52 protein-coding genes and 2 tRNA genes (2 of these 54 running past the window's edge) are annotated in these 56749 nt (G+C 70.6%); 25 read left to right on the top strand and 29 right to left on the bottom strand.

Annotated elements, in window-relative coordinates; genetic code table 11:
- Positions 1-284, top strand: partial view of an alpha/beta hydrolase family protein gene (locus OEB96_RS22080; RefSeq protein ID WP_266218523.1) — the final stretch only. Its footprint begins 952 nt before the window's first position; 284 of the gene's 1236 nt are visible here — the last part of the coding sequence; its start codon lies off the left edge, out of view; its stop codon occupies positions 282-284.
- Positions 285-412: 128 nt separating this feature from the next.
- A complete protein-coding gene (locus tag OEB96_RS22075) occupies positions 413-3040 on the top strand; it encodes a penicillin acylase family protein (protein ID WP_266218521.1) in 2628 nt (875 codons plus the stop codon).
- A 208-nt stretch (positions 3041-3248) separates the two neighbouring features.
- On the opposite strand, the gene OEB96_RS22070 is transcribed toward OEB96_RS22075, so the two are convergent.
- Entirely contained in the window at positions 3249-3671 is a 423-nt protein-coding gene (locus OEB96_RS22070; RefSeq protein ID WP_266218520.1) for a hypothetical protein, read from the bottom strand.
- 419 nt (positions 3672-4090) lie between these two features.
- Positions 4091-4163: transfer RNA gene (locus OEB96_RS22065), tRNA-Gly, on the bottom strand.
- Positions 4164-4240: 77 nt separating this feature from the next.
- On the opposite strand from OEB96_RS22065, the gene OEB96_RS22060 reads away from it, so the two are divergent.
- Entirely contained in the window at positions 4241-4894 is a 654-nt protein-coding gene (locus OEB96_RS22060) for a 5-formyltetrahydrofolate cyclo-ligase (RefSeq protein WP_266218518.1), read from the top strand.
- Between the two features lie 58 nt (positions 4895-4952).
- Here OEB96_RS22060 and OEB96_RS22055 read toward each other — a convergent pair whose 3' ends face one another.
- The 4 genes from OEB96_RS22055 to OEB96_RS22040 form a co-directional block, all read right to left on the bottom strand.
- Positions 4953-5363, bottom strand: coding sequence for a hypothetical protein (locus OEB96_RS22055; RefSeq protein WP_266218516.1), 411 nt, complete (start codon positions 5361-5363; stop codon positions 4953-4955).
- A gap of 13 nt (positions 5364-5376) precedes the next feature.
- Positions 5377-5607 (bottom strand): hypothetical protein, encoded by a 231-nt coding sequence (locus OEB96_RS22050; RefSeq protein ID WP_266218515.1) that lies wholly within the window; start codon positions 5605-5607, stop codon positions 5377-5379.
- A 4-nt stretch (positions 5608-5611) separates the two neighbouring features.
- Complete coding sequence (locus OEB96_RS22045) at positions 5612-5974, bottom strand: Rho termination factor N-terminal domain-containing protein (RefSeq protein WP_266218513.1); 363 nt, start codon at positions 5972-5974, stop codon at positions 5612-5614.
- Positions 5975-6150: 176 nt separating this feature from the next.
- A complete protein-coding gene (locus tag OEB96_RS22040) occupies positions 6151-7281 on the bottom strand; it encodes a sigma-70 family RNA polymerase sigma factor (RefSeq protein ID WP_266218511.1) in 1131 nt (376 codons plus the stop codon).
- A 671-nt stretch (positions 7282-7952) separates the two neighbouring features.
- Between OEB96_RS22040 and OEB96_RS22035 the strand changes: the two genes are divergently transcribed.
- From OEB96_RS22035 to OEB96_RS22020, 4 genes are all read left to right on the top strand, one after another.
- Complete coding sequence (locus tag OEB96_RS22035) at positions 7953-9308, top strand: sigma-54-dependent transcriptional regulator (protein ID WP_266218510.1); 1356 nt, start codon at positions 7953-7955, stop codon at positions 9306-9308.
- 47 nt (positions 9309-9355) lie between these two features.
- Positions 9356-10642, top strand: a complete 1287-nt coding sequence (locus OEB96_RS22030) for a hypothetical protein (RefSeq protein WP_266218508.1) — start codon at positions 9356-9358, stop codon at positions 10640-10642.
- 145 nt (positions 10643-10787) lie between these two features.
- On the top strand, positions 10788-11156 hold the full coding sequence (locus OEB96_RS22025; RefSeq protein WP_266218506.1) for a phage holin family protein: 369 nt from the start codon (positions 10788-10790) through the stop codon (positions 11154-11156).
- A gap of 178 nt (positions 11157-11334) precedes the next feature.
- The gene (locus OEB96_RS22020; protein WP_266218504.1) at positions 11335-11877 is read left to right on the top strand and encodes a hypothetical protein; all 543 of its coding nucleotides are present in this window, start codon (positions 11335-11337) and stop codon (positions 11875-11877) included.
- 35 nt (positions 11878-11912) lie between these two features.
- Here OEB96_RS22020 and OEB96_RS22015 read toward each other — a convergent pair whose 3' ends face one another.
- Positions 11913-12404, bottom strand: coding sequence for a hypothetical protein (locus tag OEB96_RS22015; protein ID WP_266218502.1), 492 nt, complete (start codon positions 12402-12404; stop codon positions 11913-11915).
- A 175-nt stretch (positions 12405-12579) separates the two neighbouring features.
- Here OEB96_RS22015 and OEB96_RS22010 point away from each other — a divergent pair, with 175 nt between their 5' ends.
- Entirely contained in the window at positions 12580-13509 is a 930-nt protein-coding gene (locus OEB96_RS22010; RefSeq protein ID WP_266218501.1) for a PP2C family protein-serine/threonine phosphatase, read from the top strand.
- Positions 13510-13545: 36 nt separating this feature from the next.
- On the opposite strand, the gene OEB96_RS22005 is transcribed toward OEB96_RS22010, so the two are convergent.
- From OEB96_RS22005 to OEB96_RS21995, 3 genes are all read right to left on the bottom strand, one after another.
- A complete protein-coding gene (locus OEB96_RS22005) occupies positions 13546-14250 on the bottom strand; it encodes a sensor histidine kinase (protein ID WP_266218499.1) in 705 nt (234 codons plus the stop codon).
- A 117-nt stretch (positions 14251-14367) separates the two neighbouring features.
- Complete coding sequence (locus tag OEB96_RS22000) at positions 14368-15372, bottom strand: hypothetical protein (protein WP_266218497.1); 1005 nt, start codon at positions 15370-15372, stop codon at positions 14368-14370.
- Positions 15373-15728: 356 nt separating this feature from the next.
- On the bottom strand, positions 15729-17804 hold the full coding sequence (locus tag OEB96_RS21995; RefSeq protein ID WP_266218495.1) for an MMPL family transporter: 2076 nt from the start codon (positions 17802-17804) through the stop codon (positions 15729-15731).
- A gap of 227 nt (positions 17805-18031) precedes the next feature.
- Here OEB96_RS21995 and OEB96_RS21990 point away from each other — a divergent pair, with 227 nt between their 5' ends.
- Entirely contained in the window at positions 18032-18271 is a 240-nt protein-coding gene (locus OEB96_RS21990) for a hypothetical protein (RefSeq protein WP_266218494.1), read from the top strand.
- Positions 18272-18291: 20 nt separating this feature from the next.
- Here the strand turns inward: OEB96_RS21990 and OEB96_RS21985 are convergent, their stop codons facing one another.
- Positions 18292-18738 (bottom strand): deoxycytidylate deaminase, encoded by a 447-nt coding sequence (locus tag OEB96_RS21985; protein ID WP_266218492.1) that lies wholly within the window; start codon positions 18736-18738, stop codon positions 18292-18294.
- Between the two features lie 104 nt (positions 18739-18842).
- On the opposite strand from OEB96_RS21985, the gene OEB96_RS21980 reads away from it, so the two are divergent.
- Positions 18843-21968: a [protein-PII] uridylyltransferase family protein gene (locus OEB96_RS21980; protein ID WP_266218491.1), complete on the top strand. Its 3126-nt coding sequence runs from the start codon at positions 18843-18845 to the stop codon at positions 21966-21968.
- A 22-nt stretch (positions 21969-21990) separates the two neighbouring features.
- The gene (locus tag OEB96_RS21975) at positions 21991-24477 is read left to right on the top strand and encodes a DUF4388 domain-containing protein (protein ID WP_266218489.1); all 2487 of its coding nucleotides are present in this window, start codon (positions 21991-21993) and stop codon (positions 24475-24477) included.
- 26 nt (positions 24478-24503) lie between these two features.
- Here the strand turns inward: OEB96_RS21975 and OEB96_RS21970 are convergent, their stop codons facing one another.
- The gene (locus OEB96_RS21970) at positions 24504-26813 is read right to left on the bottom strand and encodes a S46 family peptidase (protein WP_266218487.1); all 2310 of its coding nucleotides are present in this window, start codon (positions 26811-26813) and stop codon (positions 24504-24506) included.
- Between the two features lie 137 nt (positions 26814-26950).
- On the opposite strand from OEB96_RS21970, the gene OEB96_RS21965 reads away from it, so the two are divergent.
- On the top strand, positions 26951-27994 hold the full coding sequence (locus OEB96_RS21965) for a diacylglycerol/lipid kinase family protein (RefSeq protein ID WP_266218485.1): 1044 nt from the start codon (positions 26951-26953) through the stop codon (positions 27992-27994).
- A 17-nt stretch (positions 27995-28011) separates the two neighbouring features.
- Here OEB96_RS21965 and OEB96_RS21960 read toward each other — a convergent pair whose 3' ends face one another.
- The gene (locus OEB96_RS21960; RefSeq protein ID WP_266218483.1) at positions 28012-28467 is read right to left on the bottom strand and encodes a hypothetical protein; all 456 of its coding nucleotides are present in this window, start codon (positions 28465-28467) and stop codon (positions 28012-28014) included.
- A 113-nt stretch (positions 28468-28580) separates the two neighbouring features.
- Between OEB96_RS21960 and OEB96_RS21955 the strand changes: the two genes are divergently transcribed.
- The 5 genes from OEB96_RS21955 (at position 28581) to OEB96_RS21935 (ending at position 33587) form a co-directional block, all read left to right on the top strand.
- Positions 28581-29636, top strand: a complete 1056-nt coding sequence (locus OEB96_RS21955; RefSeq protein WP_266218481.1) for a DUF3829 domain-containing protein — start codon at positions 28581-28583, stop codon at positions 29634-29636.
- Positions 29633-31255 carry a hypothetical protein gene (locus OEB96_RS21950; RefSeq protein ID WP_266218479.1) on the top strand — a complete coding sequence of 541 codons (1623 nt, stop codon included), beginning with the start codon at positions 29633-29635 and terminating at the stop codon, positions 31253-31255. Before OEB96_RS21955 ends, OEB96_RS21950 begins: the two co-directional genes overlap by 4 nt.
- A 94-nt stretch (positions 31256-31349) precedes the next feature.
- Positions 31350-32069 carry a hypothetical protein gene (locus OEB96_RS21945; RefSeq protein ID WP_266218477.1) on the top strand — a complete coding sequence of 240 codons (720 nt, stop codon included), beginning with the start codon at positions 31350-31352 and terminating at the stop codon, positions 32067-32069.
- Positions 32070-32111: 42 nt separating this feature from the next.
- Positions 32112-32627 (top strand): DUF2505 family protein, encoded by a 516-nt coding sequence (locus tag OEB96_RS21940; RefSeq protein WP_266218475.1) that lies wholly within the window; start codon positions 32112-32114, stop codon positions 32625-32627.
- Between the two features lie 171 nt (positions 32628-32798).
- Positions 32799-33587 carry a hypothetical protein gene (locus OEB96_RS21935; RefSeq protein ID WP_266218474.1) on the top strand — a complete coding sequence of 263 codons (789 nt, stop codon included), beginning with the start codon at positions 32799-32801 and terminating at the stop codon, positions 33585-33587.
- A gap of 120 nt (positions 33588-33707) precedes the next feature.
- Here OEB96_RS21935 and OEB96_RS21930 read toward each other — a convergent pair whose 3' ends face one another.
- The 6 genes from OEB96_RS21930 to OEB96_RS21905 form a co-directional block, all read right to left on the bottom strand.
- Entirely contained in the window at positions 33708-34205 is a 498-nt protein-coding gene (locus OEB96_RS21930; protein WP_266218472.1) for a hypothetical protein, read from the bottom strand.
- 244 nt (positions 34206-34449) lie between these two features.
- Positions 34450-35856: an OmpA family protein gene (locus OEB96_RS21925; protein ID WP_266218471.1), complete on the bottom strand. Its 1407-nt coding sequence runs from the start codon at positions 35854-35856 to the stop codon at positions 34450-34452.
- Positions 35857-36063: 207 nt separating this feature from the next.
- Positions 36064-37692: an aldo/keto reductase gene (locus tag OEB96_RS21920; protein ID WP_266218469.1), complete on the bottom strand. Its 1629-nt coding sequence runs from the start codon at positions 37690-37692 to the stop codon at positions 36064-36066.
- Positions 37689-38093, bottom strand: coding sequence for a preQ(1) synthase (gene queF / locus OEB96_RS21915; protein WP_266218468.1), 405 nt, complete (start codon positions 38091-38093; stop codon positions 37689-37691). Before queF ends, OEB96_RS21920 begins: the two co-directional genes overlap by 4 nt.
- A gap of 62 nt (positions 38094-38155) precedes the next feature.
- Positions 38156-38623 (bottom strand): NUDIX hydrolase, encoded by a 468-nt coding sequence (locus tag OEB96_RS21910; protein ID WP_266218467.1) that lies wholly within the window; start codon positions 38621-38623, stop codon positions 38156-38158.
- Positions 38624-38634: 11 nt separating this feature from the next.
- A complete protein-coding gene (locus OEB96_RS21905) occupies positions 38635-39549 on the bottom strand; it encodes a LysR family transcriptional regulator (RefSeq protein ID WP_266218465.1) in 915 nt (304 codons plus the stop codon).
- Positions 39550-39680: 131 nt separating this feature from the next.
- Here OEB96_RS21905 and OEB96_RS21900 point away from each other — a divergent pair, with 131 nt between their 5' ends.
- Entirely contained in the window at positions 39681-40304 is a 624-nt protein-coding gene (locus OEB96_RS21900; RefSeq protein ID WP_266218464.1) for a hypothetical protein, read from the top strand.
- Here the strand turns inward: OEB96_RS21900 and OEB96_RS21895 are convergent.
- Complete coding sequence (locus OEB96_RS21895; protein ID WP_266218462.1) at positions 40261-40812, bottom strand: RNA 2'-phosphotransferase; 552 nt, start codon at positions 40810-40812, stop codon at positions 40261-40263. The genes OEB96_RS21900 and OEB96_RS21895 overlap by 44 nt on opposite strands.
- Positions 40813-40950: 138 nt before the next feature.
- Here OEB96_RS21895 and OEB96_RS21890 point away from each other — a divergent pair, with 138 nt between their 5' ends.
- The gene (locus OEB96_RS21890) at positions 40951-41892 is read left to right on the top strand and encodes a serine/threonine-protein kinase (protein WP_266218461.1); all 942 of its coding nucleotides are present in this window, start codon (positions 40951-40953) and stop codon (positions 41890-41892) included.
- Between the two features lie 63 nt (positions 41893-41955).
- On the opposite strand, the gene OEB96_RS21885 is transcribed toward OEB96_RS21890, so the two are convergent.
- Positions 41956-42029: transfer RNA gene (locus OEB96_RS21885), tRNA-His, on the bottom strand.
- A gap of 208 nt (positions 42030-42237) precedes the next feature.
- Complete coding sequence (locus tag OEB96_RS21880; protein ID WP_266218459.1) at positions 42238-43182, bottom strand: bestrophin family protein; 945 nt, start codon at positions 43180-43182, stop codon at positions 42238-42240.
- 120 nt (positions 43183-43302) lie between these two features.
- Here OEB96_RS21880 and OEB96_RS21875 point away from each other — a divergent pair, with 120 nt between their 5' ends.
- Positions 43303-43803: an alpha/beta hydrolase gene (locus tag OEB96_RS21875; protein WP_266218458.1), complete on the top strand. Its 501-nt coding sequence runs from the start codon at positions 43303-43305 to the stop codon at positions 43801-43803.
- On the opposite strand, the gene OEB96_RS21870 is transcribed toward OEB96_RS21875, so the two are convergent.
- The 3 genes from OEB96_RS21870 to OEB96_RS21860 all read right to left on the bottom strand — a co-directional run bounded on the left by OEB96_RS21870 (position 43786) and on the right by OEB96_RS21860 (position 46539).
- Positions 43786-44601: a lysophospholipid acyltransferase family protein gene (locus OEB96_RS21870; RefSeq protein ID WP_266218456.1), complete on the bottom strand. Its 816-nt coding sequence runs from the start codon at positions 44599-44601 to the stop codon at positions 43786-43788. The two genes, OEB96_RS21875 and OEB96_RS21870, sit on opposite strands and share 18 nt — an antisense overlap.
- Before the next feature lie 94 nt (positions 44602-44695).
- A complete protein-coding gene (locus OEB96_RS21865) occupies positions 44696-45631 on the bottom strand; it encodes an alpha/beta fold hydrolase (RefSeq protein WP_266218454.1) in 936 nt (311 codons plus the stop codon).
- 143 nt (positions 45632-45774) lie between these two features.
- Complete coding sequence (locus OEB96_RS21860; RefSeq protein WP_266218452.1) at positions 45775-46539, bottom strand: N-acetylmuramoyl-L-alanine amidase family protein; 765 nt, start codon at positions 46537-46539, stop codon at positions 45775-45777.
- Between the two features lie 101 nt (positions 46540-46640).
- On the opposite strand from OEB96_RS21860, the gene OEB96_RS21855 reads away from it, so the two are divergent.
- On the top strand, positions 46641-48266 hold the full coding sequence (locus tag OEB96_RS21855) for a hypothetical protein (protein WP_266218451.1): 1626 nt from the start codon (positions 46641-46643) through the stop codon (positions 48264-48266).
- A gap of 42 nt (positions 48267-48308) precedes the next feature.
- On the opposite strand, the gene OEB96_RS21850 is transcribed toward OEB96_RS21855, so the two are convergent.
- From OEB96_RS21850 to OEB96_RS21840, 3 genes are all read right to left on the bottom strand, one after another.
- The gene (locus OEB96_RS21850) at positions 48309-48608 is read right to left on the bottom strand and encodes a TFIIB-type zinc ribbon-containing protein (protein WP_266218449.1); all 300 of its coding nucleotides are present in this window, start codon (positions 48606-48608) and stop codon (positions 48309-48311) included.
- 88 nt (positions 48609-48696) lie between these two features.
- Positions 48697-51021, bottom strand: coding sequence for a zinc-ribbon domain-containing protein (locus OEB96_RS21845; protein ID WP_266218447.1), 2325 nt, complete (start codon positions 51019-51021; stop codon positions 48697-48699).
- Between the two features lie 67 nt (positions 51022-51088).
- Positions 51089-51325: a hypothetical protein gene (locus tag OEB96_RS21840; RefSeq protein ID WP_266218446.1), complete on the bottom strand. Its 237-nt coding sequence runs from the start codon at positions 51323-51325 to the stop codon at positions 51089-51091.
- Positions 51326-51477: 152 nt separating this feature from the next.
- Here OEB96_RS21840 and OEB96_RS21835 point away from each other — a divergent pair, with 152 nt between their 5' ends.
- The 4 genes from OEB96_RS21835 (at position 51478) to OEB96_RS21820 (ending at position 55234) form a co-directional block, all read left to right on the top strand.
- Entirely contained in the window at positions 51478-52248 is a 771-nt protein-coding gene (locus OEB96_RS21835; RefSeq protein ID WP_323137419.1) for a response regulator transcription factor, read from the top strand.
- Entirely contained in the window at positions 52245-53732 is a 1488-nt protein-coding gene (locus OEB96_RS21830; RefSeq protein WP_266218444.1) for a HAMP domain-containing sensor histidine kinase, read from the top strand. The genes OEB96_RS21835 and OEB96_RS21830 overlap by 4 nt, the downstream gene beginning before the upstream one ends.
- A gap of 88 nt (positions 53733-53820) precedes the next feature.
- On the top strand, positions 53821-54495 hold the full coding sequence (pyrE, locus tag OEB96_RS21825; RefSeq protein ID WP_266218442.1) for an orotate phosphoribosyltransferase: 675 nt from the start codon (positions 53821-53823) through the stop codon (positions 54493-54495).
- A 37-nt stretch (positions 54496-54532) separates the two neighbouring features.
- A complete protein-coding gene (locus tag OEB96_RS21820) occupies positions 54533-55234 on the top strand; it encodes a hypothetical protein (protein ID WP_266218440.1) in 702 nt (233 codons plus the stop codon).
- A 4-nt stretch (positions 55235-55238) separates the two neighbouring features.
- Here OEB96_RS21820 and OEB96_RS21815 read toward each other — a convergent pair whose 3' ends face one another.
- On the bottom strand, positions 55239-56749 hold the 3' portion of the coding sequence (locus OEB96_RS21815; RefSeq protein ID WP_266218438.1) for a TolB family protein. The gene runs 469 nt beyond the window's last position; 1511 of the gene's 1980 nt are visible here — the last part of the coding sequence; the start codon falls outside the window, past its right edge; the stop codon is at positions 55239-55241.

Genomic DNA, 56749 nt, shown 5'->3' with positions numbered 1-56749 from the left:
TCTCGAGCTCCCAGCGCGCCCTGGTCGGTCTCGAGGGAGCCGAGCACATGATCGCGACGGCGAGCTGCGACGACATGCCATTCACCGACTCGATGCCCGAGGAGTACCGGTTCTACATGTGCGAGGACCCTGCGTGGGACAAGGCCGACGGGTTGGACGTGATCCTCCACATGACCACCGCCTGGCTCGAGCACACGCTCGCCGGGGACGAGGCCGCGCTGAGGGCCCTGGACCCCGCGCTGTACACCACGGACGAGATGCTGAGCGTGTATTTCGAACGCTAGAGCGGCGCGGGTCGAAGTGGGGAGACGGGTTCGTGGACGTGGGGGTCCTGCTCGATCCTCTGCGTGACCGCGATACCGCTGCTTGCCCGAGAGCTCCACCGTTCTCTCGACGAGGCCTATGCTTGGGCGTGTCCGTCCACCCGCCTCCGTCCTCCCGCCTGTTGATCGTGCTCCTCGGCCTCGCGCTGCCCGCCACGATCGCCTGTCGTGGGGATGGGGAGGCCGAGACTGATTCGGCGACCGCGAGCAGCGAAACGGCCGAGACCGAAGGCACGGGCGAGGACGCGCCCGAGCCGGGGATCGTCGAGGTTCACACCGACGCCCAGGGGATCGCCCACCTCGTCGCGGCCTCGGACCGCAGCGTGTTTTGGGCCTCGGGGTACGTCCAGGCCGAGACCCGGCTGGTCCAGATGCTGCTCTTGCGTCGCCGGGCCCTGGGTCGCCAGGCCGAGGTCCTCGGCGTCGACAAGCTCGACGAGGATCAGCTCTCGCGTCTGTTCGACTTCGCCGGGCTCGGGAGCCGCGACATGGCTCGGCTTCACGAGGAGCACCCCGAGGATCACTTGCTCATCGAGGCCTGGGTCGCCGGCGTCAACGCCTACATCGCGGCGGTCGACGCGGGCGAGGTCGAGGCACCGGCCGGCCTCGACGCGCTCGGGATCGAGCCGGAGCAGTGGACGGTGGACGACGTCGGAGCGATCGCCAAGCTCCTGATGTTCGGCAACTCGAACAGCCTCGAGTACGAGCTTCTGACGACGATCCTCGCCCGCCTCGATCCGACGCTGCTCGTCGATCTCACGCTGCCGTTGCCGGCCTACCCGGTGTTCACGCTCCCGCCCGAAGACGTGCCCGCGGGGGACCGAGCGGGGCCGAGCCCCCGGGCCAGGCGCGCTCCCGGGACAGATCTACCGCCCGCACCCGCGCTCGATGATGGGGACGCGGCGAGGATCGGGGCGGGTCTGCGCCGGCTGCACGCGACTCTCGACGAGTTCTCCGTGGATGGATCCAACGCCTGGGTCGTCGCCGGAGCGCACACGGCATCCGGTCGCCCGATGCTGGCCAACGATCCCCACCAGCCGCTGTCGAGCCCTGCGCTGGTCTACGGCCTGCACCTCGACAGCCGCCGCGGCGAGGGCAGCTTCAACGTCGCCGGCTTCGCGTTCGCGGGGACCCCGGGTGTCCAGCTCGGGCACAACGAGGCCGTGGCCTGGGGCGCGACGACGGGCACGGCCGACGTCATGGACATGTGGTCCGTGTCGGCCGATCCCATGGCCCAGACCGTCGACGTCGGCGGGCAGAGCGTCGAGTACGTGCCGCGCGAGGAGACGATCGTCGTGCGCGGCCAAGACGACGTGATCCTCGTCGTCGACGAGGTCCCGGGCCGCGGGATCCTCCTCGGCGACGCGCTGCTCGAGGGCCTCGGGATCAACGAGGCCTTCGTCGCGGGCGCGGGACGCCGCCTGCTGCTCGGCTGGACCGGCTTTCAGCACGGCAACGAGCTGCACGCGTTCTTTGCGATGGCCCGGGCCGACAGCGCCGACGACTTCCAGGCCGCGGCCGAGCAAATGGAGGTCGGGACCTTCAACTGGATGTTCGCCGACGCCCAGAGCATCGGCTATCGCTCGCGGGTCCGGGTCCCCGATCGCGGCGATCCGGCGTCGATCGCCTTGCCCTTCCTGATGCTCGACGGCGACGATCCCTCGACGCTGTGGACCGGCGCGTACCTCGACGACGCGCTGCTCCCCGGCAGCCGCGACCCGAGCCAGGGCTACCTGCTCAGCGCCAACAACGAGCCCTACGGGTTCACCGTCGACGGGGATCTGAGCAACGATCCCTTCTACTTCGGGACCTACTTCCTCCCGGGCTTTCGCGCCAAGCGGGGCGTCGACGAGCTCGAGCGCCTGATCGACGCGGACCCCGTCACGCTCTCGGACATGCAGGCCCTGCAGACCGACACCTACGCGACCGAGGCCGATCTGATCGTGCCCCTCGTTGCGACGGCCTGGGCCGCGGTCGGCAGCGATCCAGATCTCGACGCCTACCTCGGCCGCGACGACCTCGGCGCGCTCGCGTCGGAGCTCGAGGCTTGGGATCGGCGCATGGACGCCGACTCGGGCCCGGCCCTCGCGTTCTACGTGTTCGCCCACGAGCTCGCCCGCGCGAGCATCGGCGACGAGATGGCCCTGGTCTTCGACGCGGTCGTCGAGGCCGCGCCAGCCTTCGCCCTCAAGTTCAGCGCGCTCGCGGTCACCGGGGCCTACCCGGGCAGCGACGCGCTGGTCGAGGGCTCCGTGGACGCGCGCGTGCTCGAGGCCCTCGATGCGACCGCGGCGTGGATGAGCGCCAACACTGGCGCCGCGACGACCGATGGCCTGCGCTGGGACGAGTTTCACGTCACTCGCTTCGCCAGCCCCGTCGCGGCCCTGACCTGGGGCGAGGTCGGGAGCCCGGGCTCGGTCGGAACGCTCAACCAAAACACGGCGACCTACCTCGACGGAAGCGAGGCCGCCGTGCGCTTCATCAGCGAGGACGGGCCGATGTTCCGCGGGGTCGTCGCGTTCGACGACGAGGGGACGCCGCGCCTGCACTACAGCTTCGCGCCGGGCAACGGCGGCGATCCGGACGCCGCACACTGGGGCGATCTCGTCGACGCCTGGATCACGGGCCGCTACTTCGAGATGCCGTTCTCGCCGCAGGAGGTCGAGGCTGCGAGCGTCGAGGTGCGAACGATCGAGGTCCCCGAGGGCTATCGCTGACCGCCCGCGCCGAGCGACCCCGGGTGAGTGATTCACCAGCCCGCGACCCGCTACGATTTCGAGGCGACCGAGCAGGAGCTCGTCGACGCCGACATCGACGTCTGGTTGGCCGGGCACCGCGTGCGCTGAGGGGTGTCTTTGGTAGTGGAGAGCAGAGAAATGCTCAGTGGTGAAGTTTACAGGGGGCCGGTTCGGCGTCGAGTGGTGGTCACCAGACCGCACAACTGGCGTTTCTCACGAATCCCCCCGCGCAATAATCGATATTGTATGTTACCGCGACACTGCCGCCCAGGTAGGCAGACACATTTGCGCATTGCTCGCTGAAGTCGCTCAAGAATCCACAAACGGTCCCGTGTCCGCCGTTGCGATGGATCGACCAATAGGACACGCCTCCGCTGATACCCACCAGATGATTGTGCATGCTGAAGTAGGTCGCGGATGGATCGTCGCGTGTGGTCAACTCGGTGGGGGCGCCCTCATCGATCGGCGCATACCACTCGCCCTCGTCGTCTTGCTCGAGCAGGCTCATGTCGAACAGTTCCTCCGGTGCGTCCCGCTCGACATCGCCATCGCAGCCGAACGACGCAAGGGAGACCAACAGAGAAATCTTGATGAACCGCGGATGTCTCATGGCTCGTTCCTCCGGGCAGACGCCCACTATCGATATAGGTGAAGCCGGCCGAAAATCGGACACAAGGCCCAAGAATTTCCGAAGCGCCTTCTCCATCGGTGCACCTGACTCCGCCGCCTCAGGCCGTGCTCGTCGCCCTTGGGCCGCACCATGGCCCATGGCCACGCGCCCCGCGACCAACGCTCCATACAGCGCGGCGAGAGCAGGGTCTTCCACGGCCAGCGAGTCGGGCTCGGGATCGCCGTCGACCCATGCGTAAGATCCGCGCCTACCGGGGGGACGGCCCGACCCTGCCGCCCGGCTGCCCAGTCGGGCAACGCTCGCCCCCCTCGGCAACCATCCATCCCCCGGTGTGCCCGATATGTGCCCGTGCCCAACCCTTCGAAACCGAAAAGCCCCTGTTCGGGGCTTTAGGGCGGAGCGGGAGACGGGGCTCGAACCCGCGACATTCAGCTTGGGAAGCTGACACTCTACCAGCTGAGTTACTCCCGCAGCGGGCCGAAACACCTATCACGCCCGCTTCGGCCGGTGCAAGCCGAAAATCACGGGTCGTGGCAACCTCCTGGCGGATGCCCCGGCTGCCCGTCGACAAGCCAGCCCTGCGGCGTGCCCTTCGGGCGCGCCGGGCCGCGTTGCGGCCCGAGTTGGTCGCGGCGGCCTCCGGCTCCCTGACGGCGGTCGTGCTCGCCCACCCGGCCTGGCAATCGGCCCGCTCGGTGGCCGCGTTCGTGGGCGTGGACCGCGAGCCCGACACCGGACCGCTCTTGCAGGCCGCCCTCGACCAGGGCCGACGGCTGTGGCTGCCACGGGTGCTCGACGGTCGCGGCGGCCGGTCGCTCATGGTCGAGGTCTCCACCCTCGCCCACCTCGCTCCGGCTCCGTTCGGCCTGCTCGAACCACCGCCGCCCTCCGACGGCGCCAACGAGCTCGCCCTCCCCTCCATCCCTCCAGACGCCCCGATCGACCTCGTGCTCGTGCCGGGCCTCGCGTTCGCCTCGACCGGCGCCCGCATCGGCTTTGGTGCCGGCCACTACGACCGCCTGCTCGCTCCCTCGGCCCACGCCTCGCGACCGGTCCGCATCGGGCTCTGCTTCGCCGCGTTCCTCGACCCCCCGGAGGGTCCGATTCCCATGGCCGCACACGACGTGCCCATGCACTGGATCGCCACCGAAGCGGGCGCCATCCCGTGCCCCGCGAGCACGAGCACGAGCCCTCACTCGTAGACTGCACTCTTCGCGAGGACTTCGCGAGGACTTCGCGAGGACTTCGCGAGGATCGCCGTCACGCCACGAACGGTTTCGCCACACGCCGGCTCGGCCGGCCCGATTCGTTCGGGGGCTCGTGCTCTGCGTCATCCTCGTGCTCGGCCTCGGGGTCGGGGTCGGCTGTGCCCGAAGCCTGTGTCTCACGAGACATCCCAGCCCCACACGAGCCGAGCAGCTCTCCCTCGAGCAGGGCCTCGAGCACCTCGACCGCCAACAGCCGCATCGCCACCGCGGTTCCCAGGCGCAACGCGACCCGCGGCATGCTCCACCCGAGCACGTAGCCCACGGCGACCACCCCGCTCAGGGTGCTCACGGGATGGGTCTGCACCCGTCGTCGAAGGTATCCCGCGATCAACAACAGCAAGGTCCTCGCATCGACCTCGACCTCGTCGTCGTCGCCCTCGCACTCGTCGTCGTCCATCATCACGATGCGTTCCCCATCACAGCCTCAGAAGACTCGCCCTCACCACCCGCCCGGCGACGAACCCGGTCGCCAGCGCAATGCCCAGCGCGGCGAATGGATTGGCCACGACCCATCGGCGAGCCTCGAGCATCGCGGCCCACCCTCGCTCCTCCAGCCTCCTCCACCCTCGCGGCTCGTGCTCACATCCGGGCGAAGTCTCGGGCCCCTGATCCGATCCGACCTGCGACTCGCCGATCGTCACGTCCATGGGCCTAGCTCCCCGCAATCGCATGCACGAGGTCCGACTTGGACATGTTGGGCTGCGTCTCCACGTTCAGCGACCGCGCGCGCTCGTACAGCTCGTCTCGCGACAGCCGCTCCAGATCGCTGACCGCCGGGGTCTCGCCCCTCGTGGTGGACTCCTCGCCCACCTCCGTCGCCGCCTGCTCGACCTCGAAGGCCCGCCGGCGAAGCCGCTGCCGTAGGCGCTGGCGCAGCTGCGGCGCAAACATGAGAGTCACGCCCGCCCCGACCAGGAATCCGGCCCCAAAGACCCCCAGGGCCGGCCATAGGAAGTCCCGCGGGGTCATCCGGGCCCGAAGGCCCAATCTTGCCAACATCTCGTCGCTCGTCATCGTTCGTCCTCCTGTCTCCACCCTAGCCAGGGCACCAAGGGGGGCAACCACCGAGGGGGCAATTCCACCCACTTGCTCGCGCGTCCGACCACCGCCGTGGGTCGTCGTGGCGGGGCCTTTGGAACACCAGCATGCGCAGTCTCAGCTCGCCGGATCATCGCGAGTCCGCCGCCAGCTCAGGCCACTGCGAGCGAGGAGACGCTGCTGTGTTCCATCACGTCTCGCAGCCCTCGCAGTGCCTTGTTCTGTAGCTGCCGGATCCGCTCGCGCGACAGGGCGTAGTCCTCGCCGAGCGATCGAAGGGTGCGACGCTGGAGTCCCTCGAGCCCGAAGCGGTGCACCACGATCTCGAACGCCATCGGGTCGAGCTCGCCCACCACCTTGGCCGCCAGGCGAGCATCGATGCGGTCGCCAATTCGATCGGCCCATCCGTCGATATCCTCGTCGGGCAACACCTCGGAGATCGCCTGACCCCCCTCGCCCTTGGCCGGGTCGTCGAGCCCGATGGCCCGTAGCTCCATGGCCTTGACCGCCGCGTGCACCTTGTCGAGCGGAGCGTTGATCCGCTCCGCCACCTCGGCCATCGTGGGGTTTCGACCGAGCTCGCCCCGAATGGCGGTCCGCGCTCGGCGAGCCTTGGTGAACAGCGTGTGGAGGTGGGCCGGAATCCGCACCGTGCGGCCATGCTTGACCAGCGCCCGAGTCACGGCGTGACGGATCCACCACGCCGCGTAGGTGGAGAACCGAAACCCGCGCTCGGGATCGAAGCGATCGATCGCCTTGAGCAGCCCGATGTTGCCCTCCTGCACCCGATCGGCCAGCGGCATGTGGTGACGCCCGTACCGCTTGGCGACGGTGACCACCAACCGAAGGTTGGCGCACATGAATCGGTTGCGAGCGCTCAAGTACTCACGTCGCGCCCTACGAAGCCGCCGCACGGGCTCGCTCACGTCTCCGACTTCGGACACGGGTGCTCCGGGGGGCACGGACTCGAGCCGAGCAAGCACGCTGCCGTCGGGATCGACGTCGAGCATGCACTCACACAGCTCCTGCGACCGTATCCTCCGCTCGGCCCACGCCACGATGGGCTGCGCGGCCTCCTTGTCGAGCACCTCCCGGGCCACCACCAAGAACCCCTTCACGAGCTCGGGCTCCTCGAGCACCGTCTGCCAGCATGCCCTTCGCAGCTCCCTCAGCCTGCGTGCCTGTCGACGCTCCTCCTCCGCGTCGAGCAGCTCGAACGAGCCTGCGTCATCCAAATACGTCGAGAGGTTGTCGGGTCGATGTTGCTGGGGCGGCACCTTCATGAACGAATGCCGTCGAGCAAGCCGCGCGCCGATCGATGTTCGGTCGTGATTCCAAACGCTTGGCTCTTGCTGGAGGGAAGAGACCCAAGCGCGTGCTGCCCGGGGGCGCACACCGTGGCGCGATCGCACGATTTGGAGCCGTGGCTCGAGGGACGGTCGTCGGAATTCCCACCGTCCGCTACGAATGTTGGTCTACCCCGACCATGCACACTCGCAAGGATGGCGAGACGCGAACGACCACCCACGAGCCGAGCACCATGACGATGCTCGGTCGACATGACCCAGGAATCCACCTCGTCGGTGCTCGCTCGATCACGCCTTCGATCCCATCCGAGGAATGCCCGAGCCCGACCGTCCATGCGGCCTCGAAGGACCGACGGCGGTGAGCGCTCCAGTGGCGCCCCGTAGTGACATGCTGGACTGCGAGGCGCCCGCCGCAACCATGCGGCCCGACTTTTTCGATCGGACGACTCGCCGAATCAGGCGAGCTCGGTGATAACGAAACGAATAGTTCCACTACCCACCACTTCCGGCTCGGCCCTTCGATCGGGACCATGGATCCCCCGTCACAGAACCCCTGAACACCGATCGAGCACATCGATCGATCGACGGCGAAATCGTCGCCTTCGGATGACGCGACGTCGACCGTGATCTAAGATGGTAGATCAGCGATGTCGGGTAAATTGCTAATCGTCGACGACGATCAGCCGACGTGCGAGTTCTTGGCGGCCAAGCTCGCGACCGAGGGTCACGGCGTCACCTGGGAGACCACCCCGGCCGATGCCATCGAGCACCTCCAACACGATGATTTCGACGCGTTGCTGACCGATCTGGCCATGCCGGGTACCAGTGGGCTGGATCTGTGCGCGCGCGCGCTTCAGATCGAGCCGGAGCTTCCCGTCATCGTGGTCACGGGTCGTGCGGACCTCGAGGCCGCAGTCTCGGCCATGCGCGTGGGGGCCTATGACTTCATCACCAAGCCGGTCGACACCAAGCTGCTCACGCACACCATCGAGCGCGCGGTGGAGCACCGCAAGCTCAGCCGCGAGGTCAGGCGCCTGCGTCAGGAGCTCGCACGCACCCAGGGCACGGGCAAGCTGGTGGGGCGCAGTCGGGCCATTCGAGCGGTCTACGACCTCATCAGCCGCGTCGCGGTGACCGAGGCTCCGGTCCTCATCCTCGGAGAGAGCGGGACCGGCAAGGAGCTGGTGGCGCGGGCCATCCACGAGGCGAGCTCCCGCGCATCCGGGCCGTTCATCGCCCTCAACTGCGCAGCCGTTCCCCCTTCGCTCATCGAGAGCGAGCTGTTCGGTCACGTCCGCGGCGCCTTCACCGACGCACGCAGGGCCCGTGATGGGCTGTTCGCACAGGCCAACGGTGGAACTCTGTTCCTCGACGAGGTCGCCGACCTCCCGCTCGAGCTGCAGCCCAAGCTGCTGCGCGCACTCCAGGAACAAGAGGTGCGACCGGTCGGAGGCTCCGAGGAGGTGGCGTTCGATGCTCGCATCATCACGGCGACCAATGCCGACCTCGAGGCACGCGTGGAAGCCGAGCGGTTCCGGGGCGACCTGATGTATCGCATCGACGTGGTGCGCATCGAGCTGCCTCCGCTGCGGGACCGCGGGCGAGACGTGCTGCTGTTGGCGCAGCACTTCCTGGAGAAGTACGGAGCCGAGCGCGGAGCGCCCCGGATCCTCGACGAGGATGCGGCGGCCAAGCTGCTGGCCTACGACTGGCCCGGCAACGTGCGGGAGCTGGAGAACTGCATCCAGCGCGCGCTGGCGCTGGCACGCCACGAGCGGATCGTGGTCGACGATCTCCCGGCCAAGGTCCGGGAGTATCGCAGCGATCGAGTGATGCTGACCTTCGAGGACACCGACGAGCTGGTCACGCTCGACGAGCTCGAAGCCCGCTACATCCGCAAGGTGCTGGAGATGGTGGGGGGCAACAAGTCCAAGGCTGCACGGCTGCTGGGGGTGGACCGCCGCAGCCTCTACCGGCGGCTCGAGAAGTTCGGCTGCACGTGACCTGCATGTGATCTTGACGCGCTCGCACGGTGGGCTAGCCCGGCTCCATGCTCCTTCGTCGGCGCATCCTGCTCGTCACCGACCAACGCCGGCACACGCTGGAGCGAGTGCTGGAAGCCCTGGCCGAGGCGGAGGCCGAGGTCGAGGAGCTCGAGGCGGTGGGTCGCGAACCACGAGGGCGACACTGGCAAGTGGCGGTGCGCTCGTCGGCGCTGCCCGACGAGGTGCTGTCGATCCTGCGCCGGGTGGAAGGAGTACGAGAGGCACGACCCTACGAGGGGGTGCGCCAGCGCGACCTCGACGAGGATGACGGGGCCTTCCCCGACGCGCCGTCCTCGACGACCCCGACCTCGCTCGAGCCCATGCGTCTGCCGGGCGTGGCCCACCTGGTGCGAGCGATCGCAGCCCGACCCAGCCTGGCCCGGGACCTCACCGAGCTCGGGCGCACGGTCGCGATCGTGGGCAACGGCAGCGCGGTGCTGGACCTGGGCGCGCTGGGGCCTCGCGCCAGCATCCCGGTGCTCGAGGGCAAGGCCGCGCTGCTCGGGGAGCTGACGCCGCTGCGGGCGGTTCCCCTGGCCGTGGATGCGACCAGGCCCGATCGGCTCGTGGCGACCATCGAGGCGATCGCCCCCGGCTTCGGCGCCGTCTTGCTCGAGCACGTGGCCGCCCCCGACTGCTTCGAGGTCGAGTCGCGCCTCGATGCCCGGCTCCGCATTCCCGTGCTGCACGACGACCGCGCGGGCACCGGCGTGGTGGTGCTGGCGGCGCTGCTCTCCGCGTCGCGACGGGTGGGGCGCCCCCTGGCCCGCTCGCGGGTGGGCATCGTGGGCATGGGCGCCGAGGGCACGGGGATCGCCCAGCTGCTCCTCGCCCATGGCGTCGGCACGCTGTGGGGGACCGATGTCGACCCGGAGGCACTCGAGCGGCTTCGCGAGCTCGGCGGCCATCCCGAGTCGTTCGCGGGAGTCCTCGCCACCTGTGACGTGCTCGTGGCCGCCAACGGCAAGACCGCCACCATTCCGCTGGCCGCGATCCGCCCCGGCCACGTGATCCTGTCGCTCGGCGCCACCACCCGGGCGATCGAGGTCGAGGCCGCCATGGATGCGGGCGCGGCGGTCGCCGCCGATGGCACCACCCTCGACACGGCGCTCGCATACCCGGGGATCCTCCGCGGCGCCCTCGAGGCGCAGGCATCGTCGATCACCATGCCGATGCTGCTGGCGGCCGCGCACACGCTGGCGTGTCGGGCTCCGGAGGGCGCACTGCTGCCCGATCCCCTCGAGCGTCGGACCCACGCCGAGGTCGCCGCCGCCGTCCGCAACGCCAGCTGAGGCTCCATCGTGTCGGCTCGAACCGTGCCTGGACGTCACATCGAGCGCTCGTGCCCAGGGGCACCGCTCGTACGGCCCGGCGGCCGCGTATGTACGCGCTGGCACGGACCTTGCCTTTGTTTCGTCATCGAAGGGAGCGCCACCAATGCTCGAGTCTTTGCTGCTGTCCTGGATCGTACTGTCCCTCATCATCGCCATCACGGCGGCGGTGATCCCCGGCGTGAACGTACGGGGATTTTGGGGGGTGGTGCTGGTTGCCGCCTTGTTCGGCGTGCTCAACGTCGTGATCGGCTGGTCCCTGTTCGTGTTGATCGGGATCGGCACCCTCGGCCTGGGCTTCCTGTTGGCCTTCGTCACGCGCATCGTCGTCAATGCGATCCTGCTCAAGCTCGTGGATGCCCTGACGACGCAGCTGACCATCACGGACTTCCGCTACGCACTGCTGGCCGCCGTGGTGATGAGCGGCTTGGGTACGCTGATGGAGTGGATGGTGGGGGTGCGCTTCGTGGCATGAGCTGCTCCACACCAACCATGAACCCAGGCCGAGCCGGACGCGCTCGCCTCGACCCGAGGCGAGCGCGTCACCACGTGAGCCGAGGCGCCCGCTCCACGCGAGCACGGCGCCACCAAGCCCATGCGATGCCTCCCTCGAGCCGGCTTGCATGGCGACTCGAACCGCCAAGGGTGTGAGCATGCCTCTTTGGGACGGCCTCGACCTGGTCCTCGCCCTGTGGGCTCCGCTGGTAGTGGTGGGGTCGATCGTGGGAGCGTGGGCGCTGCTGACTCCGCATCCAACCAGCAGCAAGTCGCTCGACGGCCCCGCGCGGCGCCAGCTCGAGCCCAACTCCACCACGACCCTGCAGGCGATGCTCGACCTGGCCGAAGAACACACCCGCGCTTGGCTGAGCACCAAGCCCTGCGGATCGATCGATCGGGCCCGTCGAGAGAGCAGCCGCGATGCCCTGCAGATCGCGACGCTGGTGGCGATCTCGCTGGTGCGCGACTGGACGGCCCGCCTCGATCGCGAGCGGCTCGGACCGCACGCCGCGTCGGTGATCGACGAGATTCGCTCGCACACCGGTGAGGCCCTGGTGCTGCTGGCGTCGCTGTGCGCCCCGGACCAGTTCGATGACCACCACCCCCAGTGCCTGCAGCGGCAGCTCGCCCTGCTCGCCGCCGATCTACGCCGGTTCCAGGACGCGGTGCGCCCGGCAGGGCTGGATCCCTACCGCTAGGAGGATCGATGCCCAGCGATCGGCGCCGAGCGGGCTCACGCGACCGGCGGCATGGGCACGCCGACGATCGATGCATGCGCGGCGATCCGGGCGCGCCGCTCGTCGGCGGCAATGCGCTCGTTCCGAACGAGGTGGGCGGCCAGCACGCTCAGGTAGCACGCACACAGGATGCTGGTCCCGGCGGCAAAGGCGACGAAGTCGGGCATGACCAGGCCGGTGCCCGAGACCGCCGCGCGTAGCCACAGACCGAGCGCAGGCGAGCCCAGTGCGAGCCCCACCGTGGCCACGATGAGACCCAGGCGCGTGGCCACGACCAGCTCCGAGGGGACCCGCCACGCGATGATGCCGCTGAGCACGAGCCCCACCCCACAGCCAGCCACCCAGCCCTCGACCCACGAGGGCACGTCGGCGAAGAGCACGGCGAATGAGACGAGCACGGTGAGCGACGCGCCCACCGCCGGACCGGTCACGGCCACGAGCCCGGGTGCACGCTCGAAAGCCTGCGGAGTCGAACGAAGAGTTGCCATGTCGGATGCTCTCTGCAGCTCTCGTACCAGCGGCGATCCGGACCGCGGCCTCGGGCCGCCCCCGACGCCCGCCGCACCATGACGAGGGTTCCACGCGGATCGCGATGGACATCGCCCCGACACGCCGTAGGCCGGATCCAAGGAGACGAACGCGTTGACGAGTCGATCCCCCGCCGTGTCCCCGATTCCTCCGCACCGGACCGATCCCACATCCACGCAGGCGGTCGAGCTCGCCGAGCAGCCCACGCTTCCGCTCCCCCGCGGGCTCCGGCGCCCCCGCCCGCCCAAGCCGATCATCGAGGTGTGGGGCGCGACCAGCCGGGGACGCGTGCGCAAGGAGAACGAGGATCAGTACCTCGTGGCGGCGCTCGATCGGGGACTGGGCGTGCGACGCACCAGCCTGGGCCCGGCCACCACGACCGACAGCCCCCAGGGCCTCCTGCTCGCGGTGGCGGACGGCGTGGGCGGACGGGCGGGCGGGGCCATCGCCAGCGCGACGGCAGTGGACGCCATCGCCCGTGACGTGCTCACGGCCATGCCATGGGTCCTCGACGAGGATGCCACCGACGACGATCGCCTCGAGCTCCGCCTCGACGCATGGATCTCCGACGCGTTTCGGCGAACCCAGCGAACGATGCGAAGGGTGGCCGAGGACCAGGGGATCGACCCCCGGATGGCCACCACCTTCACCATGGCCTACGTGGCGTGGCCCGGGCTGATCGTGGCCCACGTGGGAGACTCGCGCTGCTACCTATGGCGCGACGAGGAGCTGCAGCGCCTGACATCCGATCACACCATGGCCCAGCACCTGGTGGCGGAAGGCCACCTCCGACCCGAAGAGGCCGCCCCGTTCGATCACATGCTCGTCAACACGCTGGGAGGGAGCTCGGACGATCTTTGGGTGGAGCTGCACCGCCTGACGCTCGAGCCCGGCGACCAGCTCCTGCTGTGCAGCGATGGCCTGACCGGTCACTTGCGCGACCACGAGCTGCGGGATCACCTCGGTCGCGACTGCGCGATCGAGACCGCAGTGGAGGACTTGGTGGCCCACGCCAACGCACGCGGGGGCCGCGACAACATCACGGTGGTGCTCGCACGCTTCTGACCGCCGCAACGAACGCGCGCGGCTGGAGCGATCGGGTCATTGTGCCGATGCATGCTCCACGGGGTCCGCCATCAGCGGTACCCGCAGGCACATCACGGTGCCGCCGGGACCGGTTCGATCCACGACCACGTTGCCCTGCATCGCCTTGGCGAGATGATCGACCAGCCAAAGACCGATGCCCAGCCGTGGTCCCGACCCCTGGGGCGGTCCGAACACGGTGGCGTCTGCATGCGGGAGCCCGGGACCATCGTCGGCCACCCGCACCCGCAACCATGGGCCGTCGACGTCGGCGATCACCTCGACCAGCGTGGCGGCATGACGCAGCGCGTTGTCGACCAGTTCGAACACCGATCGCTCGGCCGGCTCGCGATGGCCACGGCCCTGCCCCACGTCGTCGGCGATCACGAGCGTGAGCCGCTTGCGCTCCCGCTCGCGCCGGCCCTGGGTGCGGTCCTCGACCGCGCGCTGCAGCACCTCGGGCCACGAGAGGGCCATGACCGCTTCGCTCGCCACGCGCTCGGACCGAGCCACCCAGTCCAGACGCGTGGCCACCTCGAGCAACTGGCGCAACGAGCGACGCCCCAGGGTGGCGAACGAGTCGAGGGTGGGATCGGTCACGATCGCATCCGAGCGACCCAGCTCGCTCAGGACTCCGTCGACCACCCCCACCGGGGTTCGCAAGGCGTGCGCCAACCGACGAGCCATGATCGCCGTCAGCGAGGGTGCGTTCGAGTCGCCCACGTCCGGAAGCTAGCCACCAATCCGGTCCCGAGCAAACGAAGCGGTCCACCCGACCGCCGTCGGGCACGAGCGCGCTGACCGCAGCACGCGCGCAACGTCGATGATGGACCGGTTGGCCTACCGAGCGCTCGAGCGCTCGATGTCACGGCCACGCGACGGGTCGACCAAGCGGGCGGGCACGGAGGCTTCGAGCGACTCGTCCCGCGCGCTGGCCATCGCCTCCTCGAGCTCCTCCCGGGCGATGCGTGCATGCTCCGCCTCGTCGAGCACCTCGGCGAGCATGCCGGCGAGCTCGTCGTGGGGCAGCCCCGAGGCCAGGGCCTGCTCGTGCACCAGTCGCACGAGCTGACCGATGCTGGCCAGCTCTCGCTCCATGCGACGGATCCGGCGTCGACACATCTCGCGCGCGCGCGTGCGCAGGTGCAGGATCTGGAAGCAGCGCTTGCGCTCCGCCTCGTCGATGGCATCGACGGCCTCGGCCTGCCGCAGGGCGGCGGGCAAGCCGGGCTCGTCGTCCATGGTCACGGCAAAGGCGGCAGCGACGCTGCGCACCTCGATGGCTCGGTCGACATAGGACAAGAGCAGTGCATCGAGGCGTGCGACCAGGGTGGAGACGCAGGGTCCCGGCCGCAGCCCTTCGTGCTCGCGAACGTTCTCGACCAGCGTCGCGAGGCACTCGAGTTCCTCTCGGTGGTCGCGACGCAGCTTGGTCATCAGATACGCCTTGAGGTGCACGGCCTCGTGGTCGAGCCGCGCCCGGCGCTGGCGCTCGCACCAGCGCCGGGTCACCGACAGGCGTGCCACCGTGCCCGCAGCCACGGCAACCACCGAGGCCACCCCGAGCGCCACCAGGAGTCCCGCGACCGCCACCATCCCCGCCACCGCGGTGGCTCCCAGAGCCACGGGCATCAGCACGCCTCGCACCGCACCGATGGGCTCGGGCACCCCCACCCCTCGAAGGGCCACCTCGCGCTCGAGGGCCAGCAGGGACCAACGGGGCGCGCGGGCTCGCACCGGGGTCTCGGCCCCGGCGCTTCGCTCCGCCACCAGCGAGAGGGCCGGGCTCGGCGGCTCGGGGGGCGCCAAGGTATCCCGGTAGAGGACGGAGAGCTCGGGCAGCATGGGCCGCATACAAGCAGGGAGCGTGCCAGCGGGTCCCGTGTCGGGGACGAGCGGTATGGCAACCGCTTCCCACCCGGCCACCGTGTCGAAGGCGCACGGGTGAGCGATCGCGCCGCACGTCGACATCGACCCACCGGATGGGCTCTCATGCCGGCTCTCGTATCGACTCTCGTGTGGGCCCTCGTGCCGGCTTCCGTGTCGTCGGCTCCGGTAGCGATCGGGGACGGGTGATGGCGGAGCATCGGGCATGGACAGCGGCTCGTTCGGCCTACTGCGTCCCGGCGCGTTCGCAAGCCCATCGCGCCATCGTCGAGTGCCCGGCGCATCGTTCGCCGGGTTGCGACGGACTGCCCTCGCTATTCCTCGACCCCGATTCCCGCGCGTGCCCACCAGCGAGCCAGCCACCGGGGCGCCCACCAGTTGTGCTTGCCCAGCACCGCCATGCTCGCGGGTACGAGCAAGCCGCGTACGATCGTCGCATCCACCAGCACCGCGACCCCCAGCCCGACGCCGAGTTCCTTGATGAACACCATCTCGCCCGCGACGAAGCCGATCACCACCGCCACCAGCACCGCGGCCGCCCCCGTGATGAGCCGCCCCGTGCGGCCGAGACCGCGCGCCACACTCTTCGTGTCATCACCCGAGGCGAGGTACTCCTCTCGAATTCGACTGAGCAGGAACATCTCGTAGTCCATCGACAGCCCGAAGACCACGGCGAAGGTGACCGCGAGCACCGAGGGCTCGAGCGCCCCCGGGGACTCGTAGCGCAGCAACGACTCGAGCCGGCCGTCCTGGAACACCCAGACCAACGCGCCGTACGAGGCGGCCACCGACAGTCCATTGAGCACCAACGCCTTGAGCGGCAGCACCAGCGAGCCAAACGCCAGGAGCAGCACCACGAACGTGACCGCGGCGACGGTGGCGAGCGCCGCGGGGGCCGCGTCGGTGATCTCGCGATGGATCTCGTCATCGAGCGCCGCGTCGCCCCCGACGAGGACCCGACCACCCGGCGACGGCAGAGCCCGGATCTGGTCGACCAGGACCTCGCCCGAGGCGTCGTCCTCGAGCACCACCCGCAGGTAGGTCCGATCGCCTCCGGGCTCGGCGATCGCGTCGACCCTCGACACTCCGGGTAGCGCTTGGATCGCGGCCGCCAGCCCCAGGGGCTCCCGACCGAGCGCGTCCGGCTGTATGTCTGGCTCTGCCACGAGATCGATGGTCGACAGCTCACCGGTCGCGAACAGCTCGGGGTCGGTCACGAGGTCGGCCACCTGCCGGACCTCGGTGCGCGCAGGGAACAGGCTCGCATCACCGGGTTCGAGCCGCAGCCGACGCACCGGCGAGGCCACCACCAGCAGCGCCCCCACCACCACCAGCCCGACCGTCCACGGGCGGCGCATCACCCAGCACGCGATGGCGTACCAGCGCCCCTGGCGATCGTCATCGGCCGGCGGCACCGCGCCCAGGCGTCCGGCCTCGATCCGGGGCCCCAGCAGGGCCAGCAGCCCCGGCAAGAACACCAGCGTCACCAGCAGGGTGACCACGGTGATGCTCGTGCCCCCGATCGCGATGCTCTCGAGCAGCGGGATCCGAAACCACAAGAGCCCCAGCAGGCTGGCCGCCACCGCGACGCCCGAGAACAGCACGGTGCGCCCCGAGGTCGCGGTGGTGCGGCGCAAGCTCTCGTCCACGTCGCCGCCGGTGCTCCGTAGCTCCTCGCGAAAGCGCAGCACCACGAACAGGGAGTAGTCGACCGCCAAGCCCACGCCGAGGAACGTGACCACGTTCATCGCGAGCAGCGAGACATCGACCACGGTGGTGAGACCCCGCAGCACGAGCATGGCGACCTCGATGGACACCCCGGCGATCACCACCGGGATGAGCGCCGCCACCACCGAGCGAAACAGCCACAGGAGCAGGCCGAACACCAGCGGCAGCGCCACCAGCTCGGCCCGCACCAGGTCGTCGCGCGACAGCGTCTGAGCGGTGGCGTGAGCCGCAAGGCGTCCCCCGACCTGGGCGTGCAGCACGGTGTCGCGGGCCGCGTCCACGACCTCGGGGAAGTGCGCGAGCTTGGCGTGGTCGTCGTCCCCGCGGACCGTGATCACGACCAGCGCGATCCGATCGTCCTTGCTGCTCAGCGGGGTCCCGGGCCGCAGCGGGGCCCGCACGTCGACCACCGCGGCCGATGCCTCCAAGCGCGACGCCACGCCGTGCAGCTCGGCCATGAACGCGGGCTCATCGACGAGCCATCCGGGGTGCCGGTAGGCGACCACCACGTCGGTCGCGCCCACGCCGAACGCCTGCTCGAGCACGGCGGCCGTTCGCTCGGCCTCGCCGTCGCGCACCGTGAATCCACCGCTGGCGAGCCGGTCGACGATCCCACGCCCGAGCCCCACGCTCACCGCGAACACGACGACGAGCGCTCCCAAGAGCGCCCATCGGTGTCGTCCCGACCATCCCCCCAGCCGCCGCAGCCACGACGACCGGGGCGACCGACCTCCTGCTCCCGACGGCGGCACACGACTCTTCTTCGCCGCCGCGACGCATGGTCAAGGTCGCCACGGTCTTCGCCGCGTTCGCCCGGCGCGAGTCAACGCTCGTCCGCGTCGTCCGCGAAGGGGATGACCAGACGCGTGCAGTGGCTAGGCCGGCAGCGATGGGCAATCACCCCCATGAGCACGACCCGGCCGACGAGCCCGACGCCACCGACGAGACCGACGCCACCGACGAGGCCACCGAGCCCGACGCCACCGACGAGACCACGCGCCGGTCCGAGCCGTCCGAGCTCGACCTGGCGATCGCCCGCGCCGAGAGCGAAGGCATGGTGACCGAGGACGCGAAGGTCCACGCCGAGCACCTGGGCGAGCGTCCTCGACGCTCGCCTCCTCCTCGATGATTCGGGCCGGCCGGCCCCGCTCAGCCCGCGTCGACCGTACGAATCGACACGCCGGCCTCCCGGAACATCTGCGTGCTGGTCTCGAAGTCCTCGGCCCACCGCTCGGGGATCTCGAGCCCTCCGGGGTAGTGCACGGTATCGACGCCGGCCTGAATGAGCGAGCGTGCGCAGCGAGTGCAGGGCGGCCAGGTCACGTAGGCGCTGCACCCCTTGAGCGACACGCCGATCCGCGCCGCGTGCATGATCGCGTTCTCTTCGGCGTGGCAGATGAGCGGGTACTTCCGGTCGCGATCCGAGAGCCGCTCGAGGCTGTCGTCGATGCCGCGTGGGAACCCATTGAAGCCGGTGCTCCGGATCTCGCGATCGGGGCCCACCACCACGCAGCCGACCTGCGTGGACGGATCCTTGCTCCACCTCGCGATGTGTCGGGCCAGCTCGATGAAGCGTCGGTCCCACTTGTCGCTCATGGCCGGAGCATCGCCCACGCCGACGATCGGGTCCATGCCCGGGTCGGGCCCGCCGGGGCTTCACCTGGCTCGCAGCCCTCGCCTCGTGTCACCATGCCCGCACGATGGGCCCAAGCCCCCCTCCCTGGCTCGGCGCGCTGCGCAAGGCCACGACGACCCAGGAGCGGATCGACCTCGTCGGGGCAGCGCCTCCGGCGTGGCACGAGACGCTGGGCTCGCTGCTCGACGGTCCCGAGCCCGACCAGGCCCTCGTGCGCGCGGAGGGCCTGCCAGCCCCCCTGTGGCAGACCCCTTGGCCCGCTCGGTTCTCGCGGCTGCTGCACGAGGGCAGCTACGCCGCGCGTCTGGCCGCGCTCGACCCCACCGCTCTGCTGGCGCTCGACCCCACGGTCACCGACCCGCCTCCCCTCGACGCCTTGCGGGCCGCCGGGGCCACGTGCTCGATCGACGAGGCGCTGGGGCGCGTGCGCAACCGCGAGTACCTGCGGCTGTGCGCGCGCGAGGTGGAGGGTGCCGAGCTCGAGGAGGTTGGCCACGCGCTGTCGTCGCTGTGCTCGGCGTGCCTGCAGGTGCTGCTCGAGCAGTTCGATCTGCACGAGCAGGTCGTGGTGTTCGGCATGGGCAAGCTCGGCGGCAACGAGCTCAATTTCCTCAGCGACATCGACCTGGTGTTCGTGCACGACGACGCGGTGAGCGACAGGGAGACGGCCGAGCGCGGCCAGGTGGCCCGGCTGCACGAGCGGCTGCGACGGCTGGTCCGCCACCTCGAGGGGCAGGGCAAGTGGCGTCCGCTGTTTCGCGTGGATCTGCGTCTGCGCCCGTTTGGCAGCCGGGGCCCGCTGTCCACCTCGGTCTGCGCCACCGAGGCGTACTACGAGCGGCACGGCCGGCCATGGGAGCGCCAGGTGTGGCTGCGCGCGCGGCCGCTGGCCGGCCGGATGGACCTGGGCGCGCTGCTGCTGCGGCGGCTCACCCCGTTCGTGTACCGCCGCTCGGTGGGGCCCGAGATCTTCGGAGAGATCGCCGACATGATGCGAAGGGCCCGGCGCGAGGCCACCCGGGTGGGGAGCGAGGACGGCAGCGTCGATCTCAAGCTCGACGTGGGGGGGATCCGCGAGATCGAGTTCACGGTGCAGGCGCTGCAGCTGCTCCATGGCGGGCGCAATCCCGGTGTTCGAGAGCCCAGCACCCTGCCCGCGCTCGATCGGCTGCTGGCGGCGGGCCTGGTCAGCGATCGCGAGCACCGCGAGCTCCAGCAGGCCTATCGATGGTTGCGACGCGTGGAGCACCGCCTGCAGCTCGGTGAAGGCCAGCAGACCCATCGCGTGCCCGGCCCGGGCCCCGTGCTCGATCGCCTGGTGCAGCGCCTTCACTGGCCGATCCGCGAGCCCGGGGTCGCGCTCGCCACCTTCACGGCCGCCATGCAGACCCATCGCCGGCGTGCCCAGGCCATCGCGCAGACCATCGCCGGGGACGAGCCCCATGACGACCCCCATGCCCACGACATCGCCGTGCTCCTGGACGAGGGCGCTCCCCGGGCCAGCCGCTGTGCCGCACTGGAGCGCCTGGGCGTCCACGAGCCCGCCGAGACCGAAGCCTTGCTCGAGCACCTCTACACCCGGGCCGACGGTCCGTTCACCGCACGGGGCCCGGCCCGTCAGGGAGCCGAGAACCTGCTGCGGGCATGCCTCGACAGCGCCGATCCGGAGGCTGCGATCCACCGCCTCTCGGAGCTGTGCGCCTCGCGACCGGCCCACTATGCGATCTGGCGAGCCTTCGCCGATCCCGGCCCGATCGGCCGCCGCACGGGGCTCGAGCTGCTGCGGCTGTGCGGCGAGCTGCTCGGGGCCAGCGAGACCCTGTCCCGCGGGCTCATTGGATTTCCCTCGGGGCGCCTCACGGGACCCGCAGGCCCCATCGACACGGCGCAGGCCGGTCGCTCTCGCCCGAGCACTCCGCCCGATCCCACCTCGAGCCTGCTGCTGCGCGCGGGGCAAGCCGCCCTCCCCGACCCCGCCGACCTGGCCGCGGACCTCGAGCACCAGGAGCCCGACCCGCGAGGCCTCGACGCGACCCTGCTCCGGTTCAAGCACGAGCAGCTGGTGCGGGTGGGTTTGCACGATCTGGGCCGACGCCCGGACCCGCTCGCGGTCGGCCGAGCCATCTCCGATGTGGCCGACCTGGTGCTGCGCAGGCTCCTGCTGGACTGCGCCCTCGAGGCGGGCCCGGGCCCCCGCCATTCGCTCGCCGTGCTGGCCCTGGGCAAGCATGGCATGCAGGCCATGGACTACGGCTCGGACCTCGACCTCATGTTCGTATTCGAGCCGAGGCAAGACGCCGCCGCGTCCCGTGACCAGGTCGGGCCCGTCGCCACCAAGCTCGCCCAGCGCCTGATGGCCCGCCTGGACAGCCGTGCCCTGGGACTGCGGCTCTACGAGGTCGACATGCGGTTGCGCCCCTCGGGTCGGCAGGGCCTGCTGGTGACCTCGCGAACCGGCTTTGCCCGCTACCACGCCCGCCAGGTCGCCGTGTGGGAGCGTCTCGCCCTGCTCCGGCTCCGCCCGGTGGCCGAGGTGGAGATCGGAGGGCCGGTCGAGGCTCACCACGCCCACCCGTCCTCGGCCCAACCCGGCCCGCTGGGCGCGGCAGTCCGGCAGGTGGTCGCCCGCACGCTGGGCTTCGAAGCCGACGCCACCGAGATCGACGACACCGTCGGGGCTCGCGAGCGCTCCGCCTCCAGGCCCACCCCCGAGGAGGTCCAGCAAGAGACCCGTCGCCTCAAGGGACGCATCGAGGACGAGCTGGCGCGCGAGAGCCGCAAGAAGGGGTGGTACAACGCCAAGACCGGCGAAGGCGGGTGTCTGGAGCTGGAGCTCCTGGTCGCCGCCTTGCAGCTCATCCATGGCCCCGCCCACCCGGGCGCCCGCGCCACGGGCATCGTGGAGGCCCTGACGGGCCTGCGGGAGGCGGGTGCGGTGCTCCCCGACGAGGCCTCCGCCCTCTGCGCGGACTACCGCTTCCATCGACTGCTGCTCAACCGACTGCGCATGAGCCCAGGTCGGCGTGGCGACGACCCGGATCGCTTCTCCGAAAACTCTCCCCGCCTCGACACCCTTGCGCGTAGGATGGGGCTTCCCAGCCGCGTGGCGCTGCTTCGGCGCTTCCATCTCGCCCGTGCCCGCGTCCGCGCCGCTTTCGACCGCCACCTGACGGGCCCCCCATTGGGGTAGAGTGCCCCCCGCGAAGCTATCCATGGCGACCGCTCCGGTATCGAACGAGCCCTCCGTCGGTTTCCCTCCCAAGGGCTCCCTCAAGAAGGTGCCCTTCCCACGCCTCATCCGCGAGGTCGCTCGCCGCAAGCTCGACGGCAGCCTGTACCTCTTGTCGGGGCAGACCAAGAAGGTCGTGTTCTTCTCCAAGGGTCAGCCGGTGTTCGTGCGCTCCAACGTGTTGTCGGAGTGCCTGGGGCAGATCCTCGCGCAGGAGGGGCTCATCACCCAGGAACAGTGCGACCAGACCCTCGAGGCGATTCGCCGCACGGGCAAGAAGCAGGGCGAGCTGCTGGTCGAGATGGGGATCCTCAGCGAGGGCAACCTTCGCTACGGCCTCGAGGCCCAGCTGCGCGCCAAGCTGTTCGAGATCTTCTCGTGGGACGACGGGCGCTACCAGTTCAAGAACGAGGCGCCCGACCAGCAATTCGGGATCACGTTCAAGGCCAGCGCCGAGGGGGTGATCGTCGAGGCCATTCAGGATCAGTACACCGAGGATCGTGCCAGCGACGTGCTCGAGCCCGTGTCGTCCAAGTTCCCGGTCGCTGCGCCGAGCGGGGCCTACGACGAGCTGCCGCTGCTGCCCGAGGAGCGCTTCTTCCTCACGTGCCTCGACGGGAGCCGCTCGATCGCCGAGCTCATGGACGATCCGGGCAAGCCCCCCGTCCCCACCCCGAAGGCCCTGCTGTGCGGGCTGCTGGCGGCGGGGGTCATCAAGCTCGTCGACGTCGCCCAGGCCCGCCGCACATGGCCGCCCGCGCCCTCCATGGCCCCCACCGGGGGCACCGATGCGGAGCTGCGTCCCAGCTTCGAGGCCCAGGCCCTCATCACCGAGTACGAGGACACGCCGCTGCCGGGCGAGATGCCGCGGTCGCCCGATCTGCTCGGTGATCACGAGGACGGGTTCGAGGGGGTGGGCGAGGACTCCGCCGTCGTCCGGCTCAGCGGGGTCATGCGAGCCCCCGAGCTTCCCGAGGAGCTGGTCGCGGCCGAGCCCGCCAGCATCGAGGAGACCTTCGACGACGACCAGCTCGAGCTGGCCGAGGAGGGCGATCTCGAATTCGATCTCGAGCCCGAGCCCAACGAGGCCCCCAACGAGCCCGAGTCCGAACCCGAGTCCGAGCCACGGAGCACGCCCACCCTCCCGCCGATGCTCGCGGCGCCCGCCACCCCGGCCCTCGCCACGACCTTCGACGAGCCCGAGCCCGCCGCCCTCGACGACGACGCTGCCCTCGACGACATGTTCCTGGGCGAGAGCGAGGAGCCGCCCGGCCTCGACTTCGACAACGAGCCGCCCACCTCGGTGGATGGTCCCGTTGCCGCGGCCGCGGGCGTTCCCGCGGTGGTCGAACCCACCAGCACCCTCCCCACGCCCGAGCCCGAGCCCGTGGTGCCACCGATGGTGGCCGCGCCTCAGGCGGTCCCCCGCACCGACTCGCCGAGCCCTCCGGCACCCGTCGAGCCGACCCCGCTGCCCGTGTCCCCCACTCCGAGCCCGGTGAGCCCCGTGGCCCCGGTGACCCCCGTGGCCCCGCCCGTGGTCACCTCGGCCCCAGCGGCCGCCGCTGCGGTGCAGCCCGAGGAGGACCTCCTCGATCTCGCTCCCGACGACGACCTACTGATGCTCGACGAGAGCGTCGAGGCGGCCGCCGCCGATCTGATCGGCTCGGTGCCCGCCAAGCCGCCTGCGCCCGTCTCCCCGGTCGCCGATCTCGATCCCGGCAGCCTCGATCCCGGCGGCCTCGATCCCAGCGATCTCGATCCCGGCGACCTCGATCCCGGCGACCTCGATCCCGGCGACTTCGATCCGGACGGCTTCGAGTCCGAGGCGATCGACGACGAGCTCGAGCTCGAGGAAGTCGACGACCTCGAGCTCGACGAGCTCGACGACGAGCTCGACGCAGCCGAGCCCGAGCCCGAGCCCGAGCCCGTGGCCGCGCCGGTCCAACCGGCGGCGGTCGCCGCCCCGTCCGACGATCTCCTCGACCTCGACGATCTCGACGACATCGACCTCGGTGGCGACGACCCCGTGGCCCCGGCCGCCGTGGCGGCCCCCATGGTGGTGGAGGACGAGCCCTCGGACATCGTAGGGGACGACGAGGACATGATGGGCGCCCTGCGCTTTGGCGACGGCCAGGCCGCGATCGCCGAGGGACGCTGGGACGATGCCATCGGTGCCCTCGAGGAGGCCTACGAGTCCGGCTTCGACGTCGCGGAGCTGCACGCGATGCTGGCCTACGCTCGCTTCCAGGCCTCGGGCGGCGACGAGCAGACGGCTCAGCACGCGTTCGAGCTGCTCGACTACGCCCAGCAGATGGACCCCAGCCTCGACCTGGTCCACGCCTACCGCGGCGCCATCCTCCGCGACCAGGGGGACATTCCCCAGGCGCGCGAGGCCCTCGATCGCGCGCTCGAGCTCAATCCGTACTGCGAGCTGGCGATGGAGATCTTGGACGCCATCGGGGGCTAGCGCCCGGCGTGGCCGGCCGGAAGGCCCTACTGTGCCGCCTCGGCCGGCGCCGCCGCCTCGGCTGGCGCCGGCGCGGCCACATCGTCCAGGCTCGGCGTGAGGCCCATCTCCGTCAGCAGATGATTCGCCCCATCCACCGCATCCATGATCCACAGGATGTAGCGGATGTCGACGTGGATCGACCGCGTCACCTCCGGCATGAACAGCCAGTCGCTGGCAATCGACTCGTAGTTGCCGTCGAACGCCAGGCCGATGAGCTCCCCGCGGGCGTTGAGCGTGGCCGAGCCCGAGTTGCCCCCCGTGATGTCGAGATCGGCGAGGAAGTTCACCGGCAGCTCCCCGAGCGCCTCGTCGGCGTAGGGCCCCCATAGCTTGGTCTGTGCCGCGGCGAGCAGGTTGGCCGGGGCCGCGAACGGCTCCTCACCCGTGGCCTTGGCCACCATCTGCGACAACGTGGTGAACGGCTCGTACATCGGTGCATCGGCCGAGGGCTTGTAGCCGCGCACGGTGCCGTAGCTGATCCGCAGCGTGCTGTTGGCGTCGGGCGCCAGCGGCGTGGGGCTGTGCTCGCGCAGCGCCGCCACGTACAGCGGGCGCAGCTTGGTCATCGCCCCCGCATGCTCGCGCTCGCGACGCTCGAGGTCGTCCACCACCAGCTCGATGGTGGTCGCCGCCACCAGCAGCGGATCCTTGCTCTTGTCGATCTTCTTGCGCGGCGCCGTCACCAGATCCTCGACCGTCGCCGGATCGCCCAGCTTGGTCTTGGAGAACAGCTTGCCGAGCGCCTTGTCGACCGCCGCCTCGTCCAGCGGCGCCGACACGGCCCCGCCCAGCAGCGCCTCGAGCATCACGTCGGGACGCGTCCCCTCGGGCAGCGCCGCCGCGCGCGTCAGCGCCAGCTTGAGCACCGCCTTGTCGAGCTCCGCGTCGTTGCCATCGACCCGCCCCGCGATGCTCTTGCCGCGCTCGGCCAGCTCGGCGTCGCTGTAGCCCGGCAGGCGCTCGGCCTCCGCCAGCTCGCGCTGGGCCGCGATCTTGCGGATGGCCACGGCGGCCCCCAGCAGCGAGCTCCCGCGCAGGATCTCCTCGACCGCCGCATCGTAGTCGCGACGCTCGGCCGCCTTGGCCTGCAGGGCCGCCATGTCGGCCAGCACCGTGCCGTACTTGGCCTGGCGCGCCGGGTCGGCGTCGATCCACGCCTGCAGCTCCGCCTCGAGCTTGGCCTTGTCCTCGGCCAGCCCGCCCTTGCTCAGGCCATCGAGCATGCCCTGGAAGTTGATGTGGTAGTTGGCCATCCCGCGCAGGCGGCTGGCCGCCTTGATCGCCAGCTGCGGGTCTTGCTTGCCCAGCTCCTCGTAGAGCGCGATGTACTGCTCGTAGCGAGCGATCCGCGTGGGGTAGTACCAGCTCACCGCCTCCTGCACCTCGCCCGCCGTCTTGAGCCGATAGGTGCTGCCCGGGTACCCGGCCACCATCGCGAAGTCACCGGCCTTCAGCGGCTCGCTCGCGATCTTCAGGTGGTGGGGCGGCTGGTACGGCACGTTTTGCTCGGAGTAGGGCGCCGGCTTGCCGTCGGGGCCCACGTAGGCGCGCAGGAACGAGTAGTCCCCCGTGTGCCTGGGCCAGCGCCAGTTGTCGATGTCGCCCCCGAACACCCCGATGCCCTTGTGCGGGGCGTAGACCAGGCGCACGTCCTCGATCTCGAGCTGCTCGATCTGGATGTACTGCGCCCCGTCGAAGTAGCTGGCCACCACGCAGCGCGTGTCGGGCTTGCTGGCCTCGCAGGTGTCTTGCAGGTTGCGCGCGCGCTTCTCGAGCTCGGCCGCACGGGCGTAGTCCTCGGCGATCGCATCGAGCCCCTCCACCATCGTGCTGGTGACGTCGGTGAACGCGGTCGACACGTAGATCCGCTGCCCCGGGCCCGCCGACAGCTCCTCGGCACGCGTCTTGGCCAAGAAGCCCTGCTCGAGCAGGTTCTTCTCGGGGGTGGAGTTGTGCTGCAGCGCTCGCGTCACGCAGTGGTGGTTGGTGATCACCAGCCCCTCGCCGGACACGAACGACGCCGAGCAACCCCCCAGGCTCACCACCGCGGCCAGCGGAAACGCGGTGGGATCGGTCAGCGCCGCCGGATCGAACGCCACCCCGAGCTTCTTCAGGGTCTCGGCGTGATCGCCCATCTGGCTGGGCATCCACATCCCGCCCGGGTTGTCGAACACGAACGGCTCCTCCTTCGGAGGCTGCGGCGGGGGCTCCTTCTTGCACCCCACGGCCAGCAAGCCGAGCGCAAGCACACCCGTCCACGTGTTCAGCATCCACTTGGCGCGAAGACCCATCATGGCCGCCATGGGTAGCAGATCTTCCGTTCCCGGCGCACCTGCGCGCGCGGGAGGATCCCAACGCAGATCCCCCGAAACCTCGATTCCAGCCGCCCCATCCCCTTGGGACCCCGCGTCGGTGTTAGGCTTGATCGCACGTGGCGAACGGACGCCGCTCCTTGCTCGTCGCCAACCCCACCGCCCGCAGCGGCAAGGCCAAGCGCTACATCGAGCGGGCCATGGAGGCGCTGGAGGAGAGCCGGCTGCAGCCGGAGTTCTTCCCCACCCTGCCCGAGGGCAAGACCGTGGGCGCGCTGGCCGACCGCCTCGAGCGCGAGGACGTGGCCCGGGTGATCTACATGGGGGGCGACGGCACCTTCGCCGAGGCGGCCAAGGGCATCATCTTGGCCCGCGAGCGCACCGGCGTCGACATCCCGCTGGGCATGCTCCCCATGGGCACCGCCAACGACCAGGGCCGCTCGTTCGGGATCGTGGCCGGGGTCAAGGCGCTGCCGCGCAACGTGGCCGTGATCGCGGCCGGGGTCGAGCAGTGGCTCGACGTGGGGAGGATCGAGGCCCTCGACGAGGGCGGCACCCCGGTGGCCACCGATCTGTGGTTCGACAGCTGCGGCGTGGGGCTCTCGGCGCGGATCCTGTGGAAGCGCAACCGCGACCGCGAGTTCGTCGAGCGCATGCCGCTGGTGCGACGGGTCTACCGCGACAAGCTGGTCTACACCAGCGCCGCCCTCCGCAGCCTGCTGTCGGGGGTGGTCACCCAGACCAACTTCTCGGTCGAGCTGACCATCGACGGAGAGACCAGCGAGCTGACCGGGGTCACCGATCTGCTGGTGCAGGGCACGATCCTCTACGCGGGCGACTGGATCTTCGACGACTCTGCCAAGGCCGACGACGGCAAGTTCGAGGTGGTCGTCATGCGCGGACACGCCGACTGGGCGGCCGCGGCGATCGGCGGGCACAAGCGCAACCCGGTCACCGGGGATGATCTCGAGGTGCTCGGGATGGCGCGACGCGAGGTGCCCAAGGCCAAGCACATCGAGGTGCGGATCTTTCGACCCGCGGGGCTGGATGTGGTGCCCGCGCAGATCGACGGGGAGGAGTGGGTCTCGACCAATCACTATCGGATCGAGAACCTGTTCCATCACCTGCGGATCATCGTGCCCGAGGACCCGCACTGGGTGTGAGGGCCGCGAGGCTCGCCCTACCGATCGCCGTCGCTCTCGACCACCTCGAAGGGCTTGCTCCCCGGGGGCCGCTTGGGTCGCGGGAATTGACCGCCATGGACCAGGCGCACGTCGGTGACGCCCGCCTCGCGCAGGCAGGCCAGCATGTCGACCCGGAACCCGTAGCGATCGTAGGTGACGTCGACGTCGACCGGAGCGGGCTCGAGCTTGCGCAGGCTCGCACAGACATCGGCGCACGGCGACGGCGGGTCGGGGTGCACGCTGCAGCGCTTGCCGTCGATCACCACCACCCGCTCGCGGGCCTTCGACCGCGGCTTCGGGCTCGCGACCGCCGGCTCCGAGCCCGAAGCGCTCGCGCCCGAGTCGGACCCGCCCTCGCCGACGAACCACCCGAGCCCCACGGCGATCACCAGCGCCAGCACGACCGCGCTCGCGAGCGCCACGATCCCCCGGCGACCCGACGAGGCGACCACGCCCCGCACGTTGGCGCACGGCCGACGGCGATGCAACGTCGACGGGACGCATCGGGCCACCCGCCGGCAAGCGCCTTGAAGCCCCTCATCGGGTGTGCCAAGACTAGCGAGCCATGCCGTCCCCGAGCCCCCGGGCCCGTCTTCGGGCAACGCTGGCCGCGGGCGCGCCCCTCGGCCTCGCCCTGGGCCTGGGTTTGGGGGCGACGCCGGGCTGCGAGGCGCTCACCTCCGCCCTCGAAGAAAAGGCCCAGGAAGTCGCCGAGGAGATGGGCCCCCCCGACCCGCCCCCCGTCCCCCCCGAGCCCGCGCTCACCGAGGACGAGCAGCTGTCGGCCAAGCTCGCGCTCTACATCGAGTGCCGGGACCGCGCCAGCCGACGGATCCGCGAGAGCTGGGCGCACTACGACGAGCGCGTGGGCGAAGACGGCACCCCGCGCAAGAAGGGGCTGCGACCCTACCTCCACAAGATCGACACCGAGCTGCGCCCCTGCGAGGAGGCGGTCGCCAAGGGCCCCACCACCGCCCCCCCCCTGCCCGAGATCGAGGCCGCCATGGCCCGCTACCTCCAGCACGCCAAGGCCTTCGGCGCGCTCGCCATCGAGCTCGACGCCTACTACAACGACGAGGGCTACACCCAGGACCGCTGGGCCAAGGGCAAGGAGCTCGCCCCCACCCTGCGGGACACGTGGCAGGCCTGGGACGCCGCCGACACCGAGCTGCACGACCGGGTCGACGCCCGCAAGGACGTGGTCGATCGCGCCATGCTCACCCTCATCGAGGAGCGCCAGGGCAAGGACATCGAGTGGCACACGCGCAGCCTGGTGCTGGCCACCAAGGGGTTCGTGCGCTGCGCGACCGTACCCGACGCCAAGGGGGCGACCGGTGGCCCCGCGGACGAGGGCTGCGCCGACGCATGGACGACCTTGCAGCAGGCCGAGGCCGACTTCCGCCGTGAATTCGAGGACGACCCCACCCGCGCCGAGTCGGTGTTCTGGATGAGCGCGTTCGAGGGCTCGGTGACCGACTTCATGACCGCGGCCACCGCGGTCGCCACCGCCCTGCAACAGGGCCCTCGCAAGGGCAAGCCCACCGCCGAGGCTCGGGCCGCGCTCGTCGACGAACACGAGGGCCTGGTCTCCGACTTCAACAACCTGCGCTTCGAACGATGAGCGACGCGGGTACCGACCCCGCGGGTGCGCCTGCATCCGCCGCATCCGCCGATTCGGAGCCCCGGCCCGCCCCTCGCGAGCCCGGCCCACGTCGCGACACCGCCCACGCCCACGAGGGCTGGGCACGCGTGCTCGCAGCCCTCGCGGCGCTGCTGCTGGGTGCCCTCACCCTGCCCGGACCCAACGACTTCCCGCTCGACGACGCCTGGATCCACCTGTCCTACGCCAAGAGCCTGCGCCTCCACGAAGGCATGAGCTACAACCCGGGCGACTGGGAGCTGGGCTTCTCCAGCCCGCTGTGGGCGCTGCTCCTCTCGGTGTGGCCGATCGACGGCGCCACCGTGCGCGCCGTCCAGCTGCTCGGCCTGCTGCTCCACGCCGTCACGGCCGGCCTCGCCGCGCACCTGGGCCTGCAGCTCGCCTCGCGTCGTGCCACCGTCGACCGCCCGCTGCCCGTGCTGTCGCTGACGCTGCTGTGCGGCGCCCTCGCGGCCGCCACCCCCACCCTCGTCCAGGCCGTCGGCAGCGGCATGGAGGTCTCGCTCACCGCGGCGCTGGTACTCGCGGTGTCGTGGGCCGTGCTGCTCGGGCACCCGAGGGCCGCGTTGCTGGCCGGGGCGCTCGCGGTGTGGGCCCGCCCCGAGGCGCTGGGCCTGGTGGTGGCGCTCGCGTGCGTGCTCGTCCCCTGGCGCTGGCGCCAGGGCGAGCGCGGCCCCGCGCTGCGAGCCCCGCTCATGGCCACCGTGGGTGCCGGGCTCGCGCTGCTGGCGTGGATGGCCTACTGCCGCGGCGTGGCCGGCCAGTGGTGGCCCAACGCCCAGTACGTCAAGGGACCCGGCGGCGGGCTCGACGGCCTTGCCTACCTCTCCGAGCGCGTCCTGCCCTGGCAGCCGTGGCTGGTCTCGCTCACCGGGATCGTGCTGCTGGTCCTCGCCCTTCGCCACGACCTACGCCAGCGCCGGCCGGAGCTGCTCGCCCTGCTGCTGGCCGGCCTTGCCACCTGGATCGCGATCGCGGTCAGCCGCCCGCTCGATCCCGCCGTGCTGTTCTATCAAAGCCGCTACTTCGCCCCGTTCGCCGTCGTGTTCACCGTGCTCCTGCCGTTCGGGCTGGTGGGGGCACGGCGCCTGGTCGCCCTCCTGCTCGTGCTCCCCGTCGCCGTCGTGTCCGGATTGCAGGTCGAGGCGCTCCACGAGCAGGCCCAGGCGCTGCGAGCCGACACCCACCAGCTGCACACCGCGGTGGCCCACCACATCGAGCAGCAGCTCCCCCGCGACGCCCGGGTCGCGGTCGAGGGCGCGGGCGCTCCCCGCTTCTGGGCCCCGCGCTCGATGGCGATCCTCGACCTCGTGGGTCTGAACGATCACCAGATGGCGCGCCACCATGGCGACACCCGGGCCAAGCTCTGTCACCTCGTGCGGCAGCGACCCACCCACGTCGCGATCCCGGCCGACTGGATCCCGCAGCTCGCCCCCGTCTTCCGCCTGCGACCGCTCGCGCGCTTCGACGATCCCCTCTACACCCAGGTCGATCCCCCGCGCCCCCTCACCGTCGTGCTCATGAGCGTCGAGCAAATCCACCCCGCCTGGGTCGAGGGCTGCGCCCAGCCGCCGCCCTGAATCCGGGGCAAGAATCCGGGACAAGAATCCGGGGCAAGAATCCGGGGCAAGACCATCGTAGAGGCTGCCCCGGCTCGCCTGGTATCCTGCCGGCATGGCTTGGGCTCGCATCTCCTTCGTCGTCCTCCTGGTCGCATCGCTCCCCGCGTGCGTCTCCAACACCATCGAGCTCGAGACGACCGAGGACACCGAGGCCGCCAGCAGCGGCGGCACCGGCTCGGCCACCGACGGGCCGCCCACCACCGGGGGCACCGTCACCACCTCCACCATCACCGTGGGCCCCGCCGACAGCGGTGACTCGGCCGACTCGGCCGACGAGGTCGACGGTACCTGGGGACCTGTGCTCGACATCGGCGTCGACCCGGGCGAGACCCAGACGCTCCTGCTCGCCATCGACACCATCGTCAGTCCCGGGCTCCCGTTCCAGGGCATCGTGTGGCTCGAGCGAGACGGGGCGAGCACCGTCACCATCACGCTCCAGTGGCTCAGCCTCGACCCGGGCAGCACGACCGCCCCCCGCGAGCTGGTGGGCGACGTCTACGCGTACCCGGGCATCCCGGTCGCGCCCGACGGTGCCTTCACCTGGCCCACCGGCGTCATCCTGGTCCCGGGTGCGGCCAACCCCATCACCGGCTCCGACGTCGTGCTCTCGGCCGTGCTCGAGGCCGTGCCGGAGGGCAGCCCCTACTGCGGTCGTGTCAGCGGTGAGGTCACCGCGCCCATCCAGGTGCCGCTCGACGGCTCCACCCACGCGATGACCTCCGTGCCCAGCGAGCACGAGCTGCCGCTGGACTTCCCCGTGACGTGCCCGTGACCCCATGGCGCTCGAGACCACGCTGCTGCTAGGGTCGCGGCCGTGACCGAGTTCACCCTCCGCCACCCCCTCGACTGCACGCCCAAGCGCCACTGGGAGCTGTTCTTCGACCCCGAGTGGACCCGGACCCTCATCATCGAGGGACTGGGCTTCTTCACCTGCGACGTGCACCCCGTGCGGCAGGAGACCGGCAAGCGCCATCGCGACATGGAGGTGACCCCCAAGCTCGACGTCCCCGCCGCCGTCGCCAAGATCATCGGCCCCAAGCTCGGCTACACCGAGCGCGCGACCTTCGACGAGGCCACCGAGGCGTGGACCTACCGCCACATCCTCAACGTGCTGACCGAGAAGGTCCTCATGGGCGGCGTGGTCACCATCGAGCCGGTCGGGGACGATCGCTGCGTCCGCGTCGCCAAGATGTCGGTCGAGGTCAAGATCTTCGGCGTGGGCGGCTTGGTCGAGAAGGCGGCCGAGAAGAACATGCGCGACGGCTGGGACCGCAGCGCTCAATGGATCAACCGCTGGCTCGCCGACCATCCGGAGACGCCTTCGGAGTAGCGCACTCTACGCAGCCTTGCTGTTACGCACATCGCGCAGCGCTTTCATCGCATTTTCGCGCTGGCGCCCTTCAGAGCCCCTTCCAGACGTGCATGGGGCTGCACAACGGCTGCGCAGCCTCTTGCACACCTCTCGAGGATCCTCCATTCTGTGCCTACGGGACAGATGGCGATGAACGACGCAACGACTCTTCGGCAGAGGGCGCGCCCGTGGGAGCTCGTCCGGCAGACGATGGGTGGCCCCGGTGCGATGGCAGACAAGCTCCGCACCTTCTTCGAGGTGCTGTCGCAGTACGGACGCGAGGACAAGGTGCTCGCCCGGCTCGAGCGCTTGCGGGCCCTGGGCCACATCGACAGCGTCCCCAATCGCATCCAGCGGATCGTGGGCGCCATCGACATGGTGCGGTTCTTCATCATCCCGGCCGCGGCCGACTACTACCGCGAGAAGGGCCTGGACTTCCGCTTCCACCAGCTGCTGCGATTCCTCGACGACCCCGCGTCGCTCATCGATCCTACCGGGTTCAACGTCCCTCGCGACAACATCATCGGCCACGTGATGCAGGTGGTGCACGCCAATCCCGAGTACGACTTCCAGCTGCTCGACACCTTCGAGGACGGCATGGAGGAGATGGAGCGCCAGGTCCACGACCTGCTCGAGGGCCGTCACCCGCGGGCCGCATCGATCCTCGCGATCGTCGAGGAGCCCGACTATCACCTGCGGCTGCTCGAGCACATCGAGGCCTATCGCCGCGACCCCGGCTCGCATCGGCTGGTACGCCACAACGTCTCGCTGCGGTTCCCCGCGGAGGAGCGCACCTTCGGCACCGTGCCCGCCGCCATGCGCTACTTCTCCAAGATGCCGAGCACCGTGCCCGAAGCCATCGCCCACCTCGTGACCGTGCGTCGGTTCCCGCAGCACTTCGCCGAGCCCGAGCCGACCCCGGCGCACGCGGCCGCCTGACCTGCTGACCTGCTGCCGTGGGCTCGCTGCTCACGGCCGAGGGCCGGCCCCACCCCTCGCGGGGAACGGGTCGGCCCTCGTTCCATTCGCCCTCGTTCCCCTCGATTGCGTGCGGGCAGCTCAGTCCTTGATCTTGCCCTTGAACCAGATGTACGTCGGCGCGACCTGGCCGTTGCAGTTGGGATCGTTGAAGGCAAAGTCGAACTTGCCACCCCCCCTCGCCCCGTCGAACACCCCCGTGCCTCCATCGATGTCGAACTTCACGGGTTGGTCGTTGGACGAGACGCAGGTCTGCGGGTTGGGGACCAAGAAGAACGGGTCGGCCACGATGTTGATCGTGCCATTGGCATAGGTGTCCACTGCCATCAGATCGAAGATCTCGCCGGTCTCGATGTTCTGACACCCCGACGCGCTCACTGACACGATGCCCCCGCCCGTGTCCACCCCGGCCCCCTCGAACACGGCCTCGAGGTTGGGAAGCGGCCCGCAGCGATCCTCGTTGGGCCCAATGGACACCACATTCAGCGCGGTCGCGCCCTTGTACGGCTGCGCGGCCTGATCGGCCAGCACGCTCGTCGATGACAGCAACCCCGCCACGCAGGCGAGCAACAAACCCATTCGGATCGAACGGCGATGCACGAGATTCGAACGTTCCTGTTCACCAGCCATGACACCCACAACCTCCGCCACGGAAACTACTCATGGAGTATTGAGGGCTCACGCCAAGTGTCAAGGCAAATGATGCACCTCGATGACTTGGCCCCTTTGGGTAATTCGCGACTCGACCCCATGACGACCGAGGGCCGGCCCCGTGTGCTCGGAGTCGGCCCTCGTCCTAAGGGTTTTCCTTCCGCGAGTGTCGTCAGGCCCAGCGTCGACGTCGAGCCACCGCACCCAAGAGCACCAGCCACCCCAACGCGAGCGGCGTGGCGCCTTCACCCATGGTGCAGCCCTTGCCCGTGGCACCCGGTTCTCCCTCGACCGGCGGCGGTCCATCGTCACCACCGCCCTGTCGACCGCCGCCATCTCCCGATGGCGAGCCGCCGTCATCGTTTCCCCCACCGCCGGCCCAGTCATCGTCACCGCCGTCGCTGCCTCCCAGGCCTCCGCCGTCGCCACTCCCACCGTCGGTGACGTTCCCGCTGCCTCCGCCGCCCTTCTTCTTCTTGTTGCGGTAGTCGGCCCACTGGGGAGGCAGGGCCGGAAGCTCGAACCCGGCCGGACGCCCGCGGTGCCCCGCCAGCTTGGTCCAGCTCCCGGGGATCTGCCCGCCGCTCCCCGGCTTTTGGAACGCGATGAGGTAGAGCGCCCGGCGGTTGCGGACCTCGTCCACGTTGTCGCCCGTCTCGACCCGCAGGCCCCGCTCGCCCATGCCCGCGTAGTAGATCTCGGCCCAGAAGCCCTGGTCGTAGAAGTACTTCGCGATCGCCTTGGCGCGGCCGTTGGAGAGCTTTTGGTTGCTGCCCGCGTCGCCGACCGTGTCGGTGTAGCCCACGATGTAGAGCTGGGGCGTGAGGTTGGCTTGCACCGCCTCGTTGACGCGGTCGAGCGCGTCGAGCTCGTGGAACGCCACCGCCACCGCCTCGTCGAGCTTGGGCACCTCGCCGGGCTTGATGTCGGACTTGCCGCTGTCGAAGTTGACCTCGGTGTGCGGGATGTCGGCCGAGTACGGCACCCGCCGATCCTCCACGAAGCGCCCGTACTGATCCTCGCCGCGCACCTCCACCATGAACACGTTGGCGGGGCTGTTCCACTTGATCGTGAAGGTACTGCCAGCCGAGACCTCCTTGGTCACCGTGTCGTTGGCGATCACGTCGCCGTCGTCGTCGATGATCTTGTACTCGTAGCTGGTGAGCGCGAACGAGGTCTCGTACTTGGCCTGCTGGCGATCGACGATGTCCTCGCGGCTGCTCATGAACTTGAGCTTGCCGACCTTGCCCTTGGCCGCCTGCTTGATGATCTCGAACGTGAAGTTCCCCGACAGCGAGTCGCCGGTCAGCTCCATCTCGTAGCGGACCTGCTGGTTCTTCTGCGTCCAGGTGATCTGATAGTCCTTGCCGCCCTTCATCGAGCCGGGCGACTTCTTGATCGTCGTGCCGTCATCACCCCGGATGACGATCTGGACCCCATCGGCGGGCTCGTTGAAGGTGACGGTGAGGAACGCCTTCCCGTTGGCATCGGCCTGGGGCGAGTACTCGTAGCTCACGGGATCGGTGGCGAACGCCACCACGGCGGACAGGGTCAGGCCAGCGAGATTGGGCAGCAGCATGGTCGGATCGAGCCTCCGTGCGAGGGGGTCGGGCAGCGACGTTAGCGCATTCTTCGCCGAGGGAAAACGCCGCGCCGCCCGGGCCCGACCACCCGCCTGCGCCAAGGTTTCTCGGCCCACAAGAGAGCTTGGACACGCCGCGGCAGCGGTCCGAGGCTCGGATCGGGGCTGGGCTCGGGACTCGGCTCGGGGCCGGTTGCGAGCGGCCTACGGGACCGTCCAGGGGCCAAACGACGCCGCGATCGCCGAGAGATCGGCCGCGCCCGCCGCAGCCGACAAGAGCCGCACCGGGTGCTCGCGCAGCGAGAGCATGTCGGCCACGTAGCCGGGCTGACGCATGCCCACCAGCACGCTCGAGATCGGAGCCGACAAGAGGCTCAGCACCACCTTGCGCGCCAGCGGGAGCGTGCGCCAGGGCGCGGGCAGGTGCGGATCGAGCCGCTGCGCCAGCTCGGCGGCCAGGGCGCGGTGCCGACGGCCCAGGTGGTGCTCGACCGCCACGAACAGCTCGTGCATCGACGTGCCGTAGGCCTCCCACCAGCGCGCGAACTCCTCTCGCGGCTCGCCCTCGAGCGCAGCCAGCAGGGTCCCGCTCGTCTTGGCCAGGTGGGCCGCCACCACCTCGTGGCGCAAGGCCTGCCATTGCTCGATGCTGCCGATCTGGGGCAGCGCCCGGGCCAGCTCCCGTCCCCAGCGGAACAGGTCCACCGCGTCGTCGCCCTCGTCGTCCTGGGCGGCCGCTTCGGGACCCTCGCCCGACCGCGCCGCGGCGCCTTCCGCCATGGCGCCGGGCCCCGTGCGCAGCCGCTGGCCGAGTCCCGTGGCCCACTGCGCCTCGAGCTTGCGCACCCGGGCCAGCGCATCTTCGACCTCGGCCATCCGTGCCGCGGCCTCGCTCCGACTCTGGTCGGCCAGGCGCATCAGGCGATCACGGCCATCGAGCCGCCCCCAGGCGTTGAGCGGGCGATTGGTGAGCACCCCGAGATCCTCCGCCTCCGCCACCTGCAGGGGGCTGCGCTCGCCCCCTTGGGCCGGGTGCCGATGGGTCAGCGCGCCCAGCTCGAGCAAGTTCATCGGCATCTGGACCACGCCGAGGTGATGCCCCTCGCCGCCCACGGCACGGGCCGCCGTGACCACGTCGGTCAGCGAGGTATGGGTCGGGTGGCTGGCATCGAGCACGAACCCGTTGGACGAGACCCCGTACCAGCCGATCCGTCCGTCGGCCACCTCCTGCTCGAGATGAGCGAACGCGGCGCGCAGTCGAGCGCGGAGCTCCTCGCGAGCCACCACCGGATCCTCACCCCGTGCGTGCGCGTCCTCGAGGTAGTACTCGGGGTTGTGCAGCAGCAGCACGTCGAGCCGATGGAGCCCCAGGCGCCCGAGGCTCTCGTCGAGCTGCGCCCGCAGGAACTCGGGATGGATGCAGTGGCACAGGTCGTCGCGAAGCGAGACCACCTGCGGAAACGGCTGGGGCCGCGCCTTGGCCCGCGCCAGGTTCTGGCCCTGCAGGTAGCCGGCCTTGGACACCACCACCACGTGCTCGCGCCGCAGCTCGCCCTGCTGCACCAGGTTGGCCAGCACCATGCCCACCAGCGCCTCGCTGCGACCGTCGCCGTAGTTGGTGCTGGTGTCCACCAGGTTGATCCCGCCGCGCAGCGCATCGGCCAGGGCTCGACGGTGCAGGGGCGAGTCGTCGCGCACGCGGTAGCCACCAAAGCCCACCGGGCTCACCACGTAGCCGGTACGCCCCAGCGTGCGTGCCCCCGCGCCGAAGCTCTCTGCCCCGCGGCGGGTCCCCTCGGCCGTGGCCGCTCCCGAAAGTCGTGGCTCGCTCATTGCTCGACCCCTCCCGCGCTTCCAGCGTTCGTCTCGGTCTCGGTCGAAGGCGACCGATAGCTCGCCTCCACCACCGTGTGGATGCCCCCGCGGACCATGAAGTCTCCCTCCACCACCATCGAGCGGGGCTGCGTGGCCGTCACCAGGTCGTCGAGGATCTGGTTGGTCACCGCCTCGTGGAACGCTCCCTCGTCGCGAAACGACCACAGGTAGAGCTTGAGGCTCTTGAGCTCGACGCAGCGCTCGTCCGGCACGTAGCGGATCCGGATCGTCCCGAAGTCGGGCTGCCCCGTCTTCGGGCACAGGCACGTGAACTCGGGACAGGAGAAGCGGATCTCGTACCGCCGCCCCGGACGGGGGTTGGGGAAGGTCTCCAGGCTCTTGGAGGGCGCGGTGGACACCGCTGCGACTCTAGCGGATCCGCGCCCTCCGTGGGACCATCCCCACGCCGCGCCCGCGCGTCTCAGCGAGGAAGCAGCGGCTCGCCTTCTGGCCTCAGCAGGCTGCGCGGATGGACCGGCGCGCCGCGCTCCACGTCGTGGAGCAGCCCCAGCACCTCGGACCCCCGAAGCGACAGCGACTCCAGCTCCTCGAGCAGGAACCATCCCGCCTCCAGCGACTCCTCGTCGGGCGCGGACTTGGGCGGCGTGTCGTCGGCCGGGTGCGCATGGAAGATCACGCGCATCCGCGCGTGGCCATCCGCTCGCGGGGAGTGCTCGATCCTCAGGATGCCGTCGATGGCGATCGGGATGCCTGCCTCCTCGAGGGTCTCGCGCACGGCCGCCTGCTCGATGGTCTCCCCGGGCTCCACGCGCCCCGCGGGCAGGTACCAGCCCCCGCCGTGCTTGCGCTCGTGCACCAACAAGAAGCGCGGACCCAGCCGCACCACGACCACGGCAAACGTCCAGGTGGGGATCGGCTCGCGAGGCATCGGGGTCGATCCTACCGCTCCGCCGGGCGCCTGGCCGCCGCCACGCTGCGGCGGGTTCGCCAGGCCTCGCGATGCTCGTGAAGGGTGCCCAGCAGCGCCGCCAACCCCACGTGCCCCTCCGCGTCGGCGCGATGCAGCACCTGATAGCGCACGCGGGGCAAGCCCGGCACCACGCGGCCGACCAGGCCCGGGGGGAGCCGACAGCAGCCATTGACCACCGCAAATCCCAGGCCCAGGCCCACGAAGTGGATGGCCAGCTCCCAGCCGGTGGCCTCCACGGCCGGTCGCAGGCGTCCACCTTCACGGGCCAACGCCCGCGCCAACGCCTCGCGCTGCGGCCGGCCCTCCGGAGGCAGCACCAGCGGCAGCTCCGACAGCGCCGACACCGGGATCGTGCGACGTCGTGCCAGCGGGTGCTGTCGCGGCAGCACCAGCGCTTGAGGGATCTCGGCCAGCAGCGTCCCGCGAAGATCGTCGGGCACCGGATCGATCACCGCCACCCCCACGTGGGCCTCGCCGCGACGCAGCGAAGCCAGCGTCCCCTCGAGGTCGCGCGTCAGCAGGCGCAGGGGCGCGGGCCCGCGCGCGGTGAAGGCACGGACCGCATCGCCGAGCAAGTAGAGCAGCGCGCCCTCGCCCGCCGCGAGCACCAGCGGCTGACGGCTGTGCCCGGTGCGCAGCCGCTCCACGAACGCCGCCGAGCGCTCGCGGGTCTGTCGGGCGAACCGCAGCACCTCCTCCCCCTCCGCGGTCAGCCGCAGCCGTCGCCCCTCGCGACCGTAGAGAGGCACCCCCAGCGTCTCCGAGAGCCGACGGATCTGTGCGTGCAGGGCCGGCTGGCTCAGGTGCAGCGCCTTGGCGGCGTGGGTGAAGTTCAGGTGCTCGCCGAACACCGCAAACGCCTCGAGCCACTCGAGCTTGAGCACGACCCAGCCTAGCAGACCACGCCTCGAGTCATCCAAGAATGTGATAGCCGCATCGAAACCATGAATTCCGCATGATGGCCGGCTGGCTACCCTGGGCTCCAAGAACGACGAAGGAAGAGAGCAACCAAGCCATGGCACGCAAGCACGCACGTCCCCCGTGGGCAGGCCGGACCCCTCCGGCCCCGGCCCGTCCCACCGGCCATTCTTCTGGCCAAGGCCCCACCGCCCTGGGGATCGACATCGGGCGGGTGATCATCTCGCCCGGGGATTCGGGAGGCGACACCTCGTTCCTCGGGGGATCCGACGACGAGGCGATGAAGACCCCGCCCAGCCGCAACGCCTTCGAAACCATCGCCGCGCTGGTCGAGGCGCTGCGGGGCCGGGTGTGGCTCGTCTCCAAGTGCGGGCCCCGGGTCCAGGCCCGCACCCGCAAGTGGCTGGCGCACTGGCGCTTCTACGAGCGCACGGGGGTGCCGTTCGAGCAGGTGCGGTTTTGCCGAGAGCGCCGCGACAAGGCGCCGATCTGCCAGCAGCTCGGTCTATCGGCGTTCATCGACGATCGTCCCGACGTGCTCGCTCCCATGGCGGGCATCGTGCCCTGGCGCTACCTCTACGGCCCGCAGCGGCGGCCGATCCCAGCCGACGTGATCCCGGTCCGCGACTGGGACGAGGTGCGCGAGCGGCTGTTGTCGTCCGCCTCGGGGAGCGCCCTCACGGCAGCCGTCGAAGGTAGCGCGCGGGCACCTCATCCGTGAGCCACACCCCGTTGGGGCTCAGCCAGAACCGATGCCCCTCCGTCCACATCGCGTGGGCGGCCACCTCGAGCACCACCGGTCGACCCCGACGGCGTCCCACCGTGGCCGCCGTCCGGGGGTCGGCCGACAGGTGCACGTGGTGGCGTTGGCCCTTGACGAGGCCCTGGGCCCAGATCTCGGCCAGGAAGCGCTCCACCGTGCCGTGGTAGAGGCACGGTGGAGGCTCGCGCTCGGGGTGATCGAGCCGCACCGGAATCGAGTGTCCCTGGACGGCGCGGATCCTTCGTCCATCGGGGCTGAGGGCAAAGCGCTGCTTGTCCGAAGATGCCACCAGCTCCGCGAGCCCCATGCGATCGAGCGGCAGGCCGCGGGCATGGCACGCGGCGAGCACCTCGGCCACCTCGGCCCAGCCCGCCTCGTCCACCTGCACGCCCACCTCGTGGGGTGCATGCCGAAGCACCCAGCTCAGGAAGCGGCTGCGGGCCGTGGCGTCGTCGGGTCGGCTCACGGCTCGACCACCTGCCCGTCCGGCACCAGGAAGGACGACCGTGTCGTCATGACCCGAATGCTACCGCCACCGCCGACCGGGGCGAACCGGGTGATGGTCGCGTGGACAGGGCTCACGGGCTACGATGCCCCGACCGTCATGGCACCGTCCGGCGATCTCCCCGACGAGCTGCCCCCGGGCACCCGGCTCGGGGCGCGCTACGTCGTGCACAAGCTCGTCGGCAGCGGCGGCATGTCGCAGGTCTACCTCGCCGAGCACGAGAGCATCGCGCGCAAGGTGGCCATCAAGGTCCTGCACCGCGAGCCCTCGCGGCAGCCCAGGGTCGTCCTGCGATTCCAGCAAGAGGCGCGCGCCGCCTCGACGGTGCAGCACGAGAACGTCGTCGAGGTCACCGACTTCGGCCAGACCGACGACGGCCGCCCGTTCATGGTGATGGAGTACCTCGACGGCGAGGATCTCGGCGAGACCCTGATCCGCGAGGCGCCGCTCTCCTGGGTGCGCGCACGGCCGATGCTGCTGCAGATCCTCGCCGCGCTGCAGGCCGCCCACGATCAGGGGCTCGTGCACCGCGACATCAAGCCCGAGAACGTGTTTCGGATCTCGCGCATGGGCAGCGACGACTTCGTCAAGGTGATCGACTTCGGGATCGCCAAGGTGCTCGCCCGCGATCCCGTCCCCGGGCGCAGGTCCCTGACCCTCACCGGTCACGCGCTCGGGACTCCGGCCTACATGGCGCCCGAGCAGTGCGTGGGAGATCCGGTCGATGCCCGCACCGATCTCTACGCGGTGGGCGTCCTCGCGTACCAGATGCTGACCGGCCGCACGCCATTCGAGGGCAAGCGCTCGGACGTGATGCGGGCGCAGGTCTACGAGCCCGTGCCGCCGATGGCGAGCATCGATCCGGACATCGATCCCGAGATCGACGGCGTGGTGCTGCGGGCGCTCGAGAAGCTCCCGGGGGAGCGCTACGCGACGGCGTTCGAGTTCGCGGATGCGCTGTTCCAGGATCTGGATCTGGAGTCGAGCACGCTGCTGCCGGGGCTGCGTCGGTTGTTCATGCGGAGACGACGGCGGGGGTGAGGACCGTCTCCGCCCCGATGCGCGTTCGGCCCCGTAGGACACGCCTACGGGGCCGAATTCGGGGGCGAGCGATGGGAATTGAACCCACGACCTCTGGTACCACAAACCAGCGCTCTAACCGACTGAGCTACGCTCGCCGCGGGCTCCTGCAGTAGGAGGCGCGCTTTGTAGCACGCGGTCCGGGGCCCGCCAAGTCCCCGCGCCTGGCTCCCCCGTCACGAATCCCCGGGGGCCGCTCGGCGAGTGCGAGGCTCGACGCGCGCAACTCCCGCACTCTGAACTTGCGCAGCCGGGGCCACCAGCCCAGCCCTCTGCCGCCCCGGCACGATCGCCCGCGGGCGCTCCTCACTGGAGCACTCCATCCACGGGTCGCAGGACGTCCGGCACCTCGGTCTCCCCCAGCGTCTGTCGCAGGTTGATCTCGATCATCCGAGACAGCGTCGACAGCGGCAGGTCGTTGATGTCGGTCCCGAACGGCTCCTCGATCTCCTCGCCCACCGCATCGAGCCCGAAGAATGCATAGGCGATGATCGCCACCACCACCGGCGTGGCCGCGTTCACCGTCTCCACGATCCCGAACGGCAGCGCGAAGGTGTAGAGCGCCACGATCCGGTGGATGAGCACCGTGTACGAGCTGGGGATCGGCGTGCTCTTGATCCGCTCGCATGCCCCCTGGATGTCGGTCAGCGCGGTGAGGCTCTCCTCGAGCACCGGCAGGTGCATGGGGTGCACGTCACCCTGCTGCCATAGATCCCGAAACCTCCCGCCGAGCTCGCGCAGAATGGCCAGCGGCCGATTGAGCTGACCCCGCAGCGCCTGCCGCTCCTCGTCGGGCAGCAGCCCCTCGAGCTCCTCGAGCCGATCCTCGTCCCGCAGGTGCAGCCGAAGCGCATGCACGTAGGCGATGACCCGGTACACCAGCTCCCGGTGCACCGCGGCTTGCTCCGGCCCGATCCCCAGCGCCTCGCGCTGCGGACCCACCATCATCTGCACCTGTCGCGCCAGGCTTCGCGTGGTGTTGACCAGCCGCCCCCACAGCTTGCGGCCCTCCCAAAAGCGGTCGTAGCTGGTGTTGTTGCGAAAGCCCAGGAAGATGCCCAGCGCGACCGCGACCAGCGAGAACGGAATCGTGGTCAGGCCCCAGATCGGGTGCTCCACGTACTCGTGCACGATGGTCACCCCCGTGGCCACCACCGTGACCACGCACAGCCGCGGCCACACGCGGACCAACGCGGTCCCACGCAGGGTCCCGATCTGCTTCCACCAGTTGCCTCGCTCGAGCAGGAGCATCCGCCGCTCTCATACCATCGACCTCGTCCGAGCTCGAACCCGCTTGCCGCCGCGCTCGTCGTCGCTTGCCACCGTCGATCCGGTCGCGCATGATCCCGTTTCACCCGCGGCCCCGAGCGCATGACGATCATCCTGTTCGCACACGGCCTCGAGACCGGCCCCTGGGGTCGCAAGTCGCTCGCCTTGCGGGACGCGGGGCACGAGGTGAGCGCCCCCGATTGCCAGGGCCAAGACCTCGCGACCCGCATCGAGCGGCTGCGCCAGGCGATCCTCGAGGCCGAGGTGCCACCGCTGGTGGTGGGCTCGAGCTTCGGGGGCATCGCCGGTCTCGTCGCCGCGCTGATGGCCGCCGAGCAGGGCGTGGTGATCCCCGGCCTCGTGTTGTGTGCACCCGCGCTGATGATCCCACCGCCACCGAACACGGTGACCACGCTGCGCCGGCCGGCCCCGACCATCATCGTGCACGGCACCCACGACGACGTGATCCCGGTGGAGGTGAGCCGCCGCTTCTCCCGGGAGCACGCCGCCGAGCTGCGCGAGGTGGACGACGACCACCGCCTCGCCCAGGCGGGGATCCCCGCGATCCTCGAGGCGGTCCGGGAACTAACCCACGATGGGTAGCATCCGCTCCGCGTAGAGCTCGTCGAGCATGTCCTGCATCGTGGCCTCCACCCGCGTGTAGAGCCGGTCGATGCACGGCGTCTCTTCGGCCTCGATGGCGTGGCCGATCTGGACGGTGACCTTGGCCGGCAAGGGCAGGTAGGGCAGCGCGCAGGTGGGCCCCGCCAGCACGCCCCAGGGGGCGGCGAGCATGATGGGCAACGAGTGCAGCCGCGCCCAGCGATGCAGACGCAGCGCCTTGGCGATCCGACGACCCTGGCTGAGCACGATGAAGGTCTCGTGCGAGCCGGCGCTCACCAGCGGAACCACCGGCACGTCGTGCTCGAGCGAGAGCCGAGCAAAGCCCCTGCGACCCGCCAGCACGACCTTGCCGCGATCACGGTAGGGTCGCAGGGTCTCGATGTCGCCACCGGGGAACACGAGCAGCTTGTGCCCCGCGTCGAGCACCGCACGCGCCGTCTGTCGCCGCGCCGGCACGATGCCCACCGAGCGCAGCACGGCCGCCATGCGCGGGTGCTTGAACAGGATGTCGTGCGCGAGGATGTAGATCGGCTGGTCGTAGCCGAGCTGCCGGTAGTAGTGCACGAGGAACAAGCCATCGACCGGATTGAGACCGCCGTTGTGGTTGCCCACGAGCACCGCCGGACCCTCGGGGATCCGATCGAGCCCGCGCACGTCGAGCCGGTGGTAGCGCGCGAGCATCTCGAATCCGCGCACGGCAGACTCGAGCGTGGCCGGCTCCGGCCGGTCGATGTCCAGCGCGGGCTCGGCCCGAAGGCCATCGACCAACGCCCGCACGCCTCGACGCAACGGACGCTCACGTACCAAGTCGCGCATCGCCTCCGCCGCCCGCCGAAGGTCGGAACGCGAAGAGGGCGCAACGAATGGGGCGCTAGTGGAGGTGTGCAGTTCGATGCGCAGAGTGTGTCACATCCTGCGCACTTCCGTCAGCCCTGCGATGATCTCGAGGCGATTGGGCCCAGAGCGTTGTTCTGGTGAACTTCAGCACCCTTCGGGCAACGGGACCGGGCTGCTCCAGATACCCGCAATGGCCGAATCGGTCCCAGATCTCGACCCGCGCGCTGTGCGGTAGGTGGCGCTGGAAGAAGTCGAGGTGATCGGGGGGCAGGATCATCTCCTGACGACCCCACAGCATGAGCGTCGGCATGGAGAGGCCCGAGAGTTCCTCGGGTCGCAGCAGGTCGTCGGGGGTGAGGCCGTCGAGCAACCCTTGCAGGTCGGGGTTGGCGAAGCGACCGCGGATGGCATGGGCCAGCACGTGGCGAAGGCCGGGCGGCGAGCTGGCGAGCATGCGGTCGACGAAGCGAAGCGCGTCGGCATGGCGCGGGACCCGAAAGGTCGCGGTGAAGCGCCGCAGGGCCGCCGGATCCATGGGCGCCCCCCCGGGGCACACGAGCACGAGACCGCGAACCTTGTGCGGACGGGCCGCGGCGTAGCGAACGGCGCCAAAGCCTCCCATCGAGGTCCCGAGCACGATCGCGGGCTCGTCGAGGATGCGATCGAGCGCCTCGAACATACCGGTCATCATCGTGTCGGGACTCAGGCCCGCGGTCGGCAATTCGGAGAAGCCGTGGCCGGGACAGTCGGGCACGATGAGACGGCCCGCATGGGGCAACAAGCGCTGCAAGAGCCCGAGGTAGGAGATGGCGTTGGCGGAGAAGCCGTGCAAGAGCACGATGGGCGGCAGCTCGCCACGACCGACGCCATCGATCACGTGCATGCGGCCAACGCTGGTCGGCAGCCAGCGGCTGTCGAGGCCCTGGGCGTTGAGCACCCTTCGCATCATGCGTTCGGGAACCGTGAGCATCGCGTCTCCGTGCTTCGATCCAAGCAACCGAAGGCGATGTCGTCCACAAACTGGCGGAAAATGAAGGCGCCGGTTGTGGCCCGGATCACAGCTGCGCAGCCCGCTGCGCGCTGAACGGATCCGGCTGTCCGGGTCCGGCTGGCTCAGCGCTGACGCGCGTGCTGGTGGTAGTAGTCGACGATCGCCTCGACCAACCCGTCGACGACCAGGGCACGCTGGCCGGGATCGAGCAGGCGGGCCCCCTCCTCTGGATGATCGAGGAAGCCGGCCTCGAACAACACCGCAGGCATCCGGGCCCCGAGCAGCACGTCGAAGGCGGCTTGCTTGACCCCGCGATCCATGCGCTCGGGAAAGCGCTCGGCCTGCTCTTGCTGCACCCGACGCGCAAAGCCAGCCGCGCGCGCGCGGTGGCTCGAGAGCTCGAGCTCGCGAAGCATGGAGCGGGCGTGGGCGTGCCCCGGCTTGCCCGCGTCGCTCCCCGTCCGCGCCACCTGGGCGGCGTCGCGCTCGGCCAGGCCCACGTCGAGCACGTAGGTCTCGAACCCGGTCTGCGGACCGCTGCTCGAGGCGTTGGCGTGGAGGCTGAGCAGCAGGTCGGCGTGCACGGCATTGGCCCGCTGCACCCGCTCGGCGAGGGTGACCGTCTCGTCGCCCGAGCGCGTGAGCACCACCCGAACGTGCGGCATCCGGCGCTGCAGCGCGGCCTGGAGGTCCTGCGCCATCACCAGGGTGACGTCCTTCTCGCGCACGACCCCATCGAAGGCGGCACAGCCGGAGTTGCTGCCCCCGTGCCCCGGATCGAGAGCGATGACGAAGGGACGCTCGACCATGGGGACCGGACCCGCCGCCTCCACCGAGGGCGCCGTGGTCAGCAGGGCGAGCGCCAAGAGCGCGCTTCCAAGTCTCATATCCTACATGTAGGTCATCGCCGGCAAATCTGAAAATATCCGCGAAAACGGGGCGGATCGGGGGGGTCACGGGTCGACCAATGCTACATCGTCGGGGTCTCGTGCAGCGCGCTCACCCGACAGCACCGGTCCTGGCCGCGGTCGCGCTGCTGGCCGGAATCCTCCAGGTGATGGCCACGGTGCTGCTGGGGCTCGCTCCGCTCGAGGAGCTGCGAGAGGCGGCGACCGAGGGAGCCGAGCTCTATCTCGCCGGCACCCTGGCCACGGTGCTGGGCGTGACCGTGGTGTGGTTCTTGCGGCGGCGACCGCTATGGGCGGCGCTCTTGCTGCTCACCTGGCAGGGCGCGGTGTTCTGGCCGCTGCGCGCTCGCACGAGCCTGCTGGGCCTGGCGTTCCACGGGGAGTACGTGCTGCACCACTTCACGGGGGTGCTCGCGGCCTCGGTGTGCGTGGCGATCGGCGTGAGCTGGATGCGGCGCCGCGAGCTCGGCCCGCTGCGCATGCTGCCGGGAGGGCTGGCGGTGACGGGCACGCTCGGGCTCCTGAGCGCACACGTGCTCGAGCAGCCGAGCCTCGTGGCCTGGGGCGGCGGCAATGCGCCCGCCTGGCTCGAGCGCGGAGGCGCGGCGCTGCTGCTGCTGTCGTGGGGCGCGGCCCTGGCCACGCTCTGGAAGCACCTGGGACCGCCTCGGCTGCGTGCGGTGGCGCTGGCGCTGTGGCTGCCGTTCGTGGCCCGCGTGGCGCTGTCGTGGCCCGAGGGCCTGGCGGGCGCCTCGGTGGCCGATGGGGGCCGCCCGGTGCTCATGCTGTGCATGGTGGCCGCGGCGATGGCCACCTTCACGGGCTTTCGGCCCAAGGTGTCCCCCGGCGTGCGCACGCTGGTGCTGACGTTCTCGGGCCTGGCCACGGTGCTGCTCTACTACTTCTACCGGCGTGGCTTCGGCGAGCTCGAGGCGGGGCTGGGCGGCCTGGCCCAGTCGATGTTCGCGTTCTCCCTGCCCTACCCCAACTACGTGCCCGCGTGGCAGGTGTGGGGCGTGATGCTGGGGCTGTTCGCGATGTTCGCGGCCGCCTACGCCGGATTGGTGAGCCCGGGCAATCGGATCCGCGGCGTGGCGCTGGCGCTGTTGGTGGTGACGGGGCTCGGCCTGTCCACGCCACCGCTGGTGTTGATGACGGGGGCGGCGGCCCTCCTGTGGATCGACTCGATCAGCAGCTCGGGCCCCGCCGCGGAGACCCGGCTGCCCCCGCCCCGCGCGATGGAGGAGATCCTCGAGGGGACGGCTGAGCGGCTGAGCCTGCCGGGCATGGTGATGCTCGAGGGACGCGAGGGCGCACTGCTGGCGGTGCGGGGCGAGCTCGATGACACGGCGATCGATCTCCGGGCCCGTCCGAGCGCGAGCGCGGCCCCGAACCAGGACTGGACGCTGACGCTCACGGTGGGTCTGCTCGGACGCGAGCGACCGGTGCTCGTGCTGTTCCCGGAGCGAGGAGACGACGGCCCACGCCCGGCCCACCTGCTGGGCCGTACCCATCGCGCGCGCGGCCAGATCCGTCGGCTGGAGCTCCTCGACGACGCGCTGCTCGACACGCTGCTGGCGTTTCCACATGCGCGCGTCGAGTTCTGGGATGCCGGGGCGCGTGCGACCCTGCACGGCGACCTCTCGCAGCTCGACGACGAGCGCCTCGCCGCGCTGGTCCGCGCGCTCGCCCAAATCGAGTGGTAGGACGACTGGTAGATCGAGTGGTAGGTCGGGGGTGAACGAGCCTCAGCGCGAGGACGACGACGACGAGAAGTAGAGCCGCATCGCCTCGAACCACCCCGGCTTGCCCGCAAGCTGCTCGAGCTCGCCGTCGTCGAGGTAGACGCCGCCGCAGCTGAAGCACTTGTCGACCTTCACGTCGCGAAACGTGATCTCGTCCAGGGCCAAGCCGCACTTGGGGCAGCACATCCAGTGCAGGGCCCGTAGGCGCTCCCGCTCTTCGTCGCTCAGCTCGTCTTGGTCCCGCGCGCGCTCGGCTCGACGCCGAACGAGCTCGTCGCCGCCGTGCTGTTCCTCGTCGTCCACGGTTCCTTGTTCGCCCGGCGAGGGCGGCCCCGTCAACCGATTTTGGCGGCGGGGCCCGTTGGCGGGCTTCCGCCCGTCTTGGGAGGCCTCAGCCGTGCTCCTGCACGTAGGCGAGCGCCTTGGAATCGCCCGGGCGCTCCGCCAGCAGGCGGCGGTAGTACCCCACGGCCCCCGACGTATCGCCGAGCTTGTCGGACGCCCGAGCCGCCCCCGCGAGCGCGGCCGCATAGCGGGGAGACTTGCTCAGCGCCGCCTCGAACGACGTGAGCGCATCGCGGGCGTGCCCTTGCTTGGCGTGGGCCTGCCCCATGCACACCAACAGGTCCAGATCGTTGCTGCCCCGCGCCTTCGCCTTGCGCAGGGCATCGAGCGCCCCGCTGGCGTCACCCGACTCGACCAGCCGACACCCGCGATCGATCAGGGAATCGACGGACTCGGTCTTCGCCGGCTTGGGCTTGCCGTCATCCTTGGTGTCGTCCGCGGGCGCCTTGCCGTCACCCGCCTCGGCATCGGGCGGATCGGACTTGGTGTCCGCGGGGGCCTTGCCGTCGCCCTTGCCGTCCTTGGGCGCCTTGCCGTCGTCGACGGGGCCCGGCCCACCTCCGGCCCTGGCCTGCACCGCGAGCGCGGTGGGCTGCGCGGGCACGCGAGCGAGGACCGCCTTCGCCACCGCGAGCGCACGGGCGTCGTCCCCCGCGCGCAGATAGGCGAGCGCGAGCGCGAGCTCGGCCAGCGCGCTCTTGTCGGCCAGACCCTCCAGCCCCTCGATGACGCCCTCGGGCACGGCCGCCTCGGGATCCCGCCAAAGCGGTGAAGCCTCGACCAGCTGGCGAACCTCGCCGCTGCCGTCCTCGGGGAGCAAGGGAAGGATCTCGGCTGCAGCTCGCCCCTGGGCCAGGCGCAGCATGGCCCGCACCCTCCGCATGTGGGCACGGTCGACGACGTCACCGCCATCGAGGCTCACGAGGATCTGGCTGGCCCGCTCGACGTCGTCGACCGGCCCCTCGCTCGGGGGTGCGCCCGCGGCCAGGCCGATCTCGTGCTCCAGCGCCCGCGTGGCGAGCAGCTCGACCTGGGCGAGCTTCATCTCGGCCTCGCCCGCGGCCGAGGCCGTGCCCTCGTCGAGCCGCCCTTGCAGCGCCGCCTCGGCGCGACCCACCTCGACGGGATCGAGGTTGATCATCGCCACCCGAGCGTGCTCGAGCTCGGCGAGCGACGCGGGATCGAACGCGGGTGCGTCGGGCTCGGTGACGTCGCCGGCCAGCCCCAGGACCTTGGCGCGAATGCCGGGCACGCCGAAGACGACGGCGACGGCGGCCAGCGTGCCGAGGGCGGCGACGAGGGGCCAGGAGCTGCGGCGCCGGGGCTCGTCGTCGTCGAGGTCGACCTCGCGCCGACGTCGACGACGGCGCTCGAGGTCGTCGTCGATCGCGTCGAGATCGTCGCGCGACCGCGACGCCGCCGGCTCGGGCTCGATCGCCGCGACTCGACCCGTGGGCTCGCGCGTCGGCCCGGCCGGGCGCTCGACCGCCGCCGCGCTCGGTCGCACGGCGGCGCCGTGGCTGTCGGACGCCGACGCAGACGAAGCGGACGTCGCGGGGAGCTCGTCGTCGTCGAGCCCCGCCTCCGGGCCGTAGACCTCCTCGGCTCCGTAGCGCACGGTGGGCTTGGGCGAGCGGCGCCGGACCTCCTCGATGGGCTCGTCGTCGATGGCGTGCGGCACGGCGGGCGTGCTCGAGGCCGGCGGGCGCGGCCGCATGCGCACCGCCGACTCGTCGATGGGGGTGCGGGCGGACGGCTCGTCGTGCACCCCGAGCTCGGCCAGCGGAAACGGCTCGGGGCCCGAGGTCTCGCTGGTCATCGAGCCGAGCACCGCCACCGGTCGCGGCCCCGAGCGCTCGTGTCCACGCTCGACGGCGGCGCTGCGTGCCGTCACCGGAACCTCGAAGTCCTGCTGCGACTCGCGGACCACCAGGATGTCGGTGTCGACGCCCTGGACCACCGGCATGGTCTCGCCAAACCCGGGCGGCGGGCCGAGTTCCTCGAGCGCCGAGCCGATGCTCGGAGGCACGAGTTCCTCGAACACCTGCGGCAGATCCTCGTAGCCCGTGAAGGCCGACGAGAACTCGGGCATGTCACCCAGCCGCAACCAGTGCTTGCCCGTGCGGGAGACCTGATCGTCGGGATGGAGGCGCCCCTCGGCGATCCACGTGCGCAGCGTGGTCAGATCGGGGGCGGTGAACAGCAGGTCCTCGACGGTTCGGATCTGCCACGGGTGCTCGCCGGCCCCCGGCGGTGGATCCACCGGGAACACGTAGCTGCAGACGGAGCAGCGCACCGTGGCACCCTCTGGGCCGATCTGCTGATCGTCCAGGGAGAATTCGGTGTGGCAGTTCGCACAACGGACGATCAAAGGCGGACCTGCTGGCGGACGTTAGCATAGGCCGCACCACCGGTGCTGGGCTCCACCGGGGCCGCATCTACCCCATGGGGATCAAGCCCATGAGGATCAGGCCCATCAGACGGCCGACCACTCCGCCTCCGAGGGCGAGTACGACCACCGCGGCCAGGAGCATCCCGAACACCTTCATGGCAACGGGGACCCCGTGCACCGGCTCGAGACCTGCCTGCGCCTTGCAACGGGGGCACGACAGCTCCCCCTCACCCTCGCTCCCGGCCGAGAACTCCTGGTGACACTTGGCGCAGACGTAGTGCACGAGATGCTCCCTACCGAGCGGTCGGTAGCCTGTCAAGAATGCGCGTCCAACGCGGGCTTTTCACGCCCTTTACGCTTCCACGGCTGGGCATCGTGGACGTTCGAGGGCGAGATCGCAAAGGACCACCGAGCCCGGTGGCATCCTTGTGCAACGTGCGACTGCTGCTCATCGAGGACGATCCCCGACTGGCCGAGCACACGGCCGAGTACCTTCGGGACCACGACGCCGAAGTCGAAGTGGTTGGCGACGGCGCCCAGGGCCTGACCCGCGCGTGCACGGGAGAGCACGACCTCGTGCTGCTCGACGTGATGCTGCCCGGCCTCGACGGGCTGGAGGTCTGCCGCCAGCTTCGCCAGCGCTCGTCGATCCCGGTGATCATGCTTACCGCCCGCGGCGACGAGATCGATCGCGTGGTGGGCCTCGAGCTCGGTGCCGACGACTACCTGCCCAAGCCGTTCAGTCCGCGCGAGCTGCTGGCGAGGATCCGAGCCGTGCTTCGCCGCCAGCCGGCCGCGGCCTCGACTCCAGCCGACGACCAACGCCTCGAGATCGGTCCGCTGCGGATCGATCGGGAGCGTCGCACGGTCTTGGTCCAGGACCAGGACCAGGACCAGGACCAAGACCAGGCGGGGGCGGGGGCGGAGGCCGTGTCGGTGGAGCTGACCGCCTACCAGTTCGACCTCTTGTGGGTGCTCGCCCTGGCCGCGGGCAAGGTGATCGGCCGCGAGCAGCTCCACGCCCAGGTGAGGCAGCTACGCGGCGAGCCTGCGATCGACTTCGATCCCGCGGTCGATCGCTCGATCGACGTGCACATGAGCAAGGTCCGCGGCGCGCTGGGCTCGGTGAGCGAGTCGGCCAAGGCCCTCATCCGCACGGTTCGCGGCGTCGGCTACGTGCTCAGTGACGAGGACGGCGGTTCGTGAGCGAGGCGCCGTCCTCGACCCCTCCTCGTGCGCGCGAGGGCAGGCGCAGCGGGCTGTTCCGACGCATCTTCATCACGTTCCTGACCACGGCGCTCGCCTCGGCGGTGGTGGCCGCGGTGGCGGGCTACACGTTTGCGGCCCGCTTCTCCTCCGAGTGGGTGGGCGAGGTCGTCGATGCCATCGACTCGCGCTCCGCGTCGATGGTCGCGGCCCTGCACGACGAGGCGGCCCTCGCCGGGCTGGCCGCGGAGATCGGCGAGCAGCTCGATGCGGAGATCGGGATCTACGGCCGGCGCGGTCACAAGGTCGCGGGCGACGGCCCTCCCCGGCTGCCCCCGGGCGCCCGCCGTCGCCGTCAAGAGCTGCGGCAGGGTAACCCGGTGGTGTTTCGGCAGGAGCGCCTGCAGCTGCCGGGCGTGCTCTACGGGCTCGTCGATCCCCGCACGGGCAACATCGAGGCGGTGGTGGGCGCGCTGCCGCGCCCGGGGTTTCGCCTCGCGGTTCCGCTGCTGGCGCTCGGGCTGATGCTCCCGGTGCTGGGCATGGGCGCGTGGATGCTCAGCCGCTCGCTCACCCGCCGACTCGCTCGCATCGAGGCCAGCGCCGAGCGGATCGCCCGCGGTGAGCTGCGGCATCGCATCGAGCTGTCGACCCCTGTGCCTCGCGACGAGCTCGACCAGCTCGCCCGCGGCTTCAACGAGATGGCGGAGAAGGTCGAGGCGCTGATCCATGGTCAGCGCGTGCTGCTGGCCAACGTGTCCCACGAGCTGCGCACTCCGATCGCCCGCATGAAGGTGCTGGTGGAGATCATGCAGGAGCGCGTGGTGACCTTGCGCGAGCGCGGCGACGACTCGCGACCGGTGCAGCGCATCGACAAGGGGCTTTGCGATCTGTCGCTCGACATCGGCGAGGTGGAGACGCTCATCGGCGACCTGCTCACCAGCGGGCGGCTCGAGCTCCGCGGCGGCGGCGGAGCGATCCAGGCCAAGCCGTTCGCGTTGGTGCCGCTGCTCGTCCGCGTGGCCGCCAAGGTCGACGCCAAGGTCGACGCCCCGCTCGACCCCCCGCTCGACCCCCCGCTCGACCCCCCGCTCGACACGGGTAGCGAGTTCGAGGTCTGCGCCGACGAGCTGCTGCTCGAGCGACTGCTGTCCAACCTGCTGGCCAACGCCCGTCGTGCCTGCCCCGACGGCACGCTCACGGTGGAGGCGCGCGAGCGAGGGGACTGGCTCGTGCTCGCGGTCGAAGACGAGGGTCCCGGCGTGGACCCGGTGCATCGAGAGTCGATCTTCGAGCCGTTCACCCGGCTCGACGAGGCCCGCGATCGCGACCGCGGCGGCGTGGGCCTGGGGCTCTATCTCTGTCGCCAGATCTGCCTGGGCCACGGCGGCACGATCGAGGCACGCGAACGCACCGACGGAGCGCGGGGCGCCCGCTTCGAGGTCCGACTGCCGCTGCGCCAGCCGGCCCAGGCGCTCGCCTAGGATGGGCAGAGCCAAGCCCGGCCCCGCTGCGCTGGCCCGGGGCGACCCCGGCCCCCACGCACTCACGGCACGGCTATCCTCCCGCGCCATGGAAGCCTTCCAGCGGGACTTCGTGGACCTGCTCGTCGAGTACGAGGTGGTGCGCTTTGGCGAGTTCACCCTCAAGTCCGGGCGACGCTCGCCCTACTTCGTCAACGCCGGCCAGCTGCGTACGGGCGACGCCATCGCGCGCCTGGGCCGGGCCTACGCGGCGCAGCTGCTGCACCACCGAATCCCCTGCGACCTCGTGTTCGGGCCCTCGTACAAGGGCGTGCCGCTGGCGGTGGCGACCGCGGCCGCGCTCGCGGCCCGCGGCCACGATGCGGGGTACTGCTTCGATCGCAAGGAGATCAAGGACCACGGCGAGGGCGGCCGCTTCGTCGGCATGGTGCCCGCCGATGGCATGCGGGTGGTGATCGTCGACGACGTCATCACCTCCGGCCTGTCGATCCGCGAGGCGGTGGCGATGCTCGAAGAAGCGGGCCAGGTCGAGGTGAGCGCGGTGGTGGTGGCGGTCGATCGCCAGGAGCGCGGGCGCGGGGAGCTGTCGACCCTCGCCGAGCTGCGGCAGGAGCTGGGCGCCCCGGTGCTGCCGATGGTCACGGTGCGACAGCTGGTCGACGACCTGCACTCGCGCACGGTGGGGGGGCGCCAGGTGGTGGACGACCAGCACAAGGCGGCCATCGAGGCCTACCTCGCCGAGCACGGGGCGCGTGGCGCCTGAGCGGCCACGAGCGCACGAATCGCGGTATCCTGGGTCGGTGAGCCGAGCGGCACGACCCCAGGCCACTGCGCCCCGTCGCCGGGTGCGGTGGGGAGCGCTCGCCGTGCTGCTGGGGCTGGCATCGGGGTGCTACGAGGGCTTCGACCCGCTCGATCCCGCCGTGTTGACCGAGGTGATGCGCACCCGCGGCAACGCCGTGGGCGACGGCCACACCGGGATCTACCTGGGGACCGTGGAGACGCTCGAGTGTGGCTGTCCCCCCGTCGATCCGCGGGCCGGTCTCGAGTACGACGCCACGCTCTGCGGGGTGATCGAGTACGCCGAGGACTTCGGGCTCGAGGACGCGATTGCGATCGAGCTGGTGCAGGGCGATGGCTCGGTCCGCATTCGAGCGGTGGGCGCCGAGTCGCCCGACGACGTGACGGTGCTCCTGCCCACCCTCTACGGCCCGCTCTACACCGATGGCCGCGTGTTCGCGGGCGGGATCCTGGAGGTCGATGCGCTGCTCGTCCAGGGGGCGGCCCGGGCCCGCGTCGACGGCACGCTGGTGGGCGACCCGGAGGCCGGCCGGCTCGAGCTGGAGTATCGGCAGATCAACCAGGTCGAGCTGCTCGGCAATGCCCTCGACGGGGCCGTCGACGGCTTCGGTGTCGAGGACGAGGTGCTGCAGACCCTCGACTGCCGCGAGCGCATTCGCCTGTCGATGGCGTGGGTCGACGCTGGCGACCCGACCCGGTGACCGCTCAGCCGCCGCCGAGCGCGACCACGCGGGGAGACGAGATCACCCAGTCGGTCTTGGGGATCTCCACGCGGGTCTTGAACAGCACGTGCGAGCCGTTGGGGGTGATCCGGGGGTCGTGGTCCTTGAGCGCGTTGCGGGTGAGCAGGCGCAGCGCACCGCCGGTGGTGGCCACGGCCGCGATCTCGGAGTCGTCGGGCTCGGTGGGATCGAACTGGTCGCCCCGCAGCTCGAACGCCACGAACGAACCGTCGGCCGCGACCGACGGGGCGCGCACGGCCCCCTCGGTGGTGAGGGCGGTGGCCACGAAGCGATTGGGGTCGAGCCGCACGATGCTGGGCAGGCCGCGAGCGGCCCGATCCTCCGTCGGTGTGTCGAGCGGATCGAGTTCGTCGAGCGCGTCGAGCTCGTCTTGCTCATCGGGCTCCCCGGCGTCGACGTCCGGCGGCGTGGGCTCGGCCGCGTCCACCGGCGGGCTGGCGAACAGGCTCGACAGATCCTGCGGCAGATCGAGCCGGTAGAGGCGGCGGGGCGAGTATCCGGCCGTGACCACCACCACCGGTCGCTCGCCTCGCTTGCCCACCGCGACCTCGTGCAGTGCCTCGGCGTTCTCGAACACGTTGGCCGGCAGGTGCAGCACGGTCATCGGCGTCTGGGTATCGAAGAAGTAGAGCCCCGGTCCGTCGTTGCCCTGCCCCACCGCCACCAGGTGGTGATCGCTGAGCCACGCGACCTGCTGGAGCTCGACCCAGTCGAGCATGCCGAGCATGAGCTCGTCGGACTGGCCGGCCGTGACCACGCTGACCACGCCCTGCCGACCAACGGTGCCCACGCGGGCGATCTGTCCGTGGCCGGCGGGCACCGCCTCGCCCAGGCCCGGCCCGGGGGCGCTCACGGTGCCCTTGGAGGTGAAGGCGCAGCCCGAGGCCGCACCCGCTTGGGAGGCATCGAGCGTCCACAGCACCAGGCCATCGCTGAGGCTGTGGATCAGCAGCGCCGCGCCGTCGTCGGACATCCAGTAGCGGGGCGACTCGTGCACCGACATCGCGCCCTCGTGGATCGCCGAGCACGGGACGCGGGCCTCGGCGTCCACGCCCGGCGCTCCCGCCCACAGGCGCTCGGTGTCGTCGAGGTCGAGATCGGCCCGCACGGCATCGCGCGTGACCACCTTGAAGCCTCGGCTGACCGACAGCACCTGGCCGTTGGCCAGGACGAACGGCGAGCCGCTCTCGAGTGGCTGTCCCACCAGCCCCGCCTTGCGCTCGGCTCGCTCCTCCTCTTCGAGCTGCCGGCGGACCTGGTGGACGATCTTCTCGGCCATCTGCTCGGCCTCGGGGATCTGGGCCAGCCGCTCGAGGCCCTCGCCCAGGCGATCGCGCAGCTGGATTGCCCCGATCGACGGCGACTCCGCGTCGGGCAGGGTCTCGGCCAGCCGCTCCTGCAGGAACAGCGCCTGGAGGATCACCACCGAGGAGCCGCGCAGCACGTCGCTGGGCTTGGGGTTGACGGTCATGA

It is taken from the genome of Paraliomyxa miuraensis, from assembly GCF_026337845.1.
Lineage (GTDB): Bacteria > Myxococcota_A > Polyangia > Nannocystales > Nannocystaceae > Paraliomyxa > Paraliomyxa miuraensis.
The sequence above is the reverse complement of the archived record's forward strand: the minus strand, read 5'-3'. Positions and strand labels throughout refer to the sequence as shown.

Excerpts from the sequence above, each read along its gene's own strand:
- OEB96_RS21865 (WP_266218454.1), bottom strand. The coding sequence starts at position 45,631 with ATGCTCACGGTTCCCGAACGCATGATGCGAAGGGTGCTCAACGCCCAG.
- OEB96_RS22050 (WP_266218515.1), bottom strand. The coding sequence starts at position 5,607 with ATGGACGTGACGATCGGCGAGTCGCAGGTCGGATCGGATCAGGGGCCC.
- OEB96_RS21925 (WP_266218471.1), bottom strand. The coding sequence starts at position 35,856 with ATGCTGCTGCCCAATCTCGCTGGCCTGACCCTGTCCGCCGTGGTGGCG.
- OEB96_RS21930 (WP_266218472.1), bottom strand. The coding sequence starts at position 34,205 with ATGGGTTTGTTGCTCGCCTGCGTGGCGGGGTTGCTGTCATCGACGAGC.
- OEB96_RS21935 (WP_266218474.1), top strand. The coding sequence starts at position 32,799 with ATGAACGACGCAACGACTCTTCGGCAGAGGGCGCGCCCGTGGGAGCTC.
- OEB96_RS21910 (WP_266218467.1), bottom strand. The coding sequence starts at position 38,623 with ATGCCTCGCGAGCCGATCCCCACCTGGACGTTTGCCGTGGTCGTGGTG.
- OEB96_RS22040 (WP_266218511.1), bottom strand. The coding sequence starts at position 7,281 with ATGAAGGTGCCGCCCCAGCAACATCGACCCGACAACCTCTCGACGTAT.
- OEB96_RS21880 (WP_266218459.1), bottom strand. The coding sequence starts at position 43,182 with ATGCTCCTGCTCGAGCGAGGCAACTGGTGGAAGCAGATCGGGACCCTG.
- OEB96_RS21945 (WP_266218477.1), top strand. The coding sequence starts at position 31,350 with ATGGCTTGGGCTCGCATCTCCTTCGTCGTCCTCCTGGTCGCATCGCTC.
- OEB96_RS22030 (WP_266218508.1), top strand. The coding sequence starts at position 9,356 with ATGCTCCTTCGTCGGCGCATCCTGCTCGTCACCGACCAACGCCGGCAC.
- OEB96_RS21860 (WP_266218452.1), bottom strand. The coding sequence starts at position 46,539 with ATGAGACTTGGAAGCGCGCTCTTGGCGCTCGCCCTGCTGACCACGGCG.
- OEB96_RS21980 (WP_266218491.1), top strand. The coding sequence starts at position 18,843 with ATGGGCCCAAGCCCCCCTCCCTGGCTCGGCGCGCTGCGCAAGGCCACG.
- OEB96_RS21900 (WP_266218464.1), top strand. The coding sequence starts at position 39,681 with ATGGCACGCAAGCACGCACGTCCCCCGTGGGCAGGCCGGACCCCTCCG.
- OEB96_RS22060 (WP_266218518.1), top strand. The coding sequence starts at position 4,241 with ATGCCCCGGCTGCCCGTCGACAAGCCAGCCCTGCGGCGTGCCCTTCGG.
- OEB96_RS21890 (WP_266218461.1), top strand. The coding sequence starts at position 40,951 with ATGGCACCGTCCGGCGATCTCCCCGACGAGCTGCCCCCGGGCACCCGG.
- OEB96_RS22070 (WP_266218520.1), bottom strand. The coding sequence starts at position 3,671 with ATGAGACATCCGCGGTTCATCAAGATTTCTCTGTTGGTCTCCCTTGCG.
- OEB96_RS21985 (WP_266218492.1), bottom strand. The coding sequence starts at position 18,738 with ATGAGCGACAAGTGGGACCGACGCTTCATCGAGCTGGCCCGACACATC.
- OEB96_RS21970 (WP_266218487.1), bottom strand. The coding sequence starts at position 26,813 with ATGATGGGTCTTCGCGCCAAGTGGATGCTGAACACGTGGACGGGTGTG.
- OEB96_RS21990 (WP_266218494.1), top strand. The coding sequence starts at position 18,032 with ATGGGCAATCACCCCCATGAGCACGACCCGGCCGACGAGCCCGACGCC.
- OEB96_RS21875 (WP_266218458.1), top strand. The coding sequence starts at position 43,303 with ATGACGATCATCCTGTTCGCACACGGCCTCGAGACCGGCCCCTGGGGT.
- OEB96_RS22000 (WP_266218497.1), bottom strand. The coding sequence starts at position 15,372 with ATGCTGCCCGAGCTCTCCGTCCTCTACCGGGATACCTTGGCGCCCCCC.
- OEB96_RS21920 (WP_266218469.1), bottom strand. The coding sequence starts at position 37,692 with ATGAGCGAGCCACGACTTTCGGGAGCGGCCACGGCCGAGGGGACCCGC.
- OEB96_RS22020 (WP_266218504.1), top strand. The coding sequence starts at position 11,335 with ATGCCTCTTTGGGACGGCCTCGACCTGGTCCTCGCCCTGTGGGCTCCG.
- OEB96_RS22025 (WP_266218506.1), top strand. The coding sequence starts at position 10,788 with ATGCTCGAGTCTTTGCTGCTGTCCTGGATCGTACTGTCCCTCATCATC.
- OEB96_RS22035 (WP_266218510.1), top strand. The coding sequence starts at position 7,953 with ATGTCGGGTAAATTGCTAATCGTCGACGACGATCAGCCGACGTGCGAG.
- OEB96_RS21955 (WP_266218481.1), top strand. The coding sequence starts at position 28,581 with ATGCCGTCCCCGAGCCCCCGGGCCCGTCTTCGGGCAACGCTGGCCGCG.
- OEB96_RS21950 (WP_266218479.1), top strand. The coding sequence starts at position 29,633 with ATGAGCGACGCGGGTACCGACCCCGCGGGTGCGCCTGCATCCGCCGCA.
- OEB96_RS21975 (WP_266218489.1), top strand. The coding sequence starts at position 21,991 with ATGGCGACCGCTCCGGTATCGAACGAGCCCTCCGTCGGTTTCCCTCCC.
- OEB96_RS22045 (WP_266218513.1), bottom strand. The coding sequence starts at position 5,974 with ATGACGAGCGACGAGATGTTGGCAAGATTGGGCCTTCGGGCCCGGATG.
- pyrE (WP_266218442.1), top strand. The coding sequence starts at position 53,821 with ATGGAAGCCTTCCAGCGGGACTTCGTGGACCTGCTCGTCGAGTACGAG.
- OEB96_RS22015 (WP_266218502.1), bottom strand. The coding sequence starts at position 12,404 with ATGGCAACTCTTCGTTCGACTCCGCAGGCTTTCGAGCGTGCACCCGGG.